The following is a 45,202-nucleotide window of genomic DNA, read 5'->3' as shown; positions in this document are numbered from 1 at the left end:
GATTTACCAGACCTCGAAAATGAGCCGGCCACACGACCCAGCGGCGCCCGCTCGGCTCAGCACGCTGGAGGTGCGATGACGGAGGCTCATGAAGGCGAGAAGTCTGAGACAAGGTCGACCAGTAGGGGTGAAGCCATCCCCACCTACCAACTCAACGACGTCTTCAAACGGAGTGGCACACCCACGGTGACCTTTGTGGAGCCTTCGGACTTCTCGCTGTTCCGCATGGCGCTGCGGCAACCCGGTCTAGGGATCGTGATCGAGGGACCATCCGGGACCGGCAAGAGCACCTATTTGCAGCAGGCAGTTCAGATGGAACGTGCCCAAGGTCGCGAAATCGTCGTACTGAGCGCCCGGAAACGAGACGACCTCGAACGAATACGCGCACTGCCGGCGATGTTGGGGTCGGGCATTGTGGCGGTTGATGACTTTCATCGACTGTCTCCCGAAGTGCAAGCATCTCTGACTCACTACCTCAAACTCCTCGCCGACGAGGAGTCAGCCGATCATCGACTGATCATTGCGGGGATTCCAGGAACCGGTCGTCGTTTGGTCGACGTTGCGTCCGATCTGGCCACCCGGATACAGCTTTTCGTCCTGCGCAAAGTGGGAGGGGATCTCGTCTTACGTATGATCCGCAAGGGCGAGGCGGCACTAAATGTCTCTTTTGACGAGGCGGAGCGGATCGTCGAATTGGCGGGGGGCAGCTTAAGTACTGCTCAGATGCTGTGCTGGTTCCTGGCAACACAGAATGACATCGTCGAAACTCAGCCGACGCCCACTCGTGTCGTCCACGGTCTCGAGGACGCACTAAGTCACCTCGAATTTGCGTTGCGCATGAAGTACCAGAAGGCGGTTGAGGCGTTCGCGTCTCTGGACGGCGAACGGCATCAGGCATGTATAGAGTTGCTGCTGAGGTTGAGTTCAACTGATGGGGTGTTGCACCTCGACGAAGTGGCCGGTCATCAACCCGAGTTGGCGATCGCGATCGAGGCCCACCTACTCCAGAGGTTCCCTGTCGGCTTCGATGACGAAGTCTTGGGTGAGCACCTCTACCTTGACGTGCGCTCGCGGCAGTTGGTTGTGGAAGACCCGCAGTTCTTGATCTACCTGCGGCAGCAGCGGCGCGATGAACTTGCCCGGGCGGTAGGCAAGAGAACCCTCGGGCGACGCAATCAAGTGTTTATTAGTTATAGTCATCGGGACGCCGACTGGCTGGATCGACTCAAAATACATTTGAGTCCACTGATCCGCAAGGGAATCGTTGACGTGTGGGCAGACACCCGACTCAACCCGGGTGAGCTGTGGCGAGAGGAACTGGAAGCGGCGCTCTCTCGCGCCAGGGCAGCGATCCTGATCGTAACGGCCGATTTCTTCGCGTCATCCTTCGTGCAGGAGGTCGAGTTGCCGAACCTGCTGGAGGCGGCACGCCTGGATGGATGCCAAGTCCTCCCCTTGATAATCAAGCCGAGCTACTTCCCCTATTCAGAAATTGGTCAGTTCCAAGCGTTCAACGACGCTGGGCGACCACTGAGCGGGCTTACCGAACACCATCAAGAACAGGTTCTCGCTACGGTAGCCACGTCGCTGGTCCATCTGCTCTCCGAAGCCGCTCCGCCGACCTGACGGCAAGGCAGGGACGCGGAAAAGGCCGACCATTCCGGCTACGAGCCGGGCGCTGGCGCCGGTCTCCAGGCCAGGCACCGGATACAGGAAGTGCGCACTAATTTGAGCCCACTCAGGTCAGAATGTGGCGATCGGGTTGACCGGGCTGCCGGACGTACCGGCGAAGCGGACCGGCGCGACCGCGAGGTGGAAGTCCCACTGGCCGAGCTCGGCAGCCGTCGTCGCGCACACCTCCAGGTCGCAGTTGTCGAGCAGCCACAGACCCATCGCGACGAGGCTGACGGCGTGAAGCGGCATCAACACCTCTTCGTACCCCGACGGCTGAACGTCCTGGGGGGTGTCAGCGCCGATCAGCGCGACCTCCCGTTCATGCAGCCACGGCAGGCAGGACGCGTGCCAGCCGGCCTGCGTGAAACCGCTGGCCGGACCGGCCTCGTGCCGGACGCGGCCATGGCCGGTCCGCAGCAGTACCGCATCGCCGGATCGCACCCGCACACCCTGCCGACGCTCGGCCTCCTCGAGATCGTCGGGAAACACGGCCTGCCCCGGTTCCAACCACGGCACATCACGGACCCTCGCAATGTCCAGCAGGACACCACGCGTGATGATCCCGTTCGCCGCCGCCGTGACGGCCGCCCACCCCGATCCCGTCGTGGCGTCGACCAACGAGTGCGACCGCCCGTTATACATCATGCCGTCCCAGAAGATGTGGCACGGCGAGTCGACGTGGGTGACGGTGTTGCCGTGGAACGTGATGCCGAGCCGCTCGGACGAAAAGCCCCAGCGCCGATCGGCGCGGAATCCGGGCAGCGGCATGTCCTCGGCACCCGGCATGTCGGCGGCGCAGGGGCACGTCGTCGTCGACCGCTCCATCTCTTCCGGTACGGCAACCTCCCATGCGCACGACACGCTCCTGCCGTGGCGCACGGCCCGCGCCGCCGCCAGCCGGACGTCGTCGGTAATGTGGTTCAGCGTCCCGAGCTCGTCGTCGTCGCCCCACCGTCCCCAGTTCGACAGCGTGTTGAAGTACCCGAGCACGTCGTCCTGGGTGGGCATCGGTCGCCCTGCCGTCATCCCAGCATCGACTCCTCCGGTCACGCGTTTCGAGGCACCGCAGGCAGGGTATCCCGCCCTCTCCTCGACATGCCACGGTCCGCCGAACTGGCATGACACCAGAACGCGACCTGCAGACCGTGGAACAGCGCCGGGTGTAGCTCAACGACAGTCGCGGCGGCTCGGAAGAGGTCGTGCTTGTCAGCCCAGCAAACCGTGCCCGAGTCTTCCGGTACTGGCGGGCGCGGCGAAAGCCACCTCGTCGTTCGACATCTGTCCCGCCCGACGGTTCGCTGTCCAGCTAACGGCCGGGGCCGACCGGTGTTATCCCCGCCTCGGAGAGCCACTGCAGGGCCAGGTCCGCATCCGAGGTACGCATCCCGTGGAGTGTGCACGCGTCCAGGGTGAATCTCCACCAAATAGCGAGGTCCCTCGCGAGACCCGCTGACTCGATGCAGATCGGGCTACGTCGCTGTCATGATTCCTGATCCAACCACTCCTTGTCGGCAAGGTCAGCCATCTGCACATGTCGCCGACCGTGCGCGCAGGCAGACGACGAGTCGTCACGTTCGGTGTCCGGCGCCCCGCGGTGTCCGGCATCCTGAACTGCCGAGATGAGGATGCCGTTTCCCTGTCAGGTTGTGAGGACGGTGACAGCTGTCCGGAGGTGACGACGCAGCGTGTCGTCCCGCCAGACGTAATCCGCGTTGCCGTGGCGGACTACCCGTTCGTCGCGCTCGGCTAGCTCGACGAGGCCGGGTACGGCCGTGACCGCACGCATGTCGACGAGCAGCGTCACCGCGTCGGGCCGGCCATCGGATTTCGCGATTGCCGCCAGCAACGCCTCGACCAGCTCGCCTGGGGGCGTGCCGAGTCGCCACAGTGCGCGTGCCGCGTCCGGCTTGCTCCACCAGTTGCCGCTGGTGAGCAGGTGCCACAGGCCGGGGGCGAGGTTCGCGCCGGCCGGGGCAAGGGCTGCGGCGAGTCGGGCGGCGGCGTCGCTGCCCCGGTCGCTGTCGAGAACGGCGGCCACGGTCGGCAACGCCTGCGCCGGGTCGCCGGTGGCGCGCCACAGCATCTCGGCGAGTGCGATCCGTTCGTGAGGATCGGTACGCGTCGTGTCGGCCAACCAAGCCCGCAGGTGGGGTACCAAAGGTGCCAGGTCGGTCCCGGCGTCAGCGGCGAGCCGAAGGTCCCATGCGAGGCCGTGACGGTACCGCGTGAGGTGGGTGACGACGGCGCCGACAAGTGGGGCGGCGTCGCCGGTAAGGCGCCAGACGGCGTGTCCTGCGCGGATGTCACCGTCGACGGCGCGGTCGCGCAGCGCCGGCACGGCCGGTAGCGCTGCCGGTCCGATCGCCGCCAGGGCACCTGCTGCAACACCGGATGCGTGTTCGTACGCGGCGAGGATCTCCGGAACCGCGTCACTGGCTGCCGGTCCCCACGTGTGCAGAAGCTGAACCAGGTCGATCGGCGCATTGGGGGGCCCATCCGCCGTGGCGGCGGTCAGAAGGCTGTGCCGCTCGTTGCGGGGTGTGGTGCAGTGCACGGTCAGGCGTCGCCGGACCATGGCAAGAACATCCTGGTCGAAGGCCGGTGGGTGATCTTCGAATAGGTCGACGGCGTACGGGTCGCGGCCGGTCGACCAGACGGCCATGGCCGGTTCCTTCCAGCGGGGGTCACCGAGCCGAACAAGGACGGTGAGTGCGGTTTCCGCTGCCCAACGGCCCCGCTCGTCGGCCGTTGCGGCCGTGGCTGCGTCGCCGGCGATCGTGGCCAGGCGATCGGCGACCGCCGCCGCGGAAAAGCCGGCCGCATCGGCCGCGTCGACCGCGGCCGCGCGAACCTTGTTGTCCGGATCGGCCAGCAGCCGCGCGAGCTGGTCCATCAGCGCGGTTGACGCGGATCGCGACACCCTGAACCGATGCTCCAGGCCGACGGCGGCACCATGTCGAGCGGACGGGGCAGATCGGGCGAGCAGCGCGTCGGTCAGCGCTGCGACGCTGTCGGCATCGAGCAGCCGCGCGAGGTCCCGCGGCGGCTGTCCCGCCACCTCTTCCTGCCACGGTCCTCGCCAGAACTCGCCGTGGTCGCATGCCGCCGCCACCGCCTTCACATCGTCGGCGCCCATTGGTAGCCCGGCCCTCGCGAAGGCGAACGCCGCCGCCTGCGGCACGGGAAACGGCTCCGCCAGGGCCGCGCGCAGCAGATCGGCCGACGGGGCCGTCTCGTGAAGCACCATGCCGAGCAGCAGCGAGGCCCGGACCGTCGGCGTGGGCTCCACCGCCCAGCGTGTCCGCAGTGCCGCCGCATGGTGTGGACCGCTGCGGGCGAGGGCGTAGGCGGTGGCCTCTCTGACCTGCGGATCCGGGTCGTCGAGGCCGGGTAGCAGCGTGTCGCTCAGGGCGGCGACAGCGGCATGGACGGACGGTTGCGCTTCCCCGTTGGTCTGGTCCGGATCACACAGCTGCCCGATGGTGGACAGCAGCTCGGCTCGGCCGTGGACGCCGGGCCGACCGGCCAACTCCACGAGAAACGGCACCGCAAGGACAGTCGCCGGGTAGACGGTGCCCTGGTGGTGGAGGCTGGAATAGAACTCGAACCGGCCGTCGGCTGCGGTCTGCGGGTCCGTCGACGCGATGGCCCGGAGGATGTCGGGTGTCTCGGTCGCCGGTCCGTAGGCACCCTCATAGTCCGCCCAGTCGATCGCATCCCATCCCTTGATCACGGCGGCACCGTAACGGGCACCTCCGACATTTACCGTAGATGTCCGCAGCGTCGAAGGTCGGAACAGCAGAAGCCGGTATCACGGCCCCGAAGATCCGGTGCACGGATCTGCCGCCGAACGGGCGCGGTGACACCGTCGCCTACAAGTCGTACAGAGTGACGGCTCCGGCTGGCGTGTGGCGCACGGTCATGCCGTCGAGCTCGCGCCGTCATGGCGGGCGTCGTCCTGACTTGCCGAAGGGCTCCGGCCTCAGCCTCTACTGTCTGGCCGGCGGCGTGAGACGCGCTGCTCGGTACGCCGCCGCCACGATGGCATTGTCTGGTTCGGCCCACACGATCTCGAAGAAGTTGTCTTCCGGATCGGCGACGTACGCGGACCGGCCAGGAAAGAACTCAGCATTCGTCGGTTTCTTTGTGATGCGCCCTCCGGCAGCTCCGAACTGATCCGCAAGGCGATCGACTTCGGCCGCCTGACGCACGACGATGCCAATGGTGAACCGGATACCGCCGCGGCCGAGTTCCTGGTCGCCGCGTCCATCGGCGGCGAGCTTCTCCGCCGGGAACAACGCTAGGACTGCTCCGTGCAGCTGGAAGGCGGCGAAGTCGGCATCGTCGACAACCTGCGGAAATCCGAGGGACCGATAGAAGTCGCGCTGCCGCCCCAGATCACGAACGCCCAATGTGAAGACATTGGCCAGTAGCGTCTGCGGCGCGCCCAGACCTGAATCGTTCATCGCCCGATGATAATCCAACAGGCCCAAGGACAGGCGGTCAAGACCGCTGCGAGGACGCGCCCGACAGGTCGGCGGCTCCTGGCGAGCGGAGCTGTCTGATGAAGCTGCCGCACCGCCCACCGCAACGCAAGATCGAGATCATCGCGGCGCAGTACTCGATGTGAAGCTGACCGAACTCGACGGTCGTCACGTCGTGGTCGTCAGCCGGTGAGGACAGCAGCGTGCATGTCTGGGACCTCGCCACCCGGCTCCTAGTCGGAGCGCCCTACCGGCGCCACCGACACTACCGTCAACTGCCTGGCAATCGGCCTTGACCGACGCCGGCACCGCTACCTCCCAGGCGATGGCAGCCGACCGCATCCGGATCAGGCGCCGACGACGTGCGCCACCACCAGCCGGAGCCGTCACGCCCCGTGGCCGACCTCCGACGTCGCCGACGTCCGGAACTTGCCGATGAGCGTGCAGGCGAGCGACTACCCGACTGATCATGCCTCGACGGCACCGGGCATCCTGAACACTGAACCTTTTTCAACCTCCCCTTGCGGTGCGGTGGACCGCAAGGTCAGACGCGGTGCGCGAGCGCCGCGTGGTTCAGGTTGAAAAAGGTTCACTGTGAGCGATGGATGCATTCGGTTGATCCCAACCGACCCGGGCTGGCAGCCCACGCCCGAGGCCGCAGCCGCTGCCGTTGCCTACGTGGCGAGCTTGTTCTCAGGGCTCGGTGACGCTGTCGAAGATGTAAGGCCGAAGTTCTACGACCGGGTGACCCTGATCGACGCCGGCGAGTACACCACCCAGATCACGTGCCCACGCTGCGACGGCGATATCGGCTTGCCATGGCTCGGCGAGCTGGTCAGGGAAGTTGGCCAGAGCTTCGACCACTTGGACGTGACAGTGCCCTGCTGCTGTGCCGTGGTCACGCTGGATAGCCTGCGCTACGAGGAGCCGATTGGCTTTGCGCGGTTCGAAGTAAGTGCCATGAACCCGACTCGGGCGAACTACGAACTCGATGCCGAGGAACTTGCCAGGGTGGCTGATCTTCTCGGCCACCCTGTCGCGCAGGTCCTCGCTCACTACTGAGTAGCGCACGCCGTGGGGGCAAGTTGATGCCTGTATGGGCTCGCCAAGAGCGGATGCACTGATCTAGCCGCGATTCGCGCAGCGCCCGACGGCGGGGCTGTCAGCGCCCGTACGACGAGTCGGGCAGGAGCAGCTCGAAGGCCGGCCCCGGACGGGACGGTCGCCAACCGGCAGCCAGGGCCTGGCGGACGCATACCGCCACCGTGCCGGGCAAGACCGGCTGGCTCGGTAAATCCGAGGCAGTTGCTGGGATGATCGCAAGGCAGCGATGCCACCATCAGGGCGCCTGACTGCTCCGCACTCTCGACAACGAAGGTCAGCGGCGACCAGCCGAGGGCTTGACAGTAGGTCGGTCTGCGCCGGACCGACCAGCGGTACGTCACGCCGTCCACCGTGATCTTCCGAGAACCCTTGATCGCCAGCGTCATTCGCCCCCTGTCGATCTCGGTCATCCGGTGGCGAGCACCGTAGCGAGAACCCGATGGCGCCGCTATCGATCCGGCGTAGCTCGGTGCTGCGCGGTGCCACGCACGACATTGACCGTCGCTGAGCAACGTGTCCCAGCGCTGCTGGCCGCGGGACCCGTAACCGGCTCGGCCAAATGTGCCTCAGTGGGTGTTTGAGAAGGAGCACGTCGGACTCGGCGTGTGGCTGATGGTCGTGGATGCCTCGTTGCCCTCGGCATGCCCCGCAAGCGTCGGTACCCGTCCGATCCGACCACCGCCCAGTGGCGTCACATCACCGGGCTGCTCCCGCCACCGCGCCCAGGCGGCCGGCCACCAGCCTTCGACTCGGAGATCTACAAGCAGCGTCATGCCGTGGAGTGCGGCATCAACCGCCTCAAGCGCCACCGCGCCGTGGCCACCCGGTTCGACAAACTCGCGGTCCGTTACGAAGCCACCGTCCACCTCGCCGCCATCAACGAGTGGCTGTGACCGACTTCGACACACGCCCTAGTTGGCGGATTCGGTGGACCTTGGTGTCTGGAGCCGGCGATGGACTCGGGGTCGGCGAGGTGACGGGTAGGTTCGCGGTCGACGAGGAAGCCCTTCTGCAACTCGGCTGTTGCCGCAGCGATCAGTGGCAGGAGCACGAGCACGTCGTCGTGCCAGGCGAGCCGGTTCGCCAGGGCCATGTCCTCAAAATGCCGGCTCGCGCATCCCCGCCGCGGCGTGGCCTCGGTACCTCCCCGCAATTCCTCGTTCCGCCCGGGGCCCTGCTGACCACCGCAAGCCGCCGGCCGTCAACCGTGGTTGACACCGGCGGTCCTGTCAACATAGGTTGACAGGACCGCCGGGGGCGGCGATTCGCCGGCGCGGCGGACGATGCTCGGCCACCGGTCACAACCCAGCACAGTGGACTGGTCATCGATCGACCAAGAGGAATCCGCCGATGAGCACAACCACCCTTATCCCCGCAGCCACACCTCCCGCGCGGCAGCCGAGCCGGACGACGAAGGCTCTGCTCCTCTGCGGCGCCGTCGCCGGTCCGCTGTTCGCCCTGGCGTTCCTGATCGAGGGCGCCGCCCGCGACGGTTACGACCCGTTGCGGCATCCGGTCAGTTCACTCGCCATCGGCCCCCACGGCTGGACCCAGACGGCCAACTTCCTCCTGTGTGGCCTGCTCACCCTGGCCTTCGCCGTCGGGGTACGGCGGGCACTCCGGCCAGGCAGGGCGGCGACCTGGGGACCACTGCTGATCGGAGTCTGGGCGATCGGCCTACTCGGCGCGGGCGTATTCGTCGCCGACCCGGTCAGCGGCTATCCGCCCGGGACTCCGGACACGCTGCCCCAGTACACCACCTCCGGCGCGCTGCACGACGGGTTTGCCCTGTTCGCGTTCCCCGCGCTGGTGGCCGCCTGCTTCGTCTTCACCCGCAGATTCACCGAGCAACGCCAGCACGGGTGGGCGATCTATTCCGCACTCACCGGTCTCGCCTTCCTGGCCGGAGACATCCTCGCCAGCGCCGGCTTCAGCCAGACCGCCGGCCTGGTCGACCTCGCCGGGCTATATCAACGCATCACCGTCATCATCGGCCTGCTCTGGCTCACCCTGCTCGCCATGCACCTCCGGAGCCAGCTCTCCAAGGCCACCCATCGCCGCGCGACCAGGTGAGCAGGTTCGCCGACTGGCCACCTTCACCCGGACTCTGGCCAACTCCCGTGCCAACTTGAGGTGGACCGGACACCACTGTCCCGTCCAGGTGATGGTGACGAGTGGGGCTAGAACTGGGCTCCGCCAGAGGCCGCGTCCGGTACGGCCGGCAGCGTCATCACGCCGAACATTCTCAACCGACCGGCAACCCATCGATACCCAACGCGCCAACTACATCTGGACGCCGCCAGATCATCCGCCACGTTGATCTAAACTCCGCCATCTTCAACTGCACAGGACATGTGTCCGATCCGGCTCAAGGTTGCGACTGGCCGGCGGGCTGACCAGCGCTTCGCAGGGTAGGTCTGACCTGCCTGCCTGGAGAGTTGGTCAGATATACCTTGCGGATTCAGTGGATTTTGGTGGCCCGAGATGGCGGTGGAGCGCGAGTTGGCGCTGTCGAGGTCGGCCAGCGCGTGGGCGGTGCGGGCGATTCGGCGGACCGCGCTCTCTGCCGTAGCCCGGTCCGAGTGGCCGGTGGCGTTGTCGATGTGCCGAACTAGTTCTACCGGCCCACCGCCCCGTCGAATTGCTCGCGCAGGATGTCGGCGTGCCCGGCATGCCGCGCGGTCTCCTCGATCATGTGTACGAGCAGCCAGCGCATGGACGGCGGCGTGGTCTCCCGAAGGGACCGGATGCCTGGTCGGTCCAGGTCGGTACAGGCGGCGAGAATCGCGTTGCTGCGGTCCACCGCTGCCCGGTACGCGGCGAGCAGCTCGGCTGCGGGTTCAGTGGCCGGCGCCTGGTCGTCCCACTTCGGCACATCCTCACCGGCGTACGCCCACACAAACCAGTTGAGCTCGGTGGCGGTGAGGTGCTTCACCAGCCAGAGCAGACTCGTACCGGAAGCAACCCCCGGCCTGCGGGCCTGTTCGTCAGGGACGCCGGCCACCTTGGCCGCCACCGCCTCGCGTAGGTAGTCGAGGAACGCCGTCAGCGTGGTTCGCTCGTCGGCGTTGATGCCGGGCGGGCGGATGTCGCCTCGGGATTGGGGGTCTGCCACGGCGTCATGGTACTGAGTGAGTCTTTGAAGAGGGGTACGTCGGACTCGGCGTGCGGCCGATGACCGTGGATGCCTCGTTGCCCTTGGCATGCCCCGTAAGCGTCGGTATCCCTCCGATCTGACCAACGCCCAGTGGCGTCACATCGCTGGCCTGCTCCCACCACCCCGGCCCGGTGGCCGGCCAGAGAAACACTCCCGCCGGGCGATCGTGGACGCGATCCTCTACGTCGTGCGTACCGGCTGCTCCTGGCGGCAACTCCCGGCCGACTTCCCGCCATGGCAGACCGTCTACTGGTACTTCGTCCGCTGGGAACAGGACGAGGTCACCCAGCGCATCCTGGACCACCTCCGTGAACAGGTCCGCCTCCAGCAGGGCCGCAACCGGCAACCGTCCGCCGGGATCATCGACTCGCAGAGCGTCAAGGCCGCCGACACCGTGGGCCGGGACAGCCGAGGCTACGACGCCGGCAAGAACATCAACGGCCGCAAACGGTCCATCGTCACCGACACCCTCGGCCTCATCCTCGTCGTCATGGTCTGCGCCGCCAGCGTCCAGGACCGCGACGGCGCCAAGACCACCCCGCTCAGCCTCTACCTCACCACACCGGTCCGGTACGTCCTCGCCGACGCCGGCTTCGCCGGCCGCCTCGTCGACTGGGCCACCCGAATCCTGACCACCACCCTGCACATCGTCCGCAAACCACCAGGCCAGAAGGGCTTCGTCCTGATCCCCCGACCGTGGCCGGTCGAGCGGACCTTGTGCGCCGCGAGGCGCCCTGTTGTATCCCCGGTTCAGCCGGGAGGGACTTGGAGGGATGTCAAGCCCCGGCTCCTCGCGGATGTCTGCGAGGTCTGCCAGCAACCGGCCACTGTGGAATTCCACCACGTCCGCAAGCTCGCCGACCTCGGCCGACCCGGGCCACTTCAGCCCCAGTGGACCAGGCCATGGCCAACAGGCGACGCAAGACCCTCGTGGTCTGCGCCTCCTGCCACGGCCACATCCACACCGGGCAGCCAGCCACACCGCTCACGCAGTAGTCACTGGAGAGCCGGACGATCGGGAAACCATCAAATCCGGTTCGGCGGGAGGCCGCGCGGAAAAGGACCAGCCCGACGGCTGGCACCTCGCTGCGCGGCCGACCCATCCGCCTGGCTCACCGCCCACCGCCGACTCGCCCGCGACTACGAACGCGACCCCGCCACCTCGGAGGCGATGATCCGCTGGGCCGCGATCAACACCATGACCCGCCGCCTCACCGAGGCGCATCCACCACCCGCCAACAACGCCGTACCTACCGCCAGCAGCCCGCATAGCCCTTCTCAAACACTCACTCACACACCACTGAACCCTTTTCAATCCCCATGCGGTTCCGGCGGACCGCAAGGTCGGACGCGGTGCGTGAGCGCCGCGGTCCAGGTTGAAAAAGGTTCACTGAAGCACCTCCACCGCCGTTCGCGGGATCAGAATGCCGCCGCTGCATCCGCACAGCCCCGACACCGCCGCCTGCATGGCAGCAGGCATCCGACGTCACATCGGACGCATACCGCGCGTACGACGTTGCCGACGAGAGTGCCACTCGGTCTTTTCGTCTCTTCGCGGCATCGTGGCCCTGGAACGTTGCGCGCTGCCGGGGTCAGGAGCGGCGCGGGTGACACAGCAAGCGACCATGGGAGGGTGACCGACGCCGTATCGTCCTCCTTGACTGCTGTGATCGACCTCATCGATGGATACATGCATCGAGTGCTGAAGGGCAGAGAAGATCCGGTGGGGGTCGTCGAGGAGCTGAAGTGTGCGCTGGTCGAGCTGCTCCTCACGGACGACGTGGGGAATGCCGGCGCGCTGTACAGCATCTACGCAGACTTGTCGGACATCGTCGACGGCTACCCGTTCCACTACGACGATGGCACCGAGATGATCGCCCAACGGGAGATTCGCGACGCTGCCTGGGACTGGTTGAGCATTCCGCGCAGTGCCGACGGGATGAAGACCTACGTCGACCGCTGGGCTGCGAGAATCGCAGCCTTACCGACGACCGACGGAGGACGGCCATTCCGCGGCAACTCTGGTCGGCTGGAAGGCGAATAGCACCTGGCAACTGCGACCCCGGTCAGTCTCGCCGCGCGGCCGGAATCGCATCCGCATCTGCCGCCGTCCGAGTGTGACAGCCGTCGGACGGCGCGTTCGAGCCGGTCCGCTCACGCGGGGCCGTCGAGATAGCCGACGTCCGTGGAGCCCGACGCGACGCGGACGCGATACCCCCAGTGCCGTAGGACCTGTGCGATCTTCGCGGTGCCGGCCGGGTTGGCGGAGTGGACGTTGATGACGCCGACGTCAAAGGGGCGCTGGTCGAAGGCGGCCTGTTCCAGGACCTCCACGACCGGCCAGATCGTGTCGTCCCCGCCTAGGTCGTGGTCCAGCCACAGCTCGTCCAGGCGCCGGTCCCGGTACCGATCGAGGAGTTCAACTCCGGCGGCGCTGGTGCGGGCTACCTCGGCGCTACGGCCATCCACGAACGAACGAAGGTCATCGACCAGTGCGATCGTTCGGCGGGCATCCACGTGACAATGATCCCTGGCGGCATCATGATCCGACATCCGGATTTGCCGCTGACCGCTTGTTACACACGGTTGCAGCGGGTCGGTCCGATTGGCGCGGTTATCGCCGAGGAGCGGCTGGCCAGCAGCCAGCAAGATCATCAGGAGCCCCGGGGTGATACCGTCCCCCGATGCCGATCAAGCCCGTGACGGGTATGACACCGTTGCCGCTCGACAGCCCGGACGATGTCGCGGCGCTTGTGGAACTCCTCCAACGGCCCGATTCGGACACCAGAGGGCTCGGTGACCATCTCGCCTTCCTCGCGGGCACGCGACCGGAGTTGTTCCGGCCGTACCAAGAGGCAGTCATCACCGGCATGCTGGATCGGTTCGACGTCAGCTTCGCGGACCAGTGCCTGCTGTTGGGTGGAGCACCTGATCAATGCGTGGAGCACCTGACGCAAAGGCTACGTAGTGACCGGTCGTTCGGTGACGCGTGGGCACTCGCCGCGATCGGCACCGCTGCCGCCCTGACCGCGGTCGCGGAGGACGTGCGCAACGGCGGAGATCGCGAGGAGTATGAGCTCTCCGGAATTTGGGTGCCCGCCACCGGACCAGCACAGTACCGGTTCTCGCCACAGCGGCGCGCGGTGTGGCTGCAGCCGATCAACGAACCGGGAAAACTCGCTGCCGTGGATCACCCGGTAGGGCTGCCGGTCGAAGAGGTAGCGCAGAACCCCTCGGCCACCCCGATCTCCTGGCACTACCTGTCATTGCGCCACGCAGACGTGCCGGGCCTGCCACCCTGGCCGGCCAACCGTGTCCACCTCGTCGGAACACGAGCTACCTGCATGTGGACTCTCCACGCAGGCATCGACGACTACGGCCGCTACCGCAGCGCGGCCGTCACGTTCGACCAGCCGCCCGCCGCCGAGGAAGAGGAGACCTATCGCTCGCTGGAGGTCCCCGGCTTTGGGCTGGCCTCGGTGGAACTGCGGCCCTACGACGCGGACCTCGTCTACTGCAACGGCCACATCCAGCTCACGCCGGGCGTCGTCGGCACTGCCGGCGGTCCACCGATCGGGCTCTACGCGAATCCGTCCTGCCCCTCCTGCGGACGGTTGATGTTCCACGTCGTCTCGGTCGAGAACCGGATCCGCGAGTACGGCGACGGCTGGCGCAGCCTTTTCATCTGCGAGGACTGCCACACGGTGTCCTGCAACGCCACAGGATGGAACTGACCGCACACCCCGCCATCAGCACCGCGCGTCGGAAATCCGAGCCGCCCACCACCGGAAGACAACGCGACGATGTGCCGAGCATCCCGACCCGCTAAGCGGCCAACAGATCACGGTCGCCAAGACCGCGGGATCAGGTACACGCTCACTGCGCAGACTCTTCCTGTCGGCGGTCTCGTCGGGCACCGTGTCTGGTGCCGGCGGTGTCGGGTCGTCGGCGCACCTGGTCCCCACCGGGCCACCGCCTTGCGCGCTTGACCCGTGAGAGGTCCGGCATGAGTTCCGCGGGGCCCGGTGATCCCAGGACACGTATGACTGGCGACAGGGCTAAGCGCCGTCGAGCGCCGATCAGTGAGCGATCGGCTTCCGCGTCCTGAGACCACCAGGTGCCCACCTGCTGCTGCAACAGCAAGAAAAACACCATAAGTGTCGAACACGACCCCCCGATGCGTCGACCAACCACGGGCGCCGACTGGGCCAGCACCGAACACGCCCTCGCGATTGTTGGCCCCGACGGTGGCGAGGTTGAACGGATGATCGTCGAGCACACCGCTACCGGGCTGCGGAAGCTGCTGCACTGCCTGCAGCAGACCGGTGTACTCGAGGTCGGTATCGAACGCCCCGACGGGGCCCGTCCTCGAGGCACTCCTCGAGGCAGGGCGCACGGTCTTCGTGATTGCCCCGCACCAGATCAAGCACCTGCGCCGCCGCTACGGCGCAGCCGGTAACAAGGACGACCGCTTCGACGCCGACGTCCTGGCCGACACCGTCCGCACCGATCACCACCGCTTGCGTCCCCTCACCTCGACTCTCCCGCGACAGTCACGTTGCGGATGACCGTCCCCGCTCGCAAGGACCTCATCGCCGCCCGTTCGTGGGATGCCGGCGGTACCTTTCTGGCCGCGGTGGCGCTCGGTCTCGGCAACCTCGACGGTGACGGGTTGTGGGTTCGGTCAGGCCACCGTCTACCAGGCCGGGCCACCGTCTACCAGGACGTCCACGGGTTACCAGGACGTCCACTGCCGGTGCGACGCGGCGCGGACGATCTGGTTGGATCGGCAATCATGCAGATGGTGGAACGCCCATGGGGGATCACCGCGTTCGGCGCGGCGAGTGTGAAAGCCGTCCCGGATCTCGTACGGGTGCGGTTCAAGGTCGTGCGTGTGGAGCAAACCCCGAACGCCGCGTTCGAAGCGGCCCGCGCCGCCGTACGGGCCGTGCGTGGCGCGCTACGGGCGCACGGGATCAGCGACGCGGCGGTCGAGGGCTCGCGGTTGGACCTCAAGACCGCTACCGAGTACGTGGACGGCACCCGCAAGTTCGTCGGCTACCAGTGCCAAGCTGCCTTCGCCGTCGAGTCTCGCGCGCTGGACGACGTTGAGCCGCTGCTCGTCGATGTCGTCGCGGCCGGCGCCAACGAGATCGAGGGCGTCGACTTCGATGTCGTCGCCAAGCGCGAACTGCGGGCCGAGGCCCGGCGCAAGGCGGTCGCCGCAGCCCGCGCGAAGGCCGACCTTTACGCCGAAGCGGCCGGCGTCCGCGTCGGCGCGGTCCTGCACGTCGAGGACGTCGACCCGGAACAGCCCGGCACTGCCCGCTACCGCAGCCACGCCGAGGCTGCCGCCACCACAGCCCAGGACCTCGCCCCGGGCCACATCGTCGTGTCTGCTGCCGTGATCCTCGGCTACGCCGTGGCCCGCGACTGAAATCTTCGCTGACCGCCCCGCCCGGTTGGGAGTGTCGAACTGGTCGGCCGTTCGACGCCGGCTCGAACGACGTGTCACATCGTGGCGGGGCGCCGGGGTAGGGCGGCGTCCGCGGGACCGCCGCCTGCCGTCCTCCCCGAGCGGCCCTGCGACCGGGTGGCGACAGAAGAGGTACGGCCCAATACCCTCTCGACGTGATCTCCACCTGCCTGAGTGCGGTGCGCCGGGTGTGCCGCTGCTGTTTGGCCTGCCGGTTCCGGAAGCGCGTGATGCCGCCGACCACGGGGAGATTGCACTCGGCGGCTGCATCGTCGGGGACGAGCCGCCCAGTTGGCAGTGCCCGCGGAAGCACCGCTGGCGCGACAGCGACGAGAAGGCGTGGCATGAACTACTACTCGCCGTGCTGGAGGCGCACGGGTACAGCGAGGCCGACTACGAGCCCTGAGAAGCCGCGCACCGTCTGAAAGAGTGAAGGGACAAGAGCATTGCCAGGAAAGCAGTGCTCACGTCCAGGCGTACGGGTGTATCGCCGCAACCCGGCTGGCCGCCTGCCGAGGAAGTCGAGCATCCGGCCGACCTGCTCGTGCGGCGCGGCGAGGAGATCCTCGTACCGTACGTCGAGCCACTGGCCGGCCGGGTGCCGCAGCTTGGCCTGCCCGAACGCGTCCATCACCACCGGGCCGGTCGGGTACGACCCCGCCGGACCGGTCGGCCGGGCCGGTCCCGGGGTGGTACCGGTCCCCGCCGGCCGCGGCGATCGGCCCCGTCCCGTCGGAGGGTGCCGGACCGGCCTCGGCGTCCTGATCGACGAAGTGGTTCAGCACGCGCAGCCGGTCCGGATAGACGCCAGCGCGACGCAGCACGTCGGCGAGGAACCGACTCGGGCTGACGAACAGCCGAACCGGGTCGTACGCCTTGACGGTGCGGTGCAGCCAGGACTCGGCCGCGAGCAGCCCGCTGCGGGACAGCGACCCGTGCTTGCAGCGGCGCCGCGCCGCCTGGAGCGGACCACCCTCGACGCAGGCCTGGCACGGCCGGCCCCGATCGAGCAGATCGATAGCTGGGGCAGGCCAGTTTGTAGTCGTGCAGGGTCAGCACGCAGGGCACTCCAGCGGCACGTGCGGCGGCGAGCACCGACGGGGAGAGCTGGGGCAGGCGCCGGCCAGTCGGAGGAGTAGACGTTGTAGTCCACGGAGTACGGCGTAGAGCGTCGGGCGAAACCGGCTCGCGGTGCGCCGCAAGGAGCGGTGTCAGAGCGAGCCGGCCGCCATTTCCTCGATGACGCAGGCGGCGGCGCCCCGGGCCCAGTCGTGGAACGTGTGTGCGGTGAGCACGATCTCGCAGTCGATGGCCGCACCGAACGCGTGCTCGCCGAAGGTGCTGCGGAGGCGGTCGGCGTACAGGTCGTACTCGGTGACGCCTTCGCCGGCGATGATGACCAGCTCTGGGCCGACGAGGTTGACCAGGGCGGCCAGCGCCGCGCCGATCGTGCTGCCGGCGGCCGCGAAAGCCTCCACCGCCGCCTTGTCGCCGTCGTGGGCGAGCGCGAAGACGTCGTCGATGGTCAGGTCGGCGCGACCGCTTACGGACCGGACCCGGTCGACGATGGCCTGGGTCGAGGCGACCGTCTCGACACATCCCCGCCGACCGCAGCTGCAGACGAGGGCCTCGGATGCGAGCGGGAGATGTCCGATCTCGCCGGAGACGCCGTGCGTGCCTTGCACGATGCGCCCGTTGAGGAACAGGCCGCAGCCGATGCCGGCGCCGATCGTCACGACGGCCAGCGAGGTGGCGTCGCGGCCAGCGCCGAAGAGGATCTCGGTGACGGTCAGCGCGCGGACGTCGTTCTCGACCGTAACGGGCGTGCTGGTGAGGGCCTCGATGCGCTCCTTGAGCTGTACGTTGCGCCAGCCGAGCAATGGGGAGTCGCGGACGGTGCCAGTGGTGCGGTCGACGTCTCCGGAGACGGCGACGCCGATGCCGTCGAGGCGGCCACCGGGCGAGTGGGCGCGTAGCTGCTGGATGAGCCGCTCCACCGCGGTCAGCACGTCGGCCAGGTCGGAGCTGGCGTTCGCGACCTCGACGTGGACGATCGGATCGGCGCCCAGGTTGGTGAGGACCGCGTAGCTGCGTTCGGCGGTTACCTTGACGCCGGCGATGAACGCCCGGTCTCGCGAGACGGCGAGCGGGTTGATGGGCCGACCGACGCCGGCCTCGGGCCGGGGCTGCTCGGCCTCGACGACGAACCCGGCGGCGATCAGCGGGGTGACGGCCTTGGTGACCGCCGCCTGGGACAGCCCGGTGGTGCGGGCAATGTCGACCCGCCCCACCGGCCCGTGCGTGAGGATGCGGCGGAACACCGCGACGGACGCCGGCGAACTGACCGGGATACGCGCGAAGTCCCTCATCCCTTGAGGCCACTCGAGGCGATGCCGGCAAAGAACTGCCGTTGCAGCGCGAGGAACAGGACGATCAACGGCAGTGACACGAGAAAGGATCCTGCCATGAGTGTCGGATAGTCGGTCGCGTACTGGCCCTGGAGGTTGGCCAGGCCGACCGGAAGGGTCATGTTCTCCTTGGACGAGGTGACCACGAGTGGCCAGAGCAGGTCGTTCCACGAATACAGCGAGGTGAGCAGGGCCAGCGCGGCGAGCGTCGGCCCGGCCATGGGCAGCATGATGCGCCAGAAGATCTGGAACGAGTTGGCGCCGTCGAGCCGCGCCGCCTCCTCGAACTCCGCCGGTATGCCGAGGAACGCTTGCCGGAGCAGGAACGTCCCGAACGCCGAGAACAGGCCCGGGATCGCGATCGCCGGCAGCGTGTCCAGCAGTTTCAGGTCCTTCATCAGGTCGAACTGGGCGATGAGGAACAGCTGGCTGGGCGCCATCAACATGATCAGGAACAGCGCGAAGAGGACGTTCCTGCCGGGGAAGTCGAAGCGGGCGAACCCGTACGCCGCGAGGGCCGAGACCAGCACCTGCCCGGCGACGCGCAGCACCAGCGCGGCGATCGAGACGACGAAGAGCCCGCCGACCGGCAGCGTGTCGAAGAAGCGGGTGAACGCCTCGACCTGCCACCCGGACGGCACGAACACCGGAGGTACGGCCCGCGACTCCGGGACCGTCTTGAAGGCCGTCAGCACCTGCCAGACGAACGGGAAGACCATCACGGCGGCCGCGAGTGCGAGCAGCACATGGACGACCCACGGGTCGCGGCGGCGGCGCACGGCGTTCTCAGCCATAGAAGACCCACTTCCTCTGGAGCCGGAACTGGATGGCGGTGATCGCCATGATGAGCATCAGCAGGACGATCGCGTTGGCCGCGCCGTAGCCCTGGTCGTACTCGACGAAGGCCTTCTGGAAGAACCGGTACACGACGGTCTGCGTCCCGATCTCCGCGGTGGAGCCACGGCCGATCATCACGTAGATGAGGTCGAACATCTGCAGGGACGAGATGACCGACAGGATGGAGACGAAGAAGATGCTCGGCGACAGCAGCGGCAGCGTGACTGAGAAGAACTGCCGCACCCGACCGGCTCCGTCCATGGCAGACGCCTCCAGCAGCTCCTTCGGGATGCCGCGCAGGCCCGCGCCGAGGATGATGATATTGGTGCCCAGACTCATCCAGATGCCCACCACGGACACCGCGTAGATCGCCACGTCCGGGTCGGCGACCCAGTTCGGTCCGTCGATGCCGACCAGGCCGAGCGCCTGGTTGAGCACCCCGAACTCGCCGTTGTAGATGTACCGCCACACCATGCCGATGGCGACCGGCAGCGTGACCACGGGCAGAAAGAACAGCACGCGGTAGAGGTTGCCGAAGCGGCGGACCGAGTGGATGAGCGTGGCGACGACGACGGCGATCGGGATGCCGAGCAGCACGATCACCGTGTAGACGGCGCTGTTGCGCAGCGCGCGCCAGAACTCGCCGTCGCCGGCCAGCTCCCGGTAATTGTCGAGGCCGGTGAACGTGCTGCCGCCGAACGGTCCGGTCTCGGACAGGCTCAGGTAGAACGTGTTCAACAGCGGCACGATGTAGAGCGCGAGCAGCCCGGCCAGCGCCGGCGCGACGTAGGCCAGGCCGATCCACGCGGCTCTGCGGTGAGGGCGGGCGGGACGCCTGGCGGCGCCACGCCCGCTGGTCGTGACGGTCATTCCTTGGCGAGCGCTTCGTTCATCTCGGCGGCCAGGCTGTTGGCCGCCTGCTGCACCGTCTGCTTGCCCTCCCAGGCGGGCGTGAGGTGGGTTTCCTCGAACTCGTTCCAGACGGCCGTGTTCGCCGAGACCGGGTAGACCACGCTGTCCGGCACCTGGTCCAGGAACGCCTTGAGGTTGAACTCCGGCATCGAGTCGACCCACGCCTGCTGGGTGTTCCGGTACGCCGGGATCACCGCGCCGGTGTCACCCTGGATCTTCGCGGCCTCCTCGCTGCCGAGGAACAGCAGCAGCTCGCGCAGCTGCTCCGGGTGCTTGGACTTGGCATACCCGACGTTCTGGATGCCGTTGATGACGGTGGCGCGCTTCTCGCCCTTCGGCAGAGCGGTGACGTCGATCTTCGAGCGGAGCGCGGCGTTCTCGTAGAAGCGAGTCGCGTAGAACGAGCCGCCGTAGTACATCGCCACCTTGCCGTTCTCGAACTGGGCGGTCGCGTCGGTGTCGGCGAACTGCTGCGGCGTCGGCGACTGTCCCTTCTGGACGAAGTCGATCCAGTACTGGATGCCGGCCTGGGTCTTCGGGTCGTCGTAGCCGGACTTCTTGCCGTCGGGAGAGACGACGTACCCGCCGGCCTGCGCGATGGTGTTGTAGAAGCCTTCCTGGCGGTTGAACGGCGCCGCGATGCCGTACACGCCGGTGTTCTTGTTGGTCAGCTTCGCTGCGGCCGCCTGGACGTCGGCCCAGGTCCACTCCGGGGTGGGGTACTTGACGCCGGCGGCGTCGAAGAGCTCCTTGTTGTACCAGAGCCCGATCGTGTCGAAGTCCTTGGGCAACCCGTAGTGCTTGCCGTTCAAAGTGAACAGGTCGACGAGTACCTTCGGATACACGCCCAGGTCGACGTTCGCCTTTTCGATGGCGTCGTCGAGCGGCAGTAGCTGCCCGTTCGACGCGTACGTCTGAAAGCGGTCGCCGAGCATCCAGAACGCGTCGGGGGCGGTGCTGCCCTGGGCGGCGACCTGGAGCTTGGTCCAGTAGTCGGTCCACGGGTTGACCTGGAGCTCGACCTGGATGTCCGGATGCTTCGCCTCGAACGCGTCGACGAGCTGCTGCATGGCGTCGTTCTGGCCCCACACCGCGTACGTCAGCGTGACCGGGCCGTCGTCGCCGCTTTCGGACGAGCATCCGGCCAGAAGCGCCGCGGCCAGTGCGGCCGCCAGCCATTTCCTCATCGGGTTACCTCTTCCTCTATCGAGACCCGGCTGCGTGGGTGCCGGGGAAACTCTGGCGTCCTTCGGTCAGACCACGAGCTGTGGCCGCAGCCAGTCGACGTGCGCCTCGACACCGTCCGGTCCGGGCTCGGTACGCAGTTCGAGCGTTGCCGCGCCCTCGACCGTGACCTCGAACGCGACGGGCGCCTCGCCGCCGCGCAGCGCGAACGTGCTCCGCTCGACGCCATCGACGAGGATGCGCGCGACCACGGTGGCGTCCGGGGTCTCGTCGTCGATGCCGACGGCACCGGTCAGCAGGCGCGGGCCGCCGGCGAGTGCGAACTCCACAGCGGAGCGCTGACTGACGCCCAGTCCTTCCTCGTGGACGACGCCGGCGACGGTGAGTGGGCCGCCGTCGCGGGGGTCGCCGCCGCCGTTGGCCGCGTTGCGCTCGACCGGGCCGACCTCGTTGCGGCAGCGCAGAAACGGCATGGTGGACAGCGGGTGGCTTCCCGGCGACAGCGGCGCGACGACCTGGGCGTGCGCGACCGCCGGTACGCCGTCGGCACCGGGGATCTCGGCGGCGACGACGACCCGGTCACCGGGGCGGACCCCGGCCGGGGCCCGGACCGTCCACTGCCCGCGATGGGCGCCCGGGACGGCGGTCCATCCGGGGGCAAGGCGCAGGGTCGCGCGGGGATCGGCGTCGAGGACCGCCGTCCCGTCGTCACCGACGACGCTTACCGCGGGCTCGATGCGCGGCAGCGCGTACCTGGGGTTGGCAGCGGCGCGGACCAGCGGCGCGCCCGCGGGTGCCACGATCGCGGCGTAGCCGCCGTTGTGCGCGAGGTCGACCGGGATCGGCTCGGTCACCTGTCGCAGGATCGTCTCGGCCAGCCCTCCGGTGCCGTCGTCGGTGACGAGCAGGACGTCGGCCGGGCCGTCGACAAGGCTGGCCACGGAGAGGGTGACCCGCTCCGGGCCGGTCGCGCTGATCGCGCCGACGAACCAGCGGTCGCCACTGCGGCGGGCGATGACCGCGCCCCGGTCCGGGTGCCCGTCGAGGAGGCGCACCTCCTCCCAGGCCGGCGCGAGCTCGGCGAGGAACGTGGCCGCCGCCGGACGCTTGGTGTACTCCCCCGGGTCGTCGGCGAAATGGGTGATGCCGGACTCGTAGACGACGGCGAGCGCGAGCTCGTGGGCGTCGCTGGTCTCCCGCCGCGGCGCGCTGAACGCCACCGGCGTGTAGTCCATCGCGCCGACGACGTTGCGGGTGAACGGCTGGATCACGTTGTGCGCGGCGGTCAGCGGCTCCTGGTAGAAGACGTAGTACTCGGCGCCGCGGATCCCCTCGTAGCTGACCACGTGCGGATGGGTCCTTGCCCAGCCGCGGGGGATGACCGAGCCGTGGAAGTTGACGACGAGGCCGACGCGAGCGGTCTCCGCAATGATCGCGTCGTACCACCGGTAGCGCTCGCGTGACTCGGACTCCATGAAGTCGACCTTGATCCCGGCGACTCCCCAGGACCGCCACAGGGCGAGCTTCGCGAGGGCTTCCGGCCCGTCGAGGTCCTTCCACGAGCTCCACAGATGTACCTGTACGCCCCGGGCGCTGGCGTAGGAGACGAGTTCCGGCACCCACGTCGGGTCCCAGCCACAGTCGACGAGCAGGTGCTCCCAGCCCTGCGCGGCGGCGAAGTCGGTGAACCGTTTCTGGTCGTCGAGGTAGGCGCCGGAGTACTGGCTGGACCACCAGGACCAGGCCGCCCGGCCGGGCCGCGGCAGGGTGAGGTGCCCGGTGGCGGCGGCTGGTGCCAGGTCGTCGACCAGGTGAGACGCGACGATCTCGGCGAGGTCGCCGACGATCGCGACCCGCCACGGCGTGGCATGCCCAGCCTCGACCTCGGCGGTGTCGTCGGCGGTGACCAGCGCGAAGGCGCCGCCGGTGTAGCGCACGTGCGCCCCCGAGCTGCGGCCGTCGATGTCCGACTCGCTGATCAGCACGAAGGACTCCGGCGTGGCCGTCAACAGCAGCGGGAACCCGTAGTCGCCGTCCGCGAGGTGGTCCAGGTCGCTGCCGAAGCGAGGAGTCTCGTACCAGGTCTGGTACTCCAGTGGCCAGGCGCGGCCGGCGCCGTGCGGCACGTACCGGGTCAGCTCCGCGCCAAGGACGCCCGCCTCGGGCACGACGTACCGGAACGCGAACCCGTCCCGGGCTACCCGTACGACCAGACCCCACCGGCGCCCGTCCGGGTCCCGCAGCGTGTACGCGGTCTCCTGGTGGTCGACGTCCAGGGTGCCGACGACCTTGCCGGTGTACTTGCGGTAGGTCTCGCGCACCCGGCGGCGGGACACGTCGACGACCGCCGAGTGGGGACCGAGCCGCACACCGTCGACGGTGATCCCGAGCTCCACGCGCGCGAACACCGCCCGGCCGCGATGGCTCGCCTCGAGCGTGAGATGGTCTCCGGCCGGCCGGAGCGTAATCGCGAGACCACCGAGCGACGTCGTCGCGTCGGGGGAGATGTCTACAGGCTGATGAAGATCCATCGGGGTCGTCAGGCTCCTATGCCGGCCGAACTGGCCTTGATTTGCACTCACGGCGGAGCCTAGGCATCATTACTTAACACTGTCAAGAAACATAGTTAACGTCGTCAAGGAATAGTGGATGTTCATGGCGAGCTCCTCAACCGAATGGGTCCACCTACGCGGCGGCGGCGTCAGCCTGCTGCTGGCTCCGGACCGCTGGGGTCTTCCCGCAGTCGCGCACTGGGGGGCCGCCCTCGACGGCGACGCGGACGTGCAGGGCCTGCTCACGACCGGTACGCCCGCCGTGCTCAACAGCTCCCTGGACGCGCCGCGCTCCTTCTCGATCGCCGCCAGCCGGCAGCACGGCTGGTCCGGAACCGCCGCTGTTGAGTTGCAGGTCGGGCGGGCCAGTGGCGGGCCGCTGACCCTCGTCGAGACGACGGCCGAGCCGACCAGCGCCCGGTTCGTCCTGTCCGACCGGGAGCGGCAGGCCGAGATCACCTACGAATACCGCCTCGACGCCGCCGGAGTGCTGCACGCCACGGCGGTCATCCGAAACGCGACCGCCGGCCAGGAACTCACCGTGAGCGCGCTGCGGCTGCTCCTGCCGCTGCCGGCGCGCGCGACGGAGGTGCTCGACTTCACCGGGCGCTGGAGCGGCGAACGGCATCCGCAGCGCCGTCGGATCGGCGACGGCACCTGGACACGCTCCTCGCGCCGCGGCCGGCCCGGCCATGACTCCGCGTTCCTCACCCTCGCCGGCACCCCCGGCTTCTCCTTCCGGTCCGGTGAGATCTGGGCGGCGCACATCGCGTGGAGCGGAAACCAGGAACAGATCGTCGAACGCCTCCCCGAAGGCGCCGGCGTCCACTCGGCCGTAATCGGTGGCGGCGAGCTGCTCGACCTCGGCGAGATCCTGCTGGGGCCCGGCGAGGCGTACCAGAGCCCGGAGGTCCTGTTCGCCTGGGGCGACCGCGGCATCGACGGCGTCACCGACCGCATCCACCGGTCCGTCCGCGCGCTGCCCGCGCACCCCTCGACACCACGCCCGCTCGTGCTCAACACCTGGGAGGCGGTCTACTTCGAGCACGACCTGGAGCGGCTGACCGAGCTGGCCAAGCGGGCCGCCGACATCGGGGTCGAGCGGTTCGTCCTGGACGACGGTTGGTTTCGGGGACGTCGCGACGACACGGCCGGGCTGGGCGACTGGTCTGTGGACGAGACCGTGTGGCCGCACGGGCTGCGCGGCCTCAGCGACCGGGTACACGAGCTGGGGATGCAGTTCGGCCTGTGGTTCGAGCCCGAGATGGTCAACCCCGACTCCGACCTCGCCCGTGCCCATCCGGAGTGGCTGCTCGGCGAACTGCCGGACCTGCGCTGGCGCCACCAGTTCGCCCTGGACCTCTCCCAGCCCGCCGTGGCCACCTACCTGCTCGACCGCATCGACGCGGTCGTCACCGACTGCGCCGTGGACTTCATCAAGTGGGACCACAACCGCGACCTGCACGCCGCGCGCGGCGCCGCCGGGGCGCCGCGCGTCCACGAGCACACGCTGGCCGTGTACCGACTCCTGGACCAGCTCCGCGCCCGGCACCCGGCACTCGAAATCGAGAGCTGCGCCAGCGGCGGTGCCCGGGCGGACCTCGGGATCATGTCGCGCACCCACCGGGTCTGGGTCTCCGACACCAACGATCCGATCGAGCGTCAGCTGATCCAGCGGTGGACGCAGACGCTGCTGCCGCCCGAGCTACTCGGTACCCACGTCGGCCCGATGCGGGCGCACACCACCCAACGGTCAACCGCGCTGTCGTTCCGCCTCGTCACCGCGTTGTTCGGGCACGCCGGCATCGAGTGGGACCTCACGTCATGCGGGCCGGCCGAGCTGGATGGCCTGGCCCGCTGGGCGCGGCTCTACAAGGAGCTCCGCCCGTTGCTGCACAGCGGCCGCACGGTCCGCGCGGACCACGTCGACGCCGGCGCGCTCCTGCACGGTGTGGTCAGCGACGACGCGGCGCACGCGGTCTTCGCCTGGGTCCGCCTGCACACCAGCCCGGCCGCGCATACGGCGCGGTCGGCGCTGCCGGGACTGGACCCGGATCGGCACTACCTGCTGCGCACGCGTCCGGAGACGGGACCGGCCGCACGGCACCAGGTCGCCGACCCCGGCTGGTTTTCGCGCGCAGAGCGTGGCATCGTGCTGTCCGGCCGGGTCCTGACCCGGGAAGGCGTGCCGCTTCCCCTGCTCAATCCCGGTCAGGCGATGCTGCTCGAGCTCATCGCCGCACGGTAGCCGTCGAGAACGGGGCTTCGGCGGGGTCGCGCCGGTTGGTGGCCAGGGCGATCCGGTGCCAGAACGGGTACACCGCCGGCGGCTGAGTGGCCGCGTCGAAGCCTCGACCTCGTCCCGTGCGAGCGTGAACATCACCGCTATACCTGCTCGGTAGAGCCGACGCCGAGTTTGTCGGCCGACCACGCGCCACCGCAACCCGTGTTGAGCACACCGAGTCGCAGGCCGGTCAGTGCGATGATGACCTCGACCACGCCACGGGCGTTCATACCGGCGCCGGTTGCCATGCCTTCCCAGCGGCTGAGCCGGGAGGCGGGCACCGAGGGACGCGCCGGCGAACTTGCCGAGGATGGCGGTGATCAGCACCGCCAGTGCGGCGAGTGCGACGGTCGGGTCCACGAGTGCGGTGAGGTCCATCCGCAGTCCGGCGGTGGCCAGGAAGAGCGGGGCGAGCACCGCAGTGACGATCGTACGCAACGATGCCGGCTTGATCTGGTTGGCAGCGCCCGGCAGGCCGATCAGGATACCGGCGACGAACGCGCCGAAGACCGGCTCCATGCCCAGGGCGTGGGTGCACACCGCGCCCAGCAGGATCACGACGACGGCCGCGGAGACGCTCGGGCCGCCGTCGTCCGACCGGTCCGCGATCCTCATGACCCGGCGTGCGTACCACCGGTCGGCCGACCAGGACGGCGAAGACGACGAAGCCGACCAGGTACAGCAGGGAGAGCGAAATCTGTCCGGCGCTGACGCCCTTGACGGCGGCCGCCGAGACCATCGACAGCAGGAACCGTCCGACGACGTCGTCGAGCGTGCCGGCCAGCAGGATGAGCTGACCCACGTTGCGATGCAGCAAACGCAGGCGTCGTACTTGCGCGGTACCCGGACGCCGCCTCCAACAGCGCCTGGTCGGCCGCCACCTGTGCCCGCCGGATGGCGTCCGAACTGGCCCGGGTGGCGATCAGGACCGCGCACCGCACCAGCCGCAGCCAGCCGATCGCCAGCTCCTGCGCGACGAGTGCGCCCCATGGAGGTACCGACGATTCGGCACGGAGCCAGGTCCAACGCTTCGATGAGTCCCTGGTGTCGGCGACCATGTCCTCAAGCGAGTACCTGCCCGTGGGGGCGTCCGAGGGGGATGCCACGGTTGTTGAAGGTGACCGTCTGGTATCCCGCCCGTTGCAGCGCCGGAGTCTGGTGCAGGCTCCAGACATGGCCGGCCGCCCCCGTACCCATGATCAGAAGGACGGGATCCCCCTGACCGGAGCGCTGGTAGGCGAGCCGGATGCCGTTCGTGCTCAGGTAGGGCATCTCGGTGCGCTACCAGGTCCACTCTCGCTTGTTGAACAGATGCTCGGCGGTAATGCCGTTGTCGGAGCACCAGCCCAGGAACTCGTCGATCTGCTTCAGCTGGTAGGTGTCCGCATTTGTACGGCGGACCCCCTCACAGCGTGTCGGTCACCGGCCTGCGGCCGCCGAGGCGGGCGGGAACGGCGGTGAGTGCCGCCATCACGAGCAGGGTCGCCAGCACCAGGACGGCCAGTTGCCAGAGCGAGGGAAGCGTGGCCCTGTCGCTGTCGCCGCCGGTGATCCCGTTGATGGCGGCGAACAGTGCGAAGCCTCCCGGGAAGACGCCCAGGACGGCACCGACGAACGCCGGCAGTACCTGCGCGGCGGCCAGTGCGCCGGTCACTTCGCTGGGAGTCGCGCCGAGGGCACGCGCCAGCGCCGAGGAGTGCCGGTTGTCGAGCACGGTCGCCCAGGTGATGACGATCGCGTTGACCGCCGCCAAGGTGAGCAGGATGACCGTCCAGGTGAGCAGCACGTGGCGCAGTACCCGCACCTGGCTCTCGCCGTAACCGCCGGTGAGTGGTTGGGTGGCGAGGAAGGCGTTGAGCACCAGCAGGACGTAGATGCCGCTGACGGTGACCGCGATGCTGGCCACCCCCAGCACGACCCGGCGCGGCCGGCGGGCGGCGACCCGCAGGGCGAGGAGCAGCGGGACGGGCAGTCGCGCCGAGATCGCGATGAGCCAGCCCATCCGCTGGGGCGGGCGGGCGGCGTCGGCCAGCGCGTTGACGGTGCTGGAGCGGGCGGCACGCACGGCCGGCACAGCGGTCGCGACCACCGCGACGGCGAGCGCCACGGCGATCACCACGATGACCCTGGCCATGGTGATCGGTGGCGTACCCGCGCTGCCGACGAGGCCAGCGCTGGACTCGGTCAGCAACGGCGCGGTCAGCGTGCCGATCGCCAGCCCGCCCACGGCCGCGACGAGGGCCACGAGGACATACTCGGCGAGCAGGACGGCGGCGACCAGGCCCGGTGTGCCGCCGACCGCCTTCAGCAGCCCGACGCGCCTGGTCTGATCGGCCATCCGACCGCCGACCAGCACCGAGAGACTCGCCACGGCGAGCAGGCCGAGCAGCCAGGTACCGATCAGCAGCAGGATCTGAGAGTCTCTGGCCAGCTCGATGGCGTCCGTGAGGATGTCCTGCCAGCTCTGCATGGCGGCGGCGCGGCCCGGTCCGCCGGAGTTCGCGTCGATGAACGCCTGGGCCCCGTTCGGATCGGCGAGTTTCAGGTTCAACACGTAGGAGAGGGAGTTCGGATCCGGGGCGATGCTCCGGACGTCCGCCTGGGTGAGCCAGACCAGCCCGGGATTGTGCAGCAATCCCGCTGGCAGCGTCTGGCCCTCGGTGATGACGCCGTTGACGCAACCGGGTTTGACGACGATGCAGGACGACCCCGGATAGGGCGGCATGGCGGCGGTGACCGCGAACCCGACGACCTTGAACGACCGGTCGGCCAGGGTGACCGAGTCACCGACGCGTACCTCGAGCGCGCTGGCGAAGGCGGCTTCCATCACCACGCCGCCGTCGCTGACCCAGCTGCCCTGCGTCACCTCGGGCCGATCGACCGACGCGGGCGCCGCGTCGCGGCCCACGATCTGCACGTCGGAGGTGCGGTCGGCTGCCTGGAGCTTCCCGGAGGTGACCGGGAACGGTCCGCTGTGGTCGGTGACTCCGGCCGCGGTGGTCAGGCTCTCGAGCCGGGGAAGCCCGGCGGTCTGGCCGTTGGCGACCACGTCGGGTCCGTTGGTCGCCTTCCGGGTGCTCTCGTACGGGTCGCGGGCCGCGTCACCGAGGACGAGCGCGAGCGTCAACGTCGTGGTGGCTGCCAGGATGGCGAGCAGGAGCAGCGCGGCCTCGGTGCGGCGCCGGCGGAGGTCGCGCACGGCGAGGCGGACCACGAGCAGGATGCGGCCCATCGGCTCAGTCCTCCAGCCCGGCGAAGGCGCGGAGTTCGCCGGTGGTGCCACCGGTCAACCTGGTCTCGTCCACGAACACGCCGTCGCGCATCGAGATCATCCGGTCCGCGGTGGCCGCGATCCGCGCGTCGTGCGTGACGATCACCAGCGTCTGACCGGAGCCGTGCAGTCCCTCGAAGAGTTGCAGGACGTCCAGGGTGGCGGCACTGTCCAGGTTGCCGGTCGGTTCGTCAGCGAGCACGACCAGTGGTTCGTTGCTCAGCGCCCGGGCGACCGCGACCCGCTGTCGCTGGCCACCGGAGAGCTGGGAGGGCAGGAATCGCGCCCGGCCGGTGAGCCCGACCTGCTCGAGCAGTTCCTCCGCGCGCCGTCTGGCGGCCCGCGGTGAGCGCCCGGCCAGCAGCGCCGACAGCTCGACGTTCTCCACGGCGGTGAGTTCCTCCATCAGATGGAAGGACTGGAATACGAAGCCGATGTCGGTACGTCGCATCCGGGCCAGGGCCTTCTCGCTGATGTTGTCGATGCGGCGGCCGCTGAGCAACACCTCGCCGGCCGAGGGCCGGTCCAGCCCGCCGAGCAGGTGCAGCAGGGTGGACTTCCCGCAGCCGCTCGGCCCCATGATCGCCACCGTCTCTCCGGCGGCGATGTCGAGATCGACCCCGTCGACGGCGCGCACCAGTCCTTCCCCCTTGCCGTACTCCTTCTGCACCCCGCGGGCGCGAAGCACAGGCGTGTCGGCGGCGTCGCTCACGATCCACTCCTTCGGTGGGTCCAGTTCTTCTCACATGCCTCGAGCCAGCGCAGGTCCGCCTGGAGCCGGAGCACGACGCCTTCCAGCAACAGCGCGGCGTCCGAGTAATCCGGCTCGGCCATGGCGGCGCGCTGGGCGTCGCGCAGCCGGCGCAGCAACTCGCGGCGCTGGGCGTCGACGATGGTGATCGGATCGGCCAGCCCGGCCGACGCGGCCGCGACCAGCTTGAGGTGGAACTCGGCGAGGTTCGGTTTCGGCCAGCTCACCTCGGTGATCCACTCGGCCACCCGCTGCTGGCCGTCGGCGGTCAGCGCATACCTCTTGCGCTCTGTCCGGTCGCGGGCGTCGGCGGGCCGCTCGACCTCCAGCAGGCCGGCCTTCTCCAGCCGGGTCAGCGTGACGTAGACCTGCCCGGCGTTCATCGCGTCGCCGAGCGGGCCGAGCGCGTCTCGCAGCCGGGCCCCCAACTGGTAGGCATACGAGGGCTCCTTGGCCAGCATGGCCAGCACTACTTCCTGCTGCATCGGGCCCCCTATAACCGTTATACCGCGTGTCTAACGGTTAGATCGCGGGTCGTCAAGCTTGCAGCCAGGCGGCGATGGCCGCCCAGACCCGGCCCAGCATGTCGGGCTGCACCCTGTTGGTATGGGTACAGGGCAGATCGACCTCGGTGATCTTGCCGCGCGCGTACGGCTCCCGGAGGTGGCCGCCGGAATTGCGCGCCCGGGCGTCCTCCGCGACGAAGAGCAGCAGATCCCGTTCGAACACACCGAGCCGGTGCTGCCGTTTGATCTCGATGTTCTTCTTGCCGACCCGGACGCCGCGCCGCAGTTCCTCGTCCGATATCCCACCGAGAAGGGCGCCGTTCTCCGCCCGGAGCTTCGCGGACAGGTCGTCCAGGTCGGCTCCCGGTCCTCGTGGCGCCCCGCCGGAACCTCCGAGGCGGAGGGGTCCTGCTGGGCGGAAGGGTCGGTGTCCAGTGGCTCGGCGTGGGCAGCTGCGTAGCTTGGCATCGCACTGCCGCCGCACGACGCCGACCCGCGGGACGCGCTGCGTCGGGCCAGCGACCCGATGTACCGGGGCCGATTGGGGTGGGCCGGCACGGGCGGCAGCTCTACGCCTCAGAGGCCCAGCTGAGCCACTCGGGATCGTGACCCCAGCCGTTGCGCTCGTAAAACGGCACCGCCCGGGTGCTGGAGTGCACCGTCACGTGCTCCAGCTCCAGGCGACGGGCCTCGTTCAGCACGGCCGACATCAGCAGCGCGCCGACCCGGCGGTCGCGCAGCTCAGGGACGACGAACACGGACTGCACGTCGCCGCCGCGCCGGGCGTACTTGTTTGCCTTGGGCACACGGTCGAGTACTGCCAGCCAGGCCATCCCGATCACCTCTCCGGCGGCCTCGGCCACGAACGCCCGGTGCTCGGGGTGGCCGCGCATCCAATCGCCGAGCGTCGCGACGAACTCGTCCAGGTTGTCGCCCTGGTAGCCGCGCTCCTGGATCGCCCGCCGCCAGCGCAGCCCGGCCAGGGCGGGCGCATCCGCGTCGGAGGCCCGACGCACCGTCACCTCAGTATCGATCATGCGATGATCGTAAAACCACTTTCATCCTGCATAGCGGTTCGCTTCGACGTGGTGCAGGACGAGGAGGGCCTGCACGATCGCAGTGGTCAGCGTGGGCAGCTGCGTAGCTTGGCCAGGATTTTCCAGGTCCTGAGCGTGGCGATGGCGCGTTCGCCGCGGGCACGGATTTCGCATGCGCCCGGTTCACTGCCTTCTGCCGGCGCGCCTCGAAGTCGTAGAAGGGCATCCGGGTCATGGACTCGTCACCGCCGGCGAGAGCGAAGTCGAGGCCATTCCAGCGCATCTCCATGGACGCCGACCAGATGGCCTGGAGTCCGGAACCGCACAGCCGGTTGACGGTGTAGGCGGGTGTGGAGACCGGCAGTCCGGCGGCGATGGCCACCCGACGAGCGTTGTAGGCGTCGGGCCCGACCTGGCCGATGCAGCCCATCACGACCTCCTCGATGGCGTCGGCCGGCACCGCCGAGCGCGTCAGTGCCGCCCTGGCGGCAACGGCACCCAGTTCGTGAGCGGGCGGGTCCTTGAACACCCCGCCGTGGTTGCCGGTCGGCGTACGGGCGCCGTCGACGATCACGATCCGCTGGTCCGGGCTGGTCATATCGAGATTCCTCCGTCCACGGGAAGGACAACTCCGGTGATGTATCCGGCCTCTTCGGAGGCGAGGAACGCCGTGGCCGCAGCCATTTCGCTGGGCGCCGCGAACCGGCCGAGCGGGATGGCGGCGGCAAGTTCCTGACGCTTCTCCTCGGGAACCGAGCCGATCATCCGCGTCTCGGCGTTGGGCGAAATGGCGTTGACGGTGACGCCGAACGCCGCGAGTTCCTTGGCCGCGGTCTTGGTGAAGCCGATGATCCCGGCCTTGGCTGCACCGTAGTTTGCCTGCCCGATGTTGCCGCGCAGACCCGTGTACGAGGTCACGTTGATGACGCGGCCGTACCGCTGCTCCCGGAACACCGGAACGGCGGCACGGGTCAGCCGGAACGTTCCACCCAGGTGGACGTCGAGCACCTCAGCCCAGTCCTGGTCCGACAGCTTCCAGAGTCGACGGTCCCGGAGGATGCCGGCGTTGTTGACGACGATGTCCAGCCGGCCGGCCGCCGTGACCACCCGGTTCACCAGGGCCTCAACGGCCTCGGTGCTGGTGACGTCGCAGGCGACCCCGACCGCGCCCACCTCGTCCGCCGCCAGCGCGACCGCGTCGGCGTCGGCGTCAACCAGGAACACCTTCGCCCCGGACTCGTGGAAAAGGCGGGCGAACTCGAATCCGAGCCCGCGCGCCGCTCCGGTCACGATCGCGGTTCTCCCCGCGAAGTCGAACGTCAGATTCGGCAACTCCTGCTCCTCCTCACGGGCCTTGACAACGGCGAGCCCTCGCCGGCCACCACGCCCTCCAGCACCGCCGATGAGCTCTTTCATGGGTTTCGTTCGGCCTGCCCAGATCTCGGTAACCCGGGCGTCCTTCCAGGCATGGGTCACGCGGTACCCATTGAACCTTTTTCAACCTGGACCGCGCGGCGCTCACGCACCGCGTCCGACCTTGCGGTCCACCGGACCGCAAGGGGGGTTGAAAAAGGACCATTCATGATCCTATCCGCCTGGCTAAAGCAGTTCCTCCGCCGCGTCTCTCAACGAGGTCAAGACGCGGCGGGTTTGCGGCGTGTCAGGGAGCAACGCGAGGAGCAGCGGAGAGGTGGAGAATGTCGACTGGTGGACCATGAGGCGACGGATCCATTCCATGCCCGCATCCAACTCGGCGGCGGCATCGGTCGCGCCTCCGCTGCGTACCCAGTTTCCGAGCGCGGACCGGTGGATCGCGTCGATGAGAGCCGCAAGGGCCATCGACTGGAAGGACGGGGCGTCGGCCGGAAGATGATCCCGCAGGAACGAGCGTGTGAGCGTCACGTATCGCTCATGTTCGATGACCTCCCGCTTCCGTAACTCGGGGACGACGCGCGTCAGTTTGTATCGCCGGAGGACGAGCTCGGGCCGGCTGAGGAAATCGCGCAGTGACTCCTCGGTGGCCGCGATGACGGCCTCTACCGGGTCCGTACCAGGAGCGGACTCGACAAGGCATCGCTCGACGAGCCCGAGGCGTTCGGTGTGATCCGGAAACGCGAGTTCGTCCTTGCTCTCGAAGTGCCGGAAAACGGTACGACGAGACACGCTCGATGCCTCCGCAACGGCTTCGACAGTAACGTTTGCGTACCCCTCCTCAAGGAACAAGGCCATCGCCGTTTCCGAGATCCGGTACTTGGTCTCGAGTATTCTCCGCGAAGTCACCGACAGGTGCCCTCTCCTGACGTGGTGTTGCGCGAAGTTCAGCTCCCGCGCATCGTGAGGTTTGCCGAACTCTATAACCCTGCGCTGCGCTCGCGGCGGCTCACGGCCTGCGCCTCGCCGAGTCAGCACTGGCCGAAGTGCGGCGCGACGACGTACGGCGCTGCTGCCAGGCCAGCCATTGGTGACGAACGGTCCCCCAGATTCCACGGCGGAACAGCAGCACCACGAGGACGAAGACCGAGCCGGTAACCAGGTCGATGCCGTCGAAACCGGACGAGGCGAGGTAGTCGGCGAGCATCACGGCCAGGAACGCACCCAGGGCCCCTCCCCACAGCGTGCCGATGCCGCCCAGCACCGTCATCAGCACGACTTCGCCGGAGGTGCTCCAGTGCAGCTCGGTCAGCGCCACGAAGCCGTGGTTGATGGCGAACGTGCCGCCGGCCAGGCCGGTCAGTCCGGCGGAAAGCACGAAGGCGATGACCTTGTACTTCTCCACTTCGTAGCCGAGCGCCCGCGCTCGCTGGGTGTTGTCGCGGATCGACACCAGGACCCGTCCGAACGGTGAGTGCACGATCCGCCAGGCTGCCCACATGCCGAGCAGGAGGATCGGCAAGGCCGCATAGTAGAAGTAGAACGACTCGGTCTCCACCAGTTCGATGCCGAAAAACGACCGGGGCACGCCTTGCAGCCCGTTCTCGCCACCGGTCAGGTCGCTCCACTGGTACCCGATGAAGTAGACCAGTTGTCCGAAGGCGAGGGTCACCATCGCGAAGTAGATCCCGGACCGGCGCACCGACAGATAGCCGACGGGGAGGGCGAGGACCATCGCGAACAGTGCGCCGCCGAGGACGGCCACCGGAAACGGCACACCGTAGTGCGTGGCGATCAGGCCCGTCACGTACGCCGAGCTGCCCCAGAACGCAGCGTGTCCGAAGGACAGCAGCCCCGTGTAGCCGAGCAGGATGTCCAGGGCGATCGCGAACAGCGCCATCGCCACGATGTCCATCGCTACCGGCGGATAGACGAACCATGGCAGCGCCAGCGCTGCCACCAGGCCGGCCGCCAACAGGACCCATCGCCTCGAGCCGCCCCCTGCGATGGCGGCGTGCGCCTCGGTGACCGGGGCCGGGGTAACCACGGAATGGGTCATGCCGTCGCCTCCTTGCGTCCGAACAACCCGGCGGGGCGGACCAGGATGATCAGGGCCATCAGGACGAAGATCAGGATCTGCGCGAACGTCGGGGCGTAGGCCTGACCGAACGCCTCCACCAGGCCCACCATGAACCCCGCGACCACGGCGCCGACGATCGACCCGAGTCCTCCGATGACCACGACCGCGAAGAGGATGATCGCGAAGTTGTTGCCCATGTCGGCCGTGATCGCGCGGAACGGCGCGGCGAGCACGCCGGCCAAGCCAGCGAGCGCGACGCCGAAGCCGAAGACCGGAGTCACCCAGCGGCCCACGTTGATGCCCAGGGCACGGGCAAGCTCGGGCTTCTCGGTTGACGCCCGGACGATCATGCCAACCCTGGTCCGCGTCATCACCAGCCAGACGAGCACACAGATGGCCACGGAGAACAGGAAGACGAACAGTTGGTAGCGCGGCAGCACGACGCCGGCTAGGTCGACGCGTCCCTGAAGCGCGTCCGGCGGCTTGTACGGCAGTCCGGAGACTCCGTACCTCTGCTTGACCAACTCGACGAGGATCAGCGTGAGGCCGAAGGTGAGCAGGAAGTTGTAGAGGGGGTCGAGCCGGAGCAGCCACTGCACGAGCAACCGCTCCACCACGACGCCGAAGACGAACATCAGCACCGGCACCGCCAGCAGCGACCACCACAGCGTGAGACCGAGGGTGTCGAGCAGGACGGCTGAGGTGACCGCGCCGAGCATGTAGAACGCGCCGTGGGCGAAGTTCACCACGCCCAGGACACCGAAGATGATCGCCAGTCCCAGGGCGGCCAGCGCGTAGAAGCTGCCGGCCGCCAGGCCCTGGACGGCGTACTGCAGCACTGCGTTCATGGGTTCCTTTCCCCGGTGCTGACCCTGGGCGCCGAGGGGCGCCCGAGGCTTGTAAAACCGGACCACCCGCTCACTTCGAGCAGTTGGACGCCTCGGCGGGAGGGAATGCCTTCGCCGCGGGGATGGTGGTCACGATTTCCTCGTAGTCCCACTCCTCCTTCACCTGCGACGGCTCCTTGACGCGGGCCAGGTACGCGTCATGGACAACGAGGTGGTCCTTGGTCCGGATCTCGCCGTTGCGCAGAAACACGTCGTTGATCTTCTTGCCCTCAAGCTTGCCGACGACCGCGTCGGCGTCGTCGGTGCCGGCCTCCTGGACCGCCTCCAGGTACTGCAGCGCCGCGGAATAGTTGCCAGCATGTTCGAAGGTCGGGCGGGTCCCCGTCTCATCGCGGAACCGGTCCGCCCACGCGCGCGACTCGTCGTCCATGTTCCAGTACCAGGCGTCGGTGAACAACGTGCCGGCGAACTGGTCGACGCCCAACGAGTGGATATCGGTGATGAGCATCAGCCCAACAGCCAAATCGATGCCCTTATCCTTCAACCCCGACTCGTTGAACTGCTTGACCACGTTGATCAGGTCACCGCCCGCCTGCATCGTACCGATCACGTCGGGATTGGTGCTGCCGGCCTTGGTGAGGAAGGTCGCGAAGTTGTCGTTCGGAAACGGCGTCGGGATGGTGCCCTGCACCGTGCCGCCAGCCTTCTTGATCGCTTCGGTGAAGGACTTGGTCATGTCCTGGCCGAACTGGTAGTCGGGGTAGATGATGTGCCAGTTCTTGTCGCCGTTCTGGGTGACGGTGGTGCCGGTGCCGTTGGCGAGCATGTAGGTGTTGTACGCCCACTGGAAGGTGTACTTGTTGCACTGCGCGCCGGTCAGTTCGGTGGTTGCCGCGCTCACGTCGAGAAAGAGCTTCTTGTGGTTCTTCGCCTGGTTGGCGACGGCCAGAGCCGCGGACGAGGTCGGCACGTCGAGGATGACGTCCGCACCCCCGCGCTCGTACAGCTCCTGAGCCTTGGTGTTGGCGATGTCCGGCTTGTTCTGGTGGTCGGTTGACGTCACCTCGATGTCGTCGACGACCGCCTTGTCGCCGTACTTCTTCTGGTAGTCGGCCACCGCCATCTTGACCGCCTTGACGGTGTTGGGTCCCGACGCGTCCTTGTAGACGCCGGACTGGTCGTTGAGCACCGCGAGAACCAGCTTGCCGTCCGTGAAATCACCACCCGATCCCCCGGGGCCGCCGCCACCGCAGGCGCCGAGGAGCAGTACTCCCGTCATGGTCGCGGCACCGGCCCGAATTCGCTTGCCCTTCATGGTGGCTCTCCTCGTGTCGTGTCCGATGTGTCGCGTCGCCTGGTCGACCGATCAGATGCCGAGGTGCTTGAGCAGCTCGCCCTCGCGCCGTTGGAAGTCGGAGTTGTCGAGGGTCTCGACGATGCGGCCCTGGCTGAGTAGGTAGTGCCGGTCAGCCACGGTGGCTGCGAACTTGACGTTCTGTTCGATAAGCAGCACGCCGACGCCGGTGGCCTTGATCTGGTGGATGATCGCCCGGATCCGGGCCACGACCACCGGGGCCAAGCCCTCGGAGGGCTCGTCCATCAGCAGCAGACGGGCACCGGTCCGAAGCGCCCTGGCGATGGCCAGCATCTGCTGCTCCCCGCCCGACAGCGTGGTGCCCGGCGCCTTGCGGCGGTCGGCGAGCACCGGGAATGCTTCGTAGACTCGCTCCAGTGTCCATGCCCGGTCGGAGACCTTGGGCGGAAGCAGCAGGTTCTCCTCGACGGTGAGGCTCGCATAGATGCCGCGGTCGTCCTGGACCCAGCCCATGCCGGCGCGGGCCCTCTGGTGGGCTGGCATGCGGGTGACGTCGCGGCCGAGGAAGGAGACGGTGCCGCCGACCTGCCGATGTAGGCCGATCAAACACCGCACCAGGGTGGTCTTGCCGGCGCCGTTGCGTCCGACCAGGGTGACGACCTCGCCCTCGCCCACCCGCATGCTCACCTCGTGCAGCGCCTGCGCCTCGCCATACCACGCCTTCAGACCGGTGACCTCAAGCATGGTCGGCCTCGCCCAGGTAAGCGGTGATCACCCGTTCGTCGTTGCGGACCTCGTCGTAGGCACCCTCCGCCAGGACCCTGCCCTGCTGCATCACCGTCACCCGGTCGGCCAGGCTGCCGACCACGTGCATGTTGTGGTCGACGAACACCACGGTGCGACCGGCCGCGATGCGACGGACCAGCGTGATGGTGCGGTCGACGTCCTCGATCCCCATCCCGGCCGTCGGCTCGTCGAGGAGCATCACCCGTGGGTCCAGCGCCAGCACCAGTGCCAGCTCCAGCGCGCGCTTCTGCCCGTAGGCGAGCAGCCCGACCGGCTTCTCCGCCAGCGGCATCAGTCCCACCTGGGCGAGCAGTTCGTCCACGCGGGCGCGATTCCTGCCGAGTAGCTTCTCGGACCGCCAGAACCGGAACCCCTGCCTGGTGAGCCCCTGGAGAGCGAGCTCCACGTGCTCGCGGCTCGTCAGGGTCTCGAAGAGGCTGGTGATCTGGAACGACCTGGCCACACCACGGCGCGCCACCTGCTCGGGCTGTTGGCCGGTGACGTCCTCGTCGAACACCGTGATCGCCCCGGACGTCGGGGACACGAAGCCGGTCAAGAGGTTGAACAGCGTGGTTTTCCCCGCACCGTTGGGACCCACAAGCGCGTGCACGCTGCCCTCACGAACCTCCAGGTCCACCGAGTCGACCGCGCGGAAGCCGCGGAACACCTTCGTCAGGGCCTGCGTGCGCAGCGCCACCCGACCGCTTGTCGTCACACCGATTCCTTCCAGGTGACCTGCGGACCCCGGGTGATCTGCGGGCTCCGGACACCCGCGGTGGGGCACGTCGTGGGTGCCACACGCCGGAAACCAACGGTGGTGCATGCCGGACGCACGGCAGCGGAGATGCCCTGGGCTGCACTCCCTTGGGCGAGGAGCAGCACTAGCGGTCGAGGCATGTCAGTCCCTTCTCAGTCGCACAGGTTCGCGCGGCTCTGTGCCGCGGCTGGTCACCGAACCCTCTCCACCTGAACCGCGCGGCGCCAGCGCCCCGACCCTTGCCTTCGGCTCCGACGGACCGCGAGGGGAGGTTGAAAGGTTCACTGGCGAGCGGCATCGACGCCTGGGGTTGACCCCGCCCGCCCAACTCGTCTCGTCGATGGTGTGACAATGCCTTCCTCGCACGGCTCGGAGCAGTAGCGCGAGCGGACGACGCGGAGCGCGATCGCGGCACCCGAACGCGATGCGACCGGTCGTGCCGTGCCCGATCGGACCCGCGTCCTTCACAGCCACGGCGCGTGGTCGGGTGACGTCAACGCGAACACACGAAGCTTTGGGCACTGTCGGGATCACCCGAGCGGTACTTCGGCCAGCGCGGGTACTCGCAGAGCGGGCGCGTTCTGCCGCTCGTGCCGTCTTCAACCACCGGCTTGACAGGCGGCCGTCCTTCCTCGACCCAGCGTTCGAGAACGGAGAGCGAGTCCCAGTTGGCGGCAAATGCGGGCGCGCCGAAGTTGGCGTGATTCGCACCCGGCACGAGATAATATCGCATGAATTCTTGTGCCTGCCGTGGCCCTACCGTGTCAAGCACTCGCCGGTAATAGTCGTTCGTGGAGCGATGGGAGACCAGCTCGTCCGCGGAACCGTGGAGCAGAAGCAGCCTTCCGCCGGAGCGCGCAAAGGGCCGAAGGTCCGAGTTATTGCGATCTTGGATGGTGGAAAGGTAACTGATCCGGGGAAGCCATTTCCCAGGTCGCCGAGGGTCGATGTCGAGCGAGTTGTAGCCGGCGTCCCTGGTCAGGAAGTATTTCACCCACTGGTCCCAGTACTGGGACCCATATCCACTTGTCACCGGCATGGGGTTGGCGGGCGCGGAGGTGCCGAATCCAAGGATCGGCGTTCTCATGTCAGCACCCGAAAGGAGAGGAAAGCCAGGATAATACCGCTCACCACTGGCGATTCGGTACGGCCAACTGAACGGCGTGGATGCGGCAATCACCGATGTGATCTGCGGATCGGAGAGACATGTCGGCCCAGCATCGGCACCTTGGGGGCAGCGGAGCACTCGGGGGTCGAAGTCGCAGCCGTCGAGGTTCGAGATGACCTTGTCCTCGAGACCGTCCCGCCCGTCGCATGCCTCCATGACGCTGTTGTAGAGAAGGGTCTGCTTCTCGGGCCCGGGGAATGCGCCAGGACGGGACATCACTCGCGCAAGGTATCCAAGATGGAGGACTTCGGCCGTGTTATTCCAAGCAGGGTAGGCGGAGATGATGCCATCAAAGGCGTCCGGCCACCGTTGCGCGACGACAAGAGCCTCACGGCCGCCTGTCGAGCCGCCCGCAAAGTACGCTCGACTGGGCTCTGCACCGTAGCTCTGCCGGATGAGGTACATGGCGGCATCGCGGGTCTTCTTGAGCGCATCGCCGGCGGCGAAATTCCGAAGTGCCTCGTCGTTCATGCCGAAGGACCCGTCCAGGGACCCCGCGGGACCTGCCTGGTGGCCGGAGTCACTTGCGAACGTGACATACCTGCGAGCCAGGGGCGTCGGTTGACCGGCACGGCCGAATGGCACGTTCTGCGCGAGGCTGGGAATTGTTCCGTTGTATCCGCCGCCGCCAAACATCATTGCGTTGCGGTTCCAGCCGACAGGCATGCCGATTTGCAGCCTGATGTCCGGCGCGGAGGGATCGATCGGAAAGAGCGCTGCGCCGACGCTGCAGTACTCGATGGTCTCGCCACTCACAATCTGGGTTACCAGGGATGCCGACTCGACGCGGCCGCCATTGGTCGGCAAACTGATTGCCGACGCCGGGATCACTCTCCCCGCCAACTCCGCGCATCTGGGGGTCGCACCCACCGCGGCGGCAGGCGCAGGCCCGAGGACCGCCGTCGCGCTCATCAACGCGGTGCCGAGCACCAGCCCGGCAGGGATTCGGCTCAATCTCCCACGAACTCGCCGCACGTGGCTCATTGCGGACCTCCTGCCTGAGCACGCTGTGCCGCCAGGGCGCTCATAGACGGCACTGAGTGCCACCACTGTGCCATGCGTCACAAGCGCCCGCAAGGGCCGAGCAGAGGAAACGTCGAGGTGCCGGAGAACCAGGGCGATGCCTGGCCGACGGCGACTCACGGCTGTGCGCCGCCGTCCAGCTATGTGGCGAGCCTGCCGCACAGGGAAGGCGTACCCGCCGCGTTCGCCGCCGGCTCCGCGGTCAGGCTGCCCGTGTGGACGAGGCCGACCTGCGCGCCAGCCGCCAGGCCGCCCGACCAGGGAGCAGCGTGGCCCTGCGCCGCGGACGCCACGACCGCTTCAGCGCGGAGCGGGGCCGACGGCCCGGGCAGGCAAGCAGCTGCGCTCTTGCACGGCGGAAGAGATACATGCGACAGTTGGTGGCACGCGGTGGCACTGATAGCGCGGCTCAACGACACCGCGTGCCAGGTACGAACCCAAGGAGGCAGTGCCCATGCCTGCTGTGCCGTCCGGGGCCGTCATCGTCCGTGAACCGGCCGAGCGCCGTCGCGCAAGGTCGTCTCCACTCCGTCCGATCCTCGGCGTCGTCCTTGTGACCGCGGTCCTGACCGCCATGCCGTTCGCCCGTGCGTCCGCCGACGCCGTCCAGCACGGAAAGGAGCCGACCCTCGTCCGGACGACGCTGGGTCCGATCGTCGGGCGAGACGAGGGCCGGTCGAGCGGGACGTACTCGTGGCTGGGAATCCCATACGCCGCGCCGCCGGTGGGCGATCTCCGATGGCGGCCGCCGAAGCCCCACCAGCCCTGGGCAGATGTCCGGCGCGCCCAGCAGTACGGGTCGGGGTGCACACAGCCGGGACGGTTCTTCAGCCCGTCCCCGAACGGGCCGTTCTACGACCTGGCGGTACGCGATGGATTGCGGCAGCCCGTCGGCGAGGAGGACTGCCTGACGCTGAATGTCTTCCGTCCGTCGACGTCACAGCGCAACCTGCCCGTCGTGTTCTTCATCCACGGCGGAAGCAATGTCGTCGGCTATTCGGCGGATCCGATGTACGACGGGCGAGAGCTGGCCAGGCGGGCCGGGGCGGTGGTCGTCACCGTCAACTACCGGGTGGGGATCTTCGGCTGGCTGAGCGCCGAAGGGCTAGGGGACGGCGACCCCCTGTCGGCGTCCGGCAACTTCGGCACTCTCGACCTTGTCGATGCACTCCGGTTCATCGACAAGAACGCCCGGAAGTTCGGTGGCGACCCCGACAACATCAGCGTCATGGGCCAGTCGGCGGGTGCGGTAAACGTCTGGTCCCTGCTCGTGTCCCCGCTGGCGCGAGGGATGGTCGACAAGGCAATCCCACTCAGCGGCGGCCTGAGCACCCGAAGTGTGGCCAACGCGAGGGCTTACGCTGACCGCGTCATGCAGGCCGTGAAGAGCGACCACCCCTCTTCGAGCAAGAGCGACATCGATCTGCTTCGTTCGCTCTCCGCCGACGACCTGGTGCGGGTGCTCGTCAGGCACCAACTCGACGCAACGCCGGCGGTCATCGCCGACGGCGCGGTGATCCCGTCGGACCCGTACGCAGTGCTCGAGTCCGGGGTGGATCGCGATGTGCCCGTACTCGCCGGGAACACCCTCGAGGAAGGGAAGCTGTTCGGCAGTTCCATCGGCGCGCACAAGCCGAGTGACTACGATAGGTTCACCGTTCAGTACCTGTTCGATCCCGATAACCCCGGCACCCTGACCACCTCCGATCTGCTCAGGGACGAATACCTTCCGGTAGACAAGCCCGAGGGCTGGAACGATGCTGCTGCGGCACTTACCGAGTCCGTCTTCACCGGCATCAACCGGGACTCACTGAACGCGTTGGCTCGCAGCGGGAATCGATCGCTCTATCACTACAGGTTCGACTGGAATCAGGAGCCCGCGCCATTCGACCAGGTGTACGGCGCGGTACACGCGATCGACCTGCCCTTCGTGTTCCGCAACTTCGGGCGCAACGTGTTCTCGTACGCCTTCAGTCAGCAGAACCAGCCCGGGCGACTGAGGTTGTCGGACCTGATGATCGCCAGCATCCGGAACTTCGTCAACAAGGGATCACCGCAGCATCGCGGACTCGGTCGCACCTGGGACCAGTGGCCGGCGAGCCTGGTGCTCGACGCGGACGATCAGCGCGTCCATCTCGGGTCGACGACCGACCGGTGAGGCCGTCTCCGCCTGACGAAGGATTCGTCATACGCCGACGGCGGGGAGCCTTCGTGACAACTCCGCACTGCCCCGAGCTGGCGGGCGGTGGCCGTGGCGAAGCAGCATATCGATATTGCTCGACGATCTGGCAGCCATGCCGACGCTTCTGCGCAGCGGGGCCGTGCACCACCCCCCGACGACATCGTGTATACATAGATGTCGATAGATGTGGCTCGCGGGGAGGCACCATGCGTGCACGCTGATGGACCCGGTCGGGCATGTTCACGCTCGCGCTGACCGCGGCGGGCCAGCGCCGCTGGCGGTGGGCGGTCCGCACCGGAGAACGGCATTGACCCGTACCTTGACCCAGGGACCGGCGGACTCGGTGAGCATGGTGAGCGTGGTGATCCCGCAGACGGTGCGCAACCGCACGTACACCTTTGCCAGCCGGTCGGACGGCGCCGGGAAGGCCCAACTGATCACCGCGCGCACGACGGCTACCTGCTACACCGCGACCCACCGGCCGGACGCTGGAGTCCGCGCCGGCCCTACGAAAGAGCAGGTCCCACCCCCCTGACAGGTCCCACCCCCTGATTGGAATCGACCAATGCCCCGACGATCTGCCCGCGCCGCCCTGGCCGGCGCCCTGACGCTGCTGACGGCCCTGACCATCAGCACCACGGTCACCCGTGACCCGGCGGATGCCGGTGACACCGTGAGCGCCGGCGACCCGGCCAAAGTCCTCGCCGGCCCGACTGGTCCCTGCACCCCGGGCGCCTCTTACCCGTCACCGCTGCCCGCCGCCACCGTAGCGGCCACGAGGATCAGCGGCGGCTTCAGTTTCCTGGAGGGACCGGTCTGGCTCGCCGGGTCGGGCCAACTGCTCCTCTCCGACCTGCGCGGCGGTACGGGCCCGGAGAACGTGCAGCCTTCAACGATCCGCCGGTTCACTCCGCCGGCCACGTTCGACGTGTTCCTCGAGAACGCCGGCAGCAACGGGCTGGCCCTGACCGGAGACGGCACCCGAATCGTCGCCGCCACGCACGACCAGCGCAGCGTGTCGTCATACCTGTTGTCCGACAGAAGCCGCAGCCTACTGGCGAGCGGCTTCCAGGGACGACGGTTCAACTCCCCGAACGACCTCACAGTCCGCGCCGACGGGACCATCTATGTCACCGACCCGAACTTCCAACGCGGCAACCGGCCGGACGAACTGGCCGGGATGACAGGGGTCTTCCGGGTGAACGACGGTGAGGTGTTCCTCGTCGACGGCACCGTGGCCCAGCCCAACGGCGTCGTGCTGTCGCCGGACGAGACGACCCTCTACGTAGGCGGCAACGCCGACAACACCATCTTCAGGTACGACCTGCTGCCGGACGGCAGCGCTAGCGAACGCACCGTGTTCGCGAGCCTGGCCGGCCCGGACGGCGCCACGGTGGACTGCGCCGGCAACATCTACTGGGCGTCCTACAACGACGGCCGGATCCACGTCTTCGCACCCACCGGCGAAAAGCTGGGCACGATCTCCGCAGGCCGGAACACCACCAACGCCGCGTTCGGCGGCCCCGACGGCCGGACCCTGTTCATTACCTCCGGAACGTGGGGCAACTTCGGTCTGTACCAGGTCGAACTCAACGTGCCGGGATCGCCATACTGACGGACAGGGGCAGCTCGACCAACCACTCCGATGCCGGAGCACCGGGTTGCGGCAACCGGGGGCGATTGTCTCCGGGCGGAGCCGGTCGACCAGGCCGGTGAAAGTGTGTACGTCCGCGTCGGCCCGGAAGGAGCCGGTGATGTCCGCGCCGTTCCGCGAGCCGGTACCTCGTCCAACGGCTTGGCGCGCGGCACCTCCCCGGCGACCGACGCGAACGCGACGACGGTGCAGGCCGCGGCCAGGGTGCAGCGGAGTCTTGTGGCGAGAGTCAACGTCGACCTCCCCGCTCGATGGCCGGGTCCGGGTAGCCGGCGAACTCGGCCAGTCGAGTGTTGTGACCAGGCTGGCTGGGGTACCACCCCTGGGTGACGCGTAGCCGCACATAACGCGCCCGCGTCGGCGTGACCGCCGGGATGTTG

38 protein-coding genes and 4 pseudogenes are annotated in these 45,202 nt (G+C 68.1%); 13 read left to right on the top strand and 29 right to left on the bottom strand.

Translation table 11 applies throughout. The features are described 5' to 3' along the window. On the top strand, positions 1–1,626 hold a 1,626-nt coding region (locus AAH979_RS37745; RefSeq protein ID WP_346262929.1), incomplete at its 5' end, for a TIR domain-containing protein. 117 nt (positions 1,627–1,743) lie between these two features. Here AAH979_RS37745 and AAH979_RS37740 read toward each other — a convergent pair. The 3 genes from AAH979_RS37740 to AAH979_RS37730 all read right to left on the bottom strand — a co-directional run bounded on the left by AAH979_RS37740 (position 1,744) and on the right by AAH979_RS37730 (position 6,140). Next, positions 1,744–2,682, bottom strand: coding sequence for a cyclase family protein (locus AAH979_RS37740; RefSeq protein ID WP_346262928.1), 939 nt, complete (start codon positions 2,680–2,682; stop codon positions 1,744–1,746). Positions 2,683–3,313: 631 nt separating this feature from the next. Then, the gene (locus tag AAH979_RS37735) at positions 3,314–5,407 is read right to left on the bottom strand and encodes a hypothetical protein (RefSeq protein WP_346262927.1); all 2,094 of its coding nucleotides are present in this window, start codon (positions 5,405–5,407) and stop codon (positions 3,314–3,316) included. Between the two features lie 256 nt (positions 5,408–5,663). After that, positions 5,664–6,140 carry a VOC family protein gene (locus tag AAH979_RS37730; RefSeq protein WP_346262926.1) on the bottom strand — a complete coding sequence of 159 codons (477 nt, stop codon included), beginning with the start codon at positions 6,138–6,140 and terminating at the stop codon, positions 5,664–5,666. A 633-nt stretch (positions 6,141–6,773) separates the two neighbouring features. Here AAH979_RS37730 and AAH979_RS37725 point away from each other — a divergent pair. The 3 genes and pseudogenes from AAH979_RS37725 to AAH979_RS37715 all read left to right on the top strand — a co-directional run bounded on the left by AAH979_RS37725 (position 6,774) and on the right by AAH979_RS37715 (position 9,335). Continuing rightward, positions 6,774–7,220, top strand: coding sequence for a hypothetical protein (locus AAH979_RS37725; protein ID WP_346262925.1), 447 nt, complete (start codon positions 6,774–6,776; stop codon positions 7,218–7,220). Positions 7,221–7,987: 767 nt separating this feature from the next. Then, a pseudogene (locus AAH979_RS37720) lies at positions 7,988–8,155 on the top strand (transposase); the annotation flags it as partial. 457 nt (positions 8,156–8,612) lie between these two features. Beyond that, complete coding sequence (locus AAH979_RS37715; RefSeq protein WP_346262924.1) at positions 8,613–9,335, top strand: DUF998 domain-containing protein; 723 nt, start codon at positions 8,613–8,615, stop codon at positions 9,333–9,335. A 544-nt stretch (positions 9,336–9,879) separates the two neighbouring features. Here the strand turns inward: AAH979_RS37715 and AAH979_RS37710 are convergent. Both AAH979_RS37710 and AAH979_RS37705 read right to left on the bottom strand, forming a co-directional pair. After that, on the bottom strand, positions 9,880–10,377 hold the full coding sequence (locus AAH979_RS37710) for a DinB family protein (RefSeq protein ID WP_346262923.1): 498 nt from the start codon (positions 10,375–10,377) through the stop codon (positions 9,880–9,882). 4 nt (positions 10,378–10,381) lie between these two features. After that, positions 10,382–11,239, bottom strand: coding sequence for a hypothetical protein (locus tag AAH979_RS37705; RefSeq protein WP_346262931.1), 858 nt, complete (start codon positions 11,237–11,239; stop codon positions 10,382–10,384). Between the two features lie 276 nt (positions 11,240–11,515). Between AAH979_RS37705 and AAH979_RS37700 the strand changes: the two are divergent. Both AAH979_RS37700 and AAH979_RS37695 read left to right on the top strand, forming a co-directional pair. Then, a pseudogene (locus AAH979_RS37700) lies at positions 11,516–11,723 on the top strand (hypothetical protein); the annotation flags it as partial. A gap of 329 nt (positions 11,724–12,052) precedes the next feature. Beyond that, positions 12,053–12,463 carry a hypothetical protein gene (locus AAH979_RS37695; protein ID WP_346262922.1) on the top strand — a complete coding sequence of 137 codons (411 nt, stop codon included), beginning with the start codon at positions 12,053–12,055 and terminating at the stop codon, positions 12,461–12,463. Between the two features lie 110 nt (positions 12,464–12,573). On the opposite strand, the gene AAH979_RS37690 is transcribed toward AAH979_RS37695, so the two are convergent. Further along, positions 12,574–12,936, bottom strand: a complete 363-nt coding sequence (locus AAH979_RS37690; protein ID WP_346262930.1) for a cyclic-phosphate processing receiver domain-containing protein — start codon at positions 12,934–12,936, stop codon at positions 12,574–12,576. A 167-nt stretch (positions 12,937–13,103) separates the two neighbouring features. Here AAH979_RS37690 and AAH979_RS37685 point away from each other — a divergent pair, with 167 nt between their 5' ends. From AAH979_RS37685 to AAH979_RS37670, 4 genes are all read left to right on the top strand, one after another. Further along, positions 13,104–14,153 carry a hypothetical protein gene (locus AAH979_RS37685; protein WP_346262921.1) on the top strand — a complete coding sequence of 350 codons (1,050 nt, stop codon included), beginning with the start codon at positions 13,104–13,106 and terminating at the stop codon, positions 14,151–14,153. Between the two features lie 591 nt (positions 14,154–14,744). Continuing rightward, positions 14,745–14,987, top strand: coding sequence for a transposase (locus AAH979_RS37680; protein ID WP_346262920.1), 243 nt, complete (start codon positions 14,745–14,747; stop codon positions 14,985–14,987). Then, complete coding sequence (locus tag AAH979_RS37675) at positions 14,984–15,856, top strand: SIMPL domain-containing protein (RefSeq protein ID WP_346262919.1); 873 nt, start codon at positions 14,984–14,986, stop codon at positions 15,854–15,856. Before AAH979_RS37680 ends, AAH979_RS37675 begins: the two co-directional genes overlap by 4 nt. Positions 15,857–16,085: 229 nt before the next feature. Beyond that, positions 16,086–16,301 (top strand): hypothetical protein, encoded by a 216-nt coding sequence (locus tag AAH979_RS37670; RefSeq protein WP_346262918.1) that lies wholly within the window; start codon positions 16,086–16,088, stop codon positions 16,299–16,301. Positions 16,302–17,106: 805 nt separating this feature from the next. On the opposite strand, the gene AAH979_RS37665 is transcribed toward AAH979_RS37670, so the two are convergent. The 5 genes from AAH979_RS37665 to AAH979_RS37645 all read right to left on the bottom strand — a co-directional run bounded on the left by AAH979_RS37665 (position 17,107) and on the right by AAH979_RS37645 (position 23,768). After that, on the bottom strand, positions 17,107–18,264 hold the full coding sequence (locus AAH979_RS37665) for an ROK family transcriptional regulator (protein ID WP_346262917.1): 1,158 nt from the start codon (positions 18,262–18,264) through the stop codon (positions 17,107–17,109). Continuing rightward, complete coding sequence (locus AAH979_RS37660) at positions 18,261–19,097, bottom strand: carbohydrate ABC transporter permease (protein ID WP_346262916.1); 837 nt, start codon at positions 19,095–19,097, stop codon at positions 18,261–18,263. The genes AAH979_RS37665 and AAH979_RS37660 overlap by 4 nt, the downstream gene beginning before the upstream one ends. Further along, complete coding sequence (locus AAH979_RS37655; RefSeq protein ID WP_346262915.1) at positions 19,090–20,010, bottom strand: sugar ABC transporter permease; 921 nt, start codon at positions 20,008–20,010, stop codon at positions 19,090–19,092. Before AAH979_RS37655 ends, AAH979_RS37660 begins: the two co-directional genes overlap by 8 nt. Beyond that, on the bottom strand, positions 20,007–21,239 hold the full coding sequence (locus AAH979_RS37650; protein ID WP_346262914.1) for a sugar ABC transporter substrate-binding protein: 1,233 nt from the start codon (positions 21,237–21,239) through the stop codon (positions 20,007–20,009). Before AAH979_RS37650 ends, AAH979_RS37655 begins: the two co-directional genes overlap by 4 nt. Positions 21,240–21,305: 66 nt before the next feature. Beyond that, entirely contained in the window at positions 21,306–23,768 is a 2,463-nt protein-coding gene (locus AAH979_RS37645) for a glycoside hydrolase family 97 catalytic domain-containing protein (protein WP_346262913.1), read from the bottom strand. A 124-nt stretch (positions 23,769–23,892) separates the two neighbouring features. Here AAH979_RS37645 and AAH979_RS37640 point away from each other — a divergent pair, with 124 nt between their 5' ends. Next, complete coding sequence (locus AAH979_RS37640; RefSeq protein WP_346262912.1) at positions 23,893–26,037, top strand: alpha-galactosidase; 2,145 nt, start codon at positions 23,893–23,895, stop codon at positions 26,035–26,037. A 137-nt stretch (positions 26,038–26,174) separates the two neighbouring features. Here the strand turns inward: AAH979_RS37640 and AAH979_RS37635 are convergent, their stop codons facing one another. The 17 genes and pseudogenes from AAH979_RS37635 to AAH979_RS37555 all read right to left on the bottom strand — a co-directional run bounded on the left by AAH979_RS37635 (position 26,175) and on the right by AAH979_RS37555 (position 40,947). Next, positions 26,175–26,354, bottom strand: a complete 180-nt coding sequence (locus tag AAH979_RS37635; protein ID WP_346262911.1) for a hypothetical protein — start codon at positions 26,352–26,354, stop codon at positions 26,175–26,177. A 781-nt stretch (positions 26,355–27,135) separates the two neighbouring features. Continuing rightward, the gene (locus AAH979_RS37630; protein WP_346262910.1) at positions 27,136–27,345 is read right to left on the bottom strand and encodes a hypothetical protein; all 210 of its coding nucleotides are present in this window, start codon (positions 27,343–27,345) and stop codon (positions 27,136–27,138) included. A 133-nt stretch (positions 27,346–27,478) separates the two neighbouring features. Next, positions 27,479–29,305: an FtsX-like permease family protein gene (locus AAH979_RS37625; protein ID WP_346262909.1), complete on the bottom strand. Its 1,827-nt coding sequence runs from the start codon at positions 29,303–29,305 to the stop codon at positions 27,479–27,481. 4 nt (positions 29,306–29,309) lie between these two features. Then, on the bottom strand, positions 29,310–30,056 hold the full coding sequence (locus AAH979_RS37620) for an ABC transporter ATP-binding protein (protein WP_346262908.1): 747 nt from the start codon (positions 30,054–30,056) through the stop codon (positions 29,310–29,312). After that, positions 30,053–30,580: a PadR family transcriptional regulator gene (locus AAH979_RS37615; RefSeq protein ID WP_346262907.1), complete on the bottom strand. Its 528-nt coding sequence runs from the start codon at positions 30,578–30,580 to the stop codon at positions 30,053–30,055. Before AAH979_RS37615 ends, AAH979_RS37620 begins: the two co-directional genes overlap by 4 nt. A 52-nt stretch (positions 30,581–30,632) precedes the next feature. Continuing rightward, positions 30,633–30,824 (bottom strand): hypothetical protein, encoded by a 192-nt coding sequence (locus AAH979_RS37610; protein WP_346262906.1) that lies wholly within the window; start codon positions 30,822–30,824, stop codon positions 30,633–30,635. Between the two features lie 346 nt (positions 30,825–31,170). Then, entirely contained in the window at positions 31,171–31,638 is a 468-nt protein-coding gene (locus AAH979_RS37605) for a GNAT family N-acetyltransferase (RefSeq protein ID WP_346262905.1), read from the bottom strand. 21 nt (positions 31,639–31,659) lie between these two features. Then, a pseudogene (locus AAH979_RS37600) lies at positions 31,660–31,843 on the bottom strand (transposase family protein); the annotation flags it as partial. 30 nt (positions 31,844–31,873) lie between these two features. Beyond that, positions 31,874–32,236 (bottom strand): annotated as a pseudogene (locus AAH979_RS37595) (acetyl-CoA C-acyltransferase); the annotation flags it as partial. Then, positions 32,233–33,114 (bottom strand): 3-oxoacyl-ACP reductase FabG, encoded by an 882-nt coding sequence (gene fabG / locus AAH979_RS37590; protein ID WP_346262904.1) that lies wholly within the window; start codon positions 33,112–33,114, stop codon positions 32,233–32,235. The pseudogene AAH979_RS37595 and the gene fabG, both read right to left, overlap by 4 nt. Positions 33,115–33,237: 123 nt before the next feature. Further along, positions 33,238–33,918 (bottom strand): helix-turn-helix domain-containing protein, encoded by a 681-nt coding sequence (locus AAH979_RS37585; protein WP_346262903.1) that lies wholly within the window; start codon positions 33,916–33,918, stop codon positions 33,238–33,240. A 100-nt stretch (positions 33,919–34,018) separates the two neighbouring features. After that, a complete protein-coding gene (locus AAH979_RS37580; protein WP_346262902.1) occupies positions 34,019–35,068 on the bottom strand; it encodes a branched-chain amino acid ABC transporter permease in 1,050 nt (349 codons plus the stop codon). Next, a complete protein-coding gene (locus AAH979_RS37575; protein WP_346262901.1) occupies positions 35,065–35,937 on the bottom strand; it encodes a branched-chain amino acid ABC transporter permease in 873 nt (290 codons plus the stop codon). Before AAH979_RS37575 ends, AAH979_RS37580 begins: the two co-directional genes overlap by 4 nt. A gap of 70 nt (positions 35,938–36,007) precedes the next feature. Further along, positions 36,008–37,252 (bottom strand): ABC transporter substrate-binding protein, encoded by a 1,245-nt coding sequence (locus AAH979_RS37570; protein ID WP_346262900.1) that lies wholly within the window; start codon positions 37,250–37,252, stop codon positions 36,008–36,010. A gap of 51 nt (positions 37,253–37,303) precedes the next feature. Further along, entirely contained in the window at positions 37,304–37,996 is a 693-nt protein-coding gene (locus AAH979_RS37565) for an ABC transporter ATP-binding protein (protein ID WP_346262899.1), read from the bottom strand. After that, a complete protein-coding gene (locus tag AAH979_RS37560; RefSeq protein ID WP_346262898.1) occupies positions 37,989–38,753 on the bottom strand; it encodes an ABC transporter ATP-binding protein in 765 nt (254 codons plus the stop codon). Before AAH979_RS37560 ends, AAH979_RS37565 begins: the two co-directional genes overlap by 8 nt. A gap of 535 nt (positions 38,754–39,288) precedes the next feature. After that, a complete protein-coding gene (locus AAH979_RS37555) occupies positions 39,289–40,947 on the bottom strand; it encodes a tannase/feruloyl esterase family alpha/beta hydrolase (RefSeq protein WP_346262897.1) in 1,659 nt (552 codons plus the stop codon). A gap of 493 nt (positions 40,948–41,440) precedes the next feature. On the opposite strand from AAH979_RS37555, the gene AAH979_RS37550 reads away from it, so the two are divergent. After that, the gene (locus tag AAH979_RS37550; RefSeq protein ID WP_346262896.1) at positions 41,441–43,144 is read left to right on the top strand and encodes a carboxylesterase family protein; all 1,704 of its coding nucleotides are present in this window, start codon (positions 41,441–41,443) and stop codon (positions 43,142–43,144) included. A gap of 264 nt (positions 43,145–43,408) precedes the next feature. Here the strand turns inward: AAH979_RS37550 and AAH979_RS37545 are convergent, their stop codons facing one another. Next, positions 43,409–43,618 (bottom strand): hypothetical protein, encoded by a 210-nt coding sequence (locus AAH979_RS37545; RefSeq protein WP_346262895.1) that lies wholly within the window; start codon positions 43,616–43,618, stop codon positions 43,409–43,411. A 115-nt stretch (positions 43,619–43,733) separates the two neighbouring features. Between AAH979_RS37545 and AAH979_RS37540 the strand changes: the two genes are divergently transcribed. After that, a complete protein-coding gene (locus tag AAH979_RS37540; protein ID WP_346262894.1) occupies positions 43,734–44,783 on the top strand; it encodes an SMP-30/gluconolactonase/LRE family protein in 1,050 nt (349 codons plus the stop codon). The last annotated feature ends 419 nt before the right edge of the window (positions 44,784–45,202 follow it).

This window comes from Plantactinospora sp. ZYX-F-223 (genome assembly GCF_039649625.1).
Taxonomy (GTDB): Bacteria; Actinomycetota; Actinomycetes; order Mycobacteriales; family Micromonosporaceae; genus Plantactinospora.
Note: the sequence above shows the minus strand (reverse complement) of the source record. Positions and strands in the feature narration are given on the sequence as shown.

Coding starts and splice junctions, on each gene's coding strand:
- AAH979_RS37650 (WP_346262914.1), bottom strand. CDS start 21,239: ATGAGGAAATGGCTGGCGGCCGCACTGGCCGCGGCGCTTCTGGCCGGA.
- AAH979_RS37625 (WP_346262909.1), bottom strand. CDS start 29,305: ATGGGCCGCATCCTGCTCGTGGTCCGCCTCGCCGTGCGCGACCTCCGC.
- AAH979_RS37655 (WP_346262915.1), bottom strand. CDS start 20,010: ATGACCGTCACGACCAGCGGGCGTGGCGCCGCCAGGCGTCCCGCCCGC.
- AAH979_RS37740 (WP_346262928.1), bottom strand. CDS start 2,682: ATGCCCACCCAGGACGACGTGCTCGGGTACTTCAACACGCTGTCGAAC.
- AAH979_RS37640 (WP_346262912.1), top strand. CDS start 23,893: ATGGCGAGCTCCTCAACCGAATGGGTCCACCTACGCGGCGGCGGCGTC.
- AAH979_RS37665 (WP_346262917.1), bottom strand. CDS start 18,264: ATGAGGGACTTCGCGCGTATCCCGGTCAGTTCGCCGGCGTCCGTCGCG.
- AAH979_RS37580 (WP_346262902.1), bottom strand. CDS start 35,068: ATGACCCATTCCGTGGTTACCCCGGCCCCGGTCACCGAGGCGCACGCC.
- AAH979_RS37570 (WP_346262900.1), bottom strand. CDS start 37,252: ATGAAGGGCAAGCGAATTCGGGCCGGTGCCGCGACCATGACGGGAGTA.
- AAH979_RS37675 (WP_346262919.1), top strand. CDS start 14,984: ATGACCGTCCCCGCTCGCAAGGACCTCATCGCCGCCCGTTCGTGGGAT.
- AAH979_RS37555 (WP_346262897.1), bottom strand. CDS start 40,947: ATGAGCCACGTGCGGCGAGTTCGTGGGAGATTGAGCCGAATCCCTGCC.
- AAH979_RS37565 (WP_346262899.1), bottom strand. CDS start 37,996: ATGCTTGAGGTCACCGGTCTGAAGGCGTGGTATGGCGAGGCGCAGGCG.
- AAH979_RS37660 (WP_346262916.1), bottom strand. CDS start 19,097: ATGGCTGAGAACGCCGTGCGCCGCCGCCGCGACCCGTGGGTCGTCCAT.
- AAH979_RS37630 (WP_346262910.1), bottom strand. CDS start 27,345: ATGCCCTACCTGAGCACGAACGGCATCCGGCTCGCCTACCAGCGCTCC.
- AAH979_RS37605 (WP_346262905.1), bottom strand. CDS start 31,638: ATGATCGATACTGAGGTGACGGTGCGTCGGGCCTCCGACGCGGATGCG.
- AAH979_RS37685 (WP_346262921.1), top strand. CDS start 13,104: ATGCCGATCAAGCCCGTGACGGGTATGACACCGTTGCCGCTCGACAGC.
- AAH979_RS37550 (WP_346262896.1), top strand. CDS start 41,441: ATGCCTGCTGTGCCGTCCGGGGCCGTCATCGTCCGTGAACCGGCCGAG.
- AAH979_RS37540 (WP_346262894.1), top strand. CDS start 43,734: ATGCCCCGACGATCTGCCCGCGCCGCCCTGGCCGGCGCCCTGACGCTG.
- AAH979_RS37645 (WP_346262913.1), bottom strand. CDS start 23,768: ATGGATCTTCATCAGCCTGTAGACATCTCCCCCGACGCGACGACGTCG.
- AAH979_RS37715 (WP_346262924.1), top strand. CDS start 8,613: ATGAGCACAACCACCCTTATCCCCGCAGCCACACCTCCCGCGCGGCAG.
- AAH979_RS37575 (WP_346262901.1), bottom strand. CDS start 35,937: ATGAACGCAGTGCTGCAGTACGCCGTCCAGGGCCTGGCGGCCGGCAGC.
- AAH979_RS37730 (WP_346262926.1), bottom strand. CDS start 6,140: ATGAACGATTCAGGTCTGGGCGCGCCGCAGACGCTACTGGCCAATGTC.
- AAH979_RS37615 (WP_346262907.1), bottom strand. CDS start 30,580: ATGCAGCAGGAAGTAGTGCTGGCCATGCTGGCCAAGGAGCCCTCGTAT.